The following is a 55,616-nucleotide window of genomic DNA, read 5'->3' on the forward strand; positions in this document are numbered from 1 at the left end:
GTGGCCGGCACCGCCCCGGCCCCGGGCGCGCCCCTGCCCGGGGAGCAGCTGCCGGAGGCCGCCGCCCCGCTGTCCGTGACGCTGCGGCTGGCCGACGACATCGACATCGCCCGCGGCGACCTCCTCGCGAGCGCCGACGACGAGCTGCCGGAGCCCAGCCGGGACCTGACCGCCTCGGTGGCCTGGCTCGGCGAGCGGCCCCTGCAGCCGCGCGCCCGCGTGCTCGTCAAGCACGGCGCCGCCACGGTCCAGGCCATGGTCCAGGACCTCGAGGGGCGCCTGGACCTCGAGGAGCTGGTGCTGCGCGACGCGGCGACCCTGGAGCTCAACGACATCGGACGGGTCCGGCTCCGGCTGGCCTCCCCGCTGCCCGTCGACCCGTACGACCGGCTGCGGCGCACCGGCGCCTTCCTGCTCGTCGACCCCGCCACCGGCAACACGCTCGCCGCCGGACTCGTCCGGGACGCCTAGGTGGACCGGCAGCAGCCGCCGGCCCTCACCACGGTGACGGCCGGCGACGGCGGGCGCCCCGCCGCGGGCCGCCGCCGTCCGGGCTGGCCGCTGGTGCTGACCGCGCTCGCGCTCCTGACCGCCCTGACGGTCGCCGCCACCGTGCTGCGCGCCAACGGGACGCTGGCGGCCTGGGAGCAGACCGCGGTCGAGACCTCCGACGCGGCCGAGCTGCGTCTGGGCTACTTCGGCAACCTCACGCACGGACCGGCCCTCGTCGGCCTCGAGAACGGGCACTTCGCGGAGGAGCTGGGGGACACGACCCTGTCCACCCAGGTCTTCAACAGCGGCCCCACCGCGGTGGAGGCCATGAACGCCGGGTCGATCGACGCCGCCTTCGTGGGCCCCAACCCGGCGATCAACTCCTTCGTCCGCTCCCAGGGCCGCTCGCTCGCCGTGGTCGCGGGCGCGGCGTCCGGCGGGGCGCAGTTCGTGGTGGGCCCGGGCGTCACGGACGCCGAGGACCTGGCCGGGCGCACCGTCGCGAGCCCCGAGTTCGGGGGGACCCAGGACGTGGCCCTGCGGACCTGGCTCACCGAGCAGGGCTACGAGGTGGACGGCGACGGCGAGCGCGCGGTCGCCATCACCCCGATGGCCAACGGCCAGACCATCTCCATGCTGCGGCAGGGACGCGTGGACGGGGCCTGGCTGCCCCAGCCGTGGGCCACCCGCGCGGTGCAGGACGGCGCCCGGGTCCTCGTGGACGAGCGCGACCTCTGGGCGGACGGGCGCTATCCCACGACCGTGCTGGTGGTGCGCAAGGACTACCTCGAGCGCCATCCGGAGACGGTCGAAGGACTCGTGCGGGGCCTGCAGCGGTCCGTGGACTGGCTGGACGAGCACGAGGACGACCCCGCGCTGCTGGCCTCGACCCTGAACCGGGGCCTGGAGCGCGCCCAGACCGAGACCCTCCCCGACGAGACGGTCGCGGGCGCCCTCGAGGCGATCGAGTGGACCACTGACCCCCTCGCGGACACCTACCCGCAGCTGCTGGCCGACGGCGTGGCGGCGGGGACCACGGACGAGGCCTCGCTGGACGGCCTCGTGGACACCACGGTCCTCGACCGCGTCCGCGCCGGCTCGGAGGAGGGCCCATGAGCACCACGACCACCACCGCGATCCGGCTGCAGGGACTCGGCAAGACCTTCTCCGCCGAGGACGGCCCGGTCCTGCAGGACGTGGACCTCGACGTGGAGCGCGGGCAGTTCGTCGCGCTGCTCGGCGCCTCGGGCTGCGGCAAGTCGACGCTGCTGAACATCGTGGCCGGGCTCGAGGAGCCGACCGCCGGGTCGGTGACCGTCCCCGCGGAGGGAGCGGCCCTGATGTTCCAGGACGCCGCCCTGTTCCCCTGGCTCACCGCACGGCGCAACGTGGAGCTCGCCCTGGAGCTGCGCGGCGTCCCCGCCGCGCAGCGGCGGGAGCGGGCCGAGGAGCTGCTCGAGCTGGTCCGGCTGCCGCACGCGGCGGACAAGCGTCCGCACGAGCTCTCCGGCGGGATGCGCCAGCGCGTGGCCCTGGCCCGGGCCCTGGCCCAGGAGCGGGAGGTCCTGCTCATGGACGAGCCGTTCTCCGCGCTGGACGCCATCACCCGGGACCTGCTGCACGAGGAGCTGCTGCGCGTCTGGCGCGCCACGGGACGGACGATCGTGTTCATCACCCACAACGTCGGCGAGGCCGTGCGGCTGGGCCAGCGGGTCCTGCTCATGTCCTCCCGCCCCGGGCAGGTGGTCCAGGAGTGGGACACCCGGCCGTGGAAGGACCCCGAGTCCTACGGTTTCGAGGGCAGCGCCCAGTCACTCGACGACACCCTCGCCGAGCTGACCCGCACCATCACCGCACGACTGCGTGAGGAGATCAGCCGCCATGCGAAATGACACCGCCCTGCCCCAGGTCCCGGCCGCGCCGCCGGCCGCGCCCCGCGCACCCCGGGCGGCGGAGCGGACGGCCTCCGAGGCGCTCCCGGTGCCGCCCGCCGAGCAGGACGCCGCCGGCGAGGAGCTCGCCGGCCTGGACGCGCTGCAGACCGAGCGCACGCGCAGGACCTCGGCCGGGGAGGTGTTCCGCACCAAGGTGGCCCCGCCGATGGTCGCCCTGGTGGCCGGCCTGCTGCTGTGGCAGCTGCTCGTCGCCCTCCTCGGCCCCCGGCCCGACGTCATGCCGGGGCCGCTGGACGTCGGGCGGCAGTTCGCGGAACTCCTCACCGACGGCACCGTCCTGGGCGCCCTCGGCACGAGCCTGTGGCGGGGGATCAGCGGCTTCCTGGTGGCTGCGGCGGTGGCCACGCCGCTGGGGCTGCTGATCGCCCAGCGGCGCGCCCTGCGCGACGCCGTGGGCCCCATCATCTCGGGCCTGCAGGTGCTGCCCTCCATCGCCTGGGTGCCCGCCGCGATCATCTGGTTCGGCCTCTCCGACGCCACCGTGTACTTCGTGGTGCTCATGGGGGCCATCCCGTCGATCGTCAACGGCATGCTCGCGGGGGTGGACCAGATCCCGCCCCAGCTGCGCCGGGCCGGCCACGTGCTCGGGGCCCGCGGCTGGACCATGGCCAGCAAGGTGGTGCTCCCCGCGGCCCTGCCCGGCTACGTCGCCGGGCTCAAGCAGGGCTGGGCGTTCTCATGGCGCTCGCTCATGGGCGCCGAGCTCATCGCGATCGGTGGCTCCATCGGCTTCGGCCTGGGCTCCCTGCTGGAGCAGGGCCGGACGGTCTCCAACATGGCGGTGGTGATGGTCGCGGTCCTGTCGATCCTCGCCGTCGGCATCCTCGTGGAGCTGCTGTTCTTCAACCCCGTGGAACGCCGGCTGCTGCGCGGGCGGGGGCTGCTCGGCCACCGGTCGTGAGCATCCTCACCCGGGAGATCCCGGGACGACATCACTAAACTTGGACCCGGTCCACGACGCGCGCGGTGCACGCCGTGCGCGCGAACGAAAGGAACCTCAGTGGCTGACACCACCACCCGCCCCCTGCGCGTCGCCGTGATCGGCGCCGGCCCGGCCGGCATCTACGCCGCGGACATGCTCACCAAGTCCGAGCCCGTGAAGAACGGGGAGCTCGAGGTCAGCATCGACCTGTTCGACCGCTACCCGACCCCGTTCGGGCTGATCCGCTACGGGGTGGCCCCCGACCACCCCCGGATCAAGGGCATCATCACCGCGCTGCGCGCGATCCTGGGCCGCGGCGACATCCGCTTCTTCGGCAACGTGGAGTTCGGCCGGGACCTGACCCTCGCCGACTTCGGCGCCCACTACGACGCGGTGATCTTCGCGACCGGTGCCGTCTACGACGCCCCGCTGAACATCCCCGGCAACGACCTCGAGGGCGTCCACGGCGCCGCCGAGTTCGTCGCCTGGTACGACGGGCACCCGGACTTCCCGCGCACCTGGCCGCTCGAGGCGAAGGAGGTCGCGGTCATCGGCAACGGCAACGTGGCCCTCGACGTCGCCCGGGTGCTCTCCAAGCACGCCGACGACATGCTCGTCACCGAGATCCCCGGCAACGTCTACCAGGCCTGAAGGCCTCCCCGGTCACGGACGTGCACATCTTCGGCCGCCGCGGCCCCGCCCAGGTGAAGTTCACCCCGCTGGAGCTGCGCGAGCTCGCCAAGTCGCGCGACGTCGACATCGTCGTCTACGACGAGGACTTCGACTACGACGAGGCTCCGAGCAGGCCATCGCCGAGAACAACCAGGTCAAGGTGATGGTCAAGACCCTCGAGAAGTGGCGGGCCGACGACGCCCCGCAGACCGCCTCCCGGCGCCTGCACCTGCACTTCCTGCAGAGCCCCCGCGAGGTCCTCGGCGAGGACGGCCGGGTCACCGGCCTGCGCATGGAGCGGACCCGGCTCAACGGGGACGGCTCGGTGTCCGGGACCGGCGAGTACGTCGACTACCCGGTGCAGGCCGTCTACCACGCCGTCGGCTACCTGGGCTCCCGGCTGCCGGAGCTGCCCTTCGACGACGGCCGCGGCGTGATCCCCAACGCGGAGGGCCGCGTCCTGGCCGAGAACGGCACGGTGCTGCACGGTCTCTACGCCACCGGGTGGATCAAGCGCGGCCCGGTCGGGCTGATCGGCGCCACCAAGTCCGACGCCCTCGAGACGGTCACCCACCTGCTGGAGGACCGCCCCGTGCTGCCCGGCGCCACCCGCCCCGACCCCGGGTCCGTGAACGAGGTGCTCGAGGCCCGCGGCGTCGAGTACACCACGTGGGAGGGCTGGCTGGCCCTGGACGAGTACGAGCAGGGCCTGGGCCAGTCCTCGCACGACGCCGAGGGCAACCCGCGCGAGCGGGTCAAGGTGGTCGAGCGCGAGGAGATGGTCAGCGTCTCTCGGGAGGGCGTGCCCGAGCCGGTCTCCTCGCCCGTCTGAGCCGGAGCCCAGCACCCCCGGGGCCGCGTCCTGCCCGGCAGGACGCGGCCCCTCGCGCTCCCGGGACGGGAGCAGCCGCTCCGGGCCGCGGCGCCGGCAGAGCGGCGCCCCACCGGGTCAGAGGCCCAGCAGCTCCCGGACGTGGTCGTTGAGGAAGACCCCGTCCGGATCCGCCGCGGCACGGGCGTCGAGGAAGTCCTGGAACCGCGGGTAGACCGCGTGCAGGTAGCCGGCGTCCCGGGTGTGCACGGTGCCCCAGTGCGGGCGTCCGCCGTGGTCCACGAAGACCTCCTCCGCCGCGGCGAAGACCTTCGGGTCGTAGCGCCGCCAGTACTGCCGCAGCGCGATCCAGGCGGTGTCGCGGCCGTGGGCGGGCGCCAGCCAGGCCTCCTCGGCGGCGGAGCAGCGCACGTCCACGGGCAGCGAGAAGGCGTAGCCGCGGCGCTCGACGAGCGTCTGCAGCTCCCGGAAGGCGACCCCCAGCTCCTCCACGGGCAGCGCGTACTCGGTGGAGACGAAGCGGACCCGGCGCGGGACGGTGAACACCCGGAAGGAGAGGTCGCTGTACTGCCGCGGGCTGTTCGTGAGGGCGTCGACCCGGTTGAGCCCGGGCGTGGAGCGCGGCAGCGCCGTGGCCAGCTGGTTCAGCCCGGCGGTGAGGGTGTTGCGCAGCAGGGCGTCGTCGAGCCGGCGCACGGTGCGCGCCACGGGGGAGCCGGGCCGGGTGTAGGAGTCCGGGAGCTTGTGCAGCCGGGTGAGGATGCGGGTCTGGGCGGTGGCCGTGCCCGGCATCCAGTAGAACTCAAAGTGGTCCGACCCGGCCATCCGTGATCCCACGGAGTCCACGAGCTGCCCGAGCGGCTCCCGGATCTCGGCGGCGTGCAGCCGGAAGGCCGGTTCGCAGGCCAGGGTCACGCTCGCGAGGATCCCCAGGGCGCCCAGTCCGGCCCGCGCCGCCTGGAACAGCTCGGGGCGCTGCTCGGCGGAGCACTCCACCAGCTCGCCGCGGGCCGTGACCAGGGTCAGGGCCACCACCTGGGCCGAGAGGGAGCCGAAGGCCAGGCCGGTGCCGTGGGTGCCGGTCGAGACCGCGCCGGCGATCGTCTGCCAGTCGCTGTCCGGCAGGTTGGTCACCGCCAGCCCGTGGGCGTCCAGCTCCTTGTTGAGGGCCCGGATCGTGGTGCCCGCCAGGACCGTGACCCGGTGCTGGTCCGCGTCCACCGCCGTGAGCCCGGTCAGCCCGGTGAGCTCGACCATCACCTCGGGCGCCAGGGGCAGCGCCGAGAAGCTGCAGCCGGAGCCCACGGCGCGCACGCCCAGGCCCCGCTGCGCGGCGGCCGCCACGCCCTGGGCGAGCTCCGCCACCGAGGCCGGGCGCAGGACGTGCTGAGGGGTGACGGCGTGCGTCCTGCCCCACGTGGCCCACTCCGTCGCCCCGGTCTCCCCGGGCAGAGTGTCGGGCGACGAGACCTCGCTCATCGGCGGAACCGTCCTTCCTGGCAGGCGGGTGCACAGTGCGCCCTCATCTTCTCACCCCGGGCGCCGATCGTCCGCCGGCGGGCGCCGGCCGCGGCGCGTCCGCGCGTACCATCGGAGGCGAGGTCCCGGGCCGCGACGGAGCCGTCCGGGCGGAGGCCGCGCACAGGAGGCAGCACCATGACCGACCACCCGTCCCCGGAGCGCGAGGAGCGCCGCGACACCAGCCTGGGGGAGGAGGCCGTCCGCCGGCGCTCCCCGGCCGCCGGAGGGCAGGGCCGCGCCCTGGACGCGACCGGCGAGGTCGTCGTGGGCGTCGACGGCTCCGAGCAGAGCCTGGGCGCCCTGCGCTGGGCGGCGCGGGAGGCCCGCCGCCGCGGCCTGCCCGTCCGGCTGGTCACCGCCTACAGCATGCCCGTGTTCTCGGGCTCCGGGTTCGACACCGGCTACGCCACCGTGGACGAGGCCGCCCTGACCCAGGGCGTCGAGGAGCTGCTGAACCACGCCGCGGACCAGGTCCGCCCCGTGGGGGTGGAGCTGCGCGCCACGGTCGAGACGGGCGACCCCTCCGGCGCCCTGCTCGAGCTCAGCCGCACGGCCGAGCTGATGGTCCTCGGCTCCCGCGGCCGGGGCGGGCTGCTGGGCCGGCTGCTGGGCACCGTCTCCACGGCCGTGCCGGCGCACGCCAAGTGCCCCACCGGGTGGTGCCCCTGCCCTGGTCCCAGGAGCACCTGGGCGCGGAGGAGCTCACCACCGACCGGGCCCTCGTGGACCGCGTGGTCGTCGGCTCGGACGGCTCCACGCAGGCCCGGGCGGCGATGCTCTACGCCGCGGAGGAGGCCCGCCTGCTCGGGGTCCCCCTGACCGTGGTGTGCGCGCTCCCGCCGGTGAGCGGGGCGCTGGCCTGGATGCCCACGGCCGTGGACTTCGAGGTGATGTACGACGACGTCGCCCGGGCCCTGGGCGGCGGGGTGGCCTGGCTCAGGAGCTGGTTCCCGGACCTCGAGATCGGCTCCGAGCTGGCCGACGGCCCACCGGTGCAGGTCCTGGTGGAGCAGACCCGGAAGAACTCCCTCGTGGTGCTCGGCACCCGGGGCCGGGGCGGCTTCGCGGGCATGCTGCTGGGCTCCACCTCGCAGGGGGTGCTGCACAACGCGGCCGGTCCGGTGCTGATCGTCCCGGACCGCTACGACCAGCGGATCGAGACCCGCAAGGACTTCGACTCCGACGACGTCCGCCCCTGGGACGCCTGAGCGGGCCGGGTCAGCCCCAGCCCAGCTCGTGCAGCCGCTCGTCGTCGATGCCGAAGTGGTGGGCGACCTCGTGGATGACGGTCACCGTGATCTCCTCCACGAGCTCCTCCCGCTCGGTGCACATGCGCTGCAGCGGGCCGCGGTAGACGAAGATCCGGTCCGGCAGGGACCCGGCCCCCCAGCCGCCGTCCCGGGCGGTGAGGGGCACGCCCTCGTAGAGGCCGAGCAGGTCCGGCGCGTGCCCGGGCGGTTCCTCCTCGACGAGGATCACCACGTTGTCCATGGCCCGGAAGAGCTCGTCCGGGATGAGGTCGATGGCGTCGTCGACGGCGCCGTCGAACTCCTGGCGGGTCATCTCGATCACGCCCCCTTTCCTACCCCACGCGCGGCCCCGGCGCACGGGGTGCCGGCCGCACGGGTGCCGCCGGGTGCCGGCCCGGACGGCAATTGTGCGAATTCCGGGGGAAGCCCTAAGCTGTACTCGGTTTCACCCGTGCCAGGGTCCTCGGTCCTCGAGGCCGTGGCCGCCGGCGCGGGCGTTCTGGCCCCCATCGTCTAGCGGCCTAGGACACCGCCCTTTCACGGCGGCGGCACGGGTTCGAATCCCGTTGGGGGTACGCGAAGCAGGTGGGCCTCCCACCGATTTGCACAACCGGCGAGGAATGCTGGTAAGATCAATCCTCGTTGGAAACAGCAAGGCCCTGTAGCGCAGTTGGTTAGCGTGCCGCCCTGTCACGGCGGAGGTCGCGGGTTCAAGTCCCGTCAGGGTCGCTCAGGCGGCGTTCACAGCGGAAGAGGTCTTTCCGGGGTGCGACGCCGTCGCGGCATATCCGCCTCGGATGTGCCGGGGCTCTGTAGCTCAGTTGGTAGAGCGTACGACTGAAAATCGTAAGGTCACCGGATCGACGCCGGTCGGAGCCACCGCGGAAGAACCGCCGGTCCCCACGGGGACCGGCGGTTCTTCTCATGTCCGGGGTCCTCGCCGGCTGCCAGCCCGTACCGAGGTTCGCTCCGTATCCTGGAGCCGTGACCCGCCCGCCCCGCCGCTCGAGCGCACCCGGCGCAGTGCTCGCTCCCGCCGTGCTGTGCCTGCTCGCCGTGGCCGGCTGCGGCGTCGGGCAGCAGCAGGGGTTCGTCCTGGAGTCGGTCCCGGGACCGACCACCCCCGCCCCGGTCCCCACCGAGGAGTCCCCGGGCCCGGAGACCTGTTTCGACGTCGCCGGCGCCTACACCTCCCTGATGCTCGTGCCGCTGTCCACCGACGGGCCGCACCCCGGCTTCGACCCCGGCCGGGCGGCCGACTCCGTGCAGGAGCTCGCGCCCGGGATGCCCGCCGACCTCCGGCCGGCCTTCGACTCCGCCGTGGCCGATCTGCGCGCCGCGGGCGACTCGCTGCAGCCGGTCGAGGTCGCCGACCTGCAGCGCACGCTCGCTCCGGTCGACGACTGGCTGCAGCGGCGCTGCGGCGAGTCCGCCCCCGCCCACTGACCGGCCCAACTGATCAGCTTCCTGCCTATACTGGCCGCGGGCCGCCCGGGCCGGGTGCCCGAACGGAGGGAGCGACCATGAGCGAGCAGCAGCGGGAGCACGGACCGGGGCAGCAGCCGGGGCGGGAACCGGAGCGCGGAACGGTCGAGGACCAGCGCGAGGACGGCGTGGTCGTCGAGCCGGGCGGCGAACTGGACCGCGATCTGGCGCGACAGGGCCTCGAGGACGAGGAGGACCGGGCATGACCGCCGCCTCCCGTCCGGACCTGCTGCTGCGCGCGGCCGGGATCGGCGCCGCGGCCGGCGTGGTCGGCGCCGCCGGGATGGTGCTGGGGGAGAAGGCCGAGCAGGCCCTCACCCGGCGCCCGAACTCCTACGTCCCCGGCCGTGCCCTGCTGACCCTGCTGGGGCGGCCCCCGGGCGACGACGAGCGGCCCCGGGGCTGGAACTCCGTGATGCACTACGGCACCGGGGCCGCCCTGGGTGCGCTGCGCGGCGTCTGGTCGGTCACGGGCATCCGCGGCGGGTCCGCGAGCGCGTGGCACACCGTGGTCCGGCTCGCCGTCGACCAGACGGTGGAGAACGCGACCGGGGTGGGCGCCCCGCCGGCGTCCTGGCCGGTCCAGGAGCTGACCGTCGACGTCCTGCACAAGGCGGTCTACTCGGTGCTGACCGGGGCGCTGGCCGACCGGCTGCTCGCCCCCGTGCTCGCCTCGGGCCGGGGCCGCACCAGCCACTGACCCGCCGCTCACCAGCCACTGACCCGCCGCGGGTCAGGCCGTCAGGCGCACCCACACCGCCCGCTCGGGCCGCAGCGCGCCGTCGGCCACGGCGTCCTCCCGGCTGGCCACGAGCAGCTCTCCGGCGGGCAGCGGCACCGGGGCCCCGCCCAGGTTCGCCGCCACCAGCACCCGCTGCCCGGCCTCGGTGGTGCGCACGAAGGCGAGCAGGCCCGTCGCGGCGTCGTGCGCCTCGTGCCAGGCGAACGCGCCCCGGCCCAGGCCGAGCTCCCGGCGCAGGGCGATGGCGGCGCGGTACAGCGAGTGCGTGGACCCCGGGACGCCCACCTGGCGGTCCGCCGCCAGCTCCGCGAAGGCCTCCGGCTGCGGCAGCCACGGCTCGGGGCCGAAGCCGTGGCCGGGCTCCCCGGCGGCCCAGGGCAGCGGCACGCGGCATCCGTCGCGGCCGATCTCCTCGCCCCCGGTGCGGGCGAACGCCGGGTCCTGCCGCAGCTCCGCGGGCAGCCCCGTGTGGTCGGGCAGGCCCAGCTCGTCCCCCTGGTACAGGTAGGCGGAGCCCGGCAGCGCGAGCTCCACCAGGGCGGCGGCACGGCCCCGGGCCAGGCCCTGGTCGTGGTCCGGCTGCTCGCTCCCCGCGTCGATCCCCTTGGGGTAGGCGACCGGGTCCGAGAGCCCGAAGCGGGAGACGTGCCGGACCGTGTCGTGGTTGGAGAGCACCCAGGTGGTGGGCGCCCCGACCTTCGCGGACTCGGCCAGCGAGTCCCCGATCGCCCGGGAGAGCCGCGCCCAGTCCCATCCGGCCACCAGGAAGTCGAAGTTGAAGGCCTGGTGCATCTCGTCGGAGCGCACGTACATGGCCAGCCGGTGGGCCGGCTCGACCCACGCCTCGGCCACCATCATCCGGTCGCCGTCGTACTCGGCGAGCACCCGGTGCCAGTCGCGGTAGACCTCGTGCACGCCGTCCTGGTCGAAGTAGGGGCTGCCGGTGCTCATGGGGGTGTCCGGCTCGTCGTGCTCCCGCGCGTCGTGCTCGCCCTCGACCATGTGCACCTGGTGGTCCCAGTCCGGCAGGCCCTCGGCCTTGACCAGCCCGTGGGCCACGTCCACGCGGAAGCCGTCCGCGCCGCGGTCCAGCCAGAAGCGGAGCACGGAGCGGAACTCCTCCCACACCTCCGGGTTCTCCCAGTTGAGGTCCGGCTGGGTGCTGTCGAACAGGTGCAGGTACCACTGCCCGTCCGGCAGCCGGGTCCACGCCTCACCGCCGAACACGGAGCGCCAGTTGTTGGGCGGCAGCTCGCCGTGCTCGCCCCGGCCCTCCCGGAACATGTAGCGCTCCCGCTCGGGGCTGCCGGGCCCGGCCGCCACGGCCGCCCGGAACCACTCGTGCTCGCTGGAGGTGTGGTTGGGCACGAGGTCCACGATGAGCCGCATGCCCAGCTCGGCCATCCGGGCGCGCATCCGGTCGAAGTCCTCGAGCGTGCCGAACCGGGGATCGATGTCCCGGTAGTCGGAGACGTCGTAGCCGGCGTCGTGCTGGGGGGAGACGTAGAAGGGGGACAGCCACAGGGCGTCCACGCCCAGGTCCGCCAGGTAGTCCAGCCGGTCGATGATGCCCGGGAGGTCACCCATGCCGTCACCGTTGCCGTCGTTGAAGGAGCGCGGATAGATCTGGTAGATCACCGCGGAGCGCCACCACTCCCCGGCGGTGGTCGTGCGGGGCGTCTCGGCCTGCTGCGTCATGGAGCTCCTCGGGGTCGTCCGGTCGGGGGATGTCCGTGCCCCACTGTGCCAGGCCGCCGGTGCGGTGTCAGCACGGACGCGCCGGTGCCCATAGCACATCCGTGGCGGCCGGTGAAACCGGAGCTGTTTCATGACGGAACCCCGTGCCCGACTGGACCCGACGGTTAGGTTCCCCTAACCTGCCTCCGGGGGTTTTACCGAACTCTTCCGTGTCCTTATTCTCTGCCGCCCCCGGGCGGCGACCTGAGGTGGTCCCGTGCGCTCTCCGCTCCGGTCCGCGATGCCCGTCGGGCTCGTGGCTCTTCTCACTCTGTCGGGCTGCGGCTTCAGCGGCGAGGAAGGTGGCAGCACCCAGGCCGCCGACCGCGATCAGCGGATCGTGGTGGACAACTTCCGCGCCCCGGTCGCGGACTGGGCGCTGGAGAGCGACGCCGCCTACATCCTCTCCCTGTCCGGGTGCCTCGAGACCCTGACCCGCTACGACGAGGCGGCGGGCGAGATCGTGCCGGCGCTGGCCACGGAGTGGGAGCAGGTCTCGCCCCTGGAGTGGGAGTTCACCCTCCGGGAGGGCGTGCAGTTCCAGGACGGCACCGCGCTGACCGCCGACGCGGTCGTGACCTCGCTGCGCGCCGTCCTCGACGCCGAGGTCCCGGCCCGCGCCTTCAGCCCCGCCGTGGTCAGCGGCGTGGAGGCCGTCGACGAGCGCACCGTGCGGATCACCACCCCGGCCGAGAGCCCGCTGGTCCCGTACCGCCTGGCGAGCGTCAACACCGGGGTGCTGGCCCCGGCGGCCTTCGAGGGCGGGTCGGTGGATCCCTTCGGGCACTGCACCGGGCCGTTCACCCCGGTGTCGGAGAAGCCCAAGCAGTCCCTGACCGTGGACCGCAACGAGGACTACTGGGGCGGAGAGGTCCAGCTGGCCGGCGCCGAGGTCCGGTTCATCACCGACGGGGCGACCCGCGCCACGCAGGTCCAGACGGGGGAGGCGGACGTCTCCCTCTCCATCCCGGCGGCCAACGTCGCCGCGCTGGAGGCCGACCCCGCCGTCGAGGTGCTCCAGGCCGAGTCCCCGCGCACCGCGACCCTGTACATGAACAACGGCCGGGCACCGTTCGACGACGTCGACTTCCGCAAGGCCGTCCGCTCGGCCCTGGACCTGGACGCCCTGGCGGCCAGCGTCTACGAGGGGGCGGCCCTCCCGGCGACCGGGCCCTTCGCGTCCTCCGAGCCCTGGGCGATCGAGGGCGCCGAGGCCCCGCAGCAGGACGTCGACGCCGCGAAGGAGCTGCTGGCCGCCGCCGGCTACACCGCGGAGCGGCCGCTGGAGATCATCGCCATCGTGGAGCGGGCCGAGTTCGCCGACGTGGCCACCGTCATCCAGGAGAACCTCAAGAGCGTCGGGGTCCCCGTGACCATCACGACCAAGGAGTACGCCGCCGTGGAGCCGGACCTGCTGTCCGGGGACTACGACATGGTGCTGAGCCAGCGCAACCGGCTGATCGACATCGCCGACCCCATCGGCTTCCTCACCGCCGACTACACCTGCGAGGGCACGTACAACCTCAGCCACTTCTGCGACGAGGAGTACGACCGGCTCGTGGAGGAGGCCGCCGGCACCGCCGACACCGCGCAGCGCTACGAGCTGTACGCCCGGGCCGGAGAGATCCTCGAGGAGCAGGCCGTGAACGTGTGGCTGGTCAACGAGCAGGCCGTCGACGCGGTCCGTGCCGATCTGCAGAACCACCGGCAGGACCCGCTGTCCCGGTACGTGCTGCGCGCGGAGACGAGCAAGCCCGCCTCGTGAGCACCGCCGGCAGCACCAGGACCCCGGGACGAGCGGAAGGACGGGACCGCGCGTGACGGCCTTCCTCGCCCGGCGGGCGGCGACCCTGGGGATCACCGTCCTGCTCGCGTCCTTCGTGGTGTTCCTCATCCCCTACGTGACGCCGGGGGACCCGGTGCGCAAGATCATCCGGTCCCGGGTGGCCGGAGAGGTGATCGACGACTCCGTCGCCCAGGCCCTGGCGGCCGACCTGGGACTCCAGGACCCCCTGATGGTGCAGTACCTGCGGTGGCTGGGCCGGCTGCTCGGCGGCGACATGGGGCTGTCCTACGCGAGCCGCACCCCGGTGGTCGAGCAGGTGCTGCCCGCCCTGGGAATCACACTGAGCCTCGTGGTGATGACCCTGGCGGTGGCCGCGGCGGTCTCGGTGGTCCTGGGCGTCATCGCGGCGCTGCAGGAGGGCCGGGCCGCCGACCGGATCATCACCACGGTCACCCAGGCGTTCATCGCCGTGCCGGAGTACTGGCTCGCCCCGGTGCTCGTGCTCGTGTTCGCCCTCAACCTGTCGCTGCTGCCCTCCGCCGGGTGGTCGGGGCCCTCCTCCGCGGTCCTGCCGGTGGCCGTCCTCGCGCTGCGGCCGACGAGCTACTTCACCTCCGCCGTGCGCGAAGGAGTCCTCGACGCGCTGGGCGCCGAGCACGTCGTCGCCGCCCGGGCCCGCGGCCTCGGACGGTTCCGGACGCTCCGGCGGCACGTGCTCCCCAACGGGCTGCTGCCCCTGACCACGCTGGTGGCCGTCTGGTTCGCCGGGCTGCTGGGCGGATCCGTCATCGTGGAGGTCGTCTTCGCCATTCCCGGCATGGGACGGCTGCTCTACGACGCGGTGCGCAACAGCGACATCCCCCTGGCGCAGGGCGGTGTGGTCGTCGTCGTGGGCCTGGCCGTCGCGCTGACCACCGCCGCCGACCTGGTCCACGGCCTGCTCAACCCCCGGGTCAGGGGGCGCCGTGCGTGAGCGCCGCTCCCTCGTGTGGGCCGCCTCGGCGGTCCTGGTCCTCGTCGTGCTCGCCGTGGCCCTCGCGCCCTGGCTCGCGCCCCACCCGCCGGCCGCGCAGGACCTCACGGCCCGGCTGGCCCCGCCGAGCGCCGCCCACTGGCTGGGCACCGACCACCTGGGCCGGGACACGCTGAGCCGGCTGCTCGACGGCGGGCGGTTCTCCCTGACCGTCGCCGCGCTGGCCACGCTGCTCACCGCCGTGACGGGCACCGTCATCGGGGTGCTCAGCGCCCGGCGCCGGGGCTGGCTGGACGAGGTGTTCACCCGGACCAGCGACGTCCTGCTGGCCCTGCCGGAGATGGTCGTGGCCCTGTTCCTGGTGGCCGTGCTCGGTCCCGGGCACCTGTCCCTGCTGCTGGCCCTGACCGTGACCGGCTGGACACCGTTCGCCCGGCTGGCCCGGGCGCTGACGTACGACGTCTCCGCGCGCGGCTTCGTGGAGGCCGCCCGGGTCCTCGGCTGCTCGCCCTCCTTCGTCGTGCTGCGCCACGTCCTTCCCCACCTGGCGGGGCCGCTGCTCGGGCAGGCCACCCTGCGCTTCGGGCAGTTCCTGATCACCGTGGGGGCCCTGTCCTACCTGGGCCTGGGGGTGCAGCCCCCGCAGTCGGACTGGGGGGCGATGCTGGCCGCCGCCCAGCCGTACGCGGCCCGGTCCCCGTTGACGATCCTCGCCCCCGGGCTCGTCGTCTTCGTCGTCGCCCTGTGCGTCACCCTCGTCGGCCAGCGCCTGGCCCGGGCGACGAGCACCCGCATGGTGCTCTCCTCCGCGCCCTCCCGGACGGTGCCGGATGCCTGAGGGGCTGAGCGTCGAGCAGCTGCACGTCAGCCGGCGGGGGCCCTCCGGAGCCCCGCGGCCGGTGCTGTCCGGGGTCGACCTCGCGGTGGCGCCGGGGGAGTTCGTGGCCCTGGTCGGCGCCTCCGGCAGCGGCAAGACGATGACGGCCATGTCCGTCCTGGGCCTGCTGCCCCCGCAGGTCCAGCTCGACGCCGGATCGATCCGGCTGGGCGGGACCGACCTCGCCCGGGCGGGCGAGGCCGAGCTGGACAGCGTCCGCGGCGGGCGGATCGGCATGCTGTACCAGCAGCCCAAGCGGATGTTCAATCCCCGCCGGACGGTCCTCCAGCACCTGCGGGAACCCCTGCGGCTGCACGGCGGGCTCCGGGGCGGGGCGGCCCGGGAGCGGGCGCTCGAGCTCCTGTCCGAGGTGGGGTTCCGGGACCCGGAGTCCTGCGCCCGCGCGCACCCCCACCAGCTCTCCGGGGGCATGGCCCAGCGGGCCATGGTGGCCCTCGCCCTCGCCGGCCGGCCGGAGGTGCTGCTCGCGGACGAGCCGACCTCCGCCCTGGACACGGTCCTCGAGCGGCAGATCCTCGAGCTGATCGACCGGGAGCGGCGCGACCGCGGGCTGGGGGTGCTCTACATCAGCCACAACCTGGCCACCGTCTCCGCCTACGCGGACCGCGTGGTGGTGCTGGACGCCGGGCGCGTCGTCGAGGCGGGCCCGGCCGGAACCGTGCTCAACCGTCCCCGCAGCGCGTGCACCCGGGCCCTGCTGGAGGCGGCGGCCCTCACCCCCGCCGACACGCCGCCCCCCGCCGCGGGCACGGGCGCGGGCGCCGCGCTGGCGCTGGAACGGGTCACCAAGACCTTCGGCACGGGCCGGCGCCGCGGACGCCCTGCCGTGGAGCAGGTCACGCTCGAGCTGCGGGACCGGGAGATCCTCGGGGTCCTGGGCCAGTCCGGCTCCGGGAAGAGCACCCTGGCCCGCCTGGCCGTCGGGCTGGAGGCCCCCGACGCCGGACGCGTCACCGGGGCCCCGGGAGCGCCGGGAAGTGCCGGTCCGGTGCGCACGGGCGTGCAGCTGGTCTTCCAGGAACCGCACGACTCCTTCGACCCCCGCATGCGGCTGCGCACCAGCCTGGAGGCCCCCCTGCGGCAGCACCGGGACCTCCCCGCGGAGGAGCGGGAGGCCCGTCTCCTGGACGCGGTGCGCGAGGTGGAGCTCGACCCGGAGCTGCTGGAACGGTATCCCGGCCAGTGCTCGGGCGGGCAGCTGCAGCGGCTCACCATCGCCCGGGCCCTGCTGCTGGAACCGACCGTGCTCATCTGCGACGAGGCCACCTCGGCCCTGGACGCTGCGACCCAGCGCACCGTCCTGGACCTGCTGCTGCGGCTGCACCGGGACCGGGCACTGTCGCTGATCATGATCTCCCACGACCTGGGCGTCATCCGCTACATGAGCCACCGGGTCGCGGTGCTCCACCACGGAACCCTGGTCGAGCTCGCGCCGACCCGCGAGTTCTTCGCCGCGCCGCGCCACGAGCACAGCCGGCAGCTGGTGGCGGCGGCCCTGCCCCGGGTGTGCGCGATCCTGGACCACCACACCCTGCCGCCGGAGCACCGCGATGTCCCCGCCTGACCACCGGCCCGAGACGCGCACCCTGCTCGGGGCCCAGCTGGTGTTCAACATCGGCTTCTACGCCGTCATCCCCTTCCTCGCCGGCGCCATGGGCACCGAGTACGGACTGGACGCCGCCGCGATCGGGCTGGTGCTCGGGGCCCGCACCTTCAGCCAGCAGGGCATGTTCCTGTTCGGCGGTCTGCTGGCCGACCGCTGGGGCCCCCGCCGGGCCATCCTCACCGGCTGCCTGGTGCGCATCCTGGGCTACGCCACCCTGGCGGCGGCCTCGGACTTCCCCCTCTTCCTGCTCGGCGCGGTCCTCACCGGCGCCGGGGGCGCACTGTTCTCGCCCGCGCTGGAGTCCCAGCTCTCCCACGCCGACCGGCCGCCGGCCGGCGGCGCCGAGGGCGCGGGCCGGCGGTCGGTGTTCGTGTGGCTGGCGATCACCGGCGAGCTGGGCGCGGTGCTGGGTCCCGTGCTGGGCACCGCCCTGCTGGGCTGGGGGTTCGACGCGGCCCTGGGCGCCGGGATCGCGGTGTTCGCTCTCGTGACCGTCCTGCTGTGGTTCCGCCTGCCCGCCGCACCTGCCGCGCCGGCCCGGGGCGCGGGGGGCCCCGGGCCCGCCCTGGGATGCCTGCGCAACCGGCGCTTCGTCCTGTTCTGTCTGTTCGCGGGCACGAACATGCTGGCCTACAACCAGCTCTACTTCACCGTCCCGGTCGAGCTGGACCGGCGCGGCCTCGACCCGGCCTGGCTCGGGGCACTGTTCCTGCTGGCCTCGGTGCTGACCCTGCTCCTGCAGCTGCCGGTCTCGGGGCTGGGCCGGCGGCTCGGGCCCGGGCGCGCCCTGTCCGCCGGCTTCCTGGTGGTGGCCGCCGCGTTCGCCGTGGCCGCCCTCACCTCGGTGCCCCCGGGTGCGCAGGAGAGCTCCGTGCTGCCGGTCATGGGCGCGGTCGCGGTGCTGATCCTGGGCCACATGCTCCTCACCCCCACGATCCTGTCCCTCATTCCGGTCTTCCTCCCGGACCCGGGGGCCCGCGCCGGACGAGGCGCCTACTACGGGCTGGCCGCCACCTGCGGCGGCGTCGCCGTGCTCGTGGGCAACGCCGGGCTCGGGATCCTGCTCGAGCTCACCGCCCGCCACCACTGGTGGCCCGGCACACCATGGATCCCCCTGTCCCTGCTCGCGCTCCTGGCCGCCGCGGCGCTGCCGGTCGTGCTGCGCCGCCCCGGCGGCGACCGGACCCGGGCCGAGGCGCCGTCCCGCACCGCCCCCTGAGCCCGGCCGGTCACGGACCCGGCCGGCGGTTCCTCCGGCCGGTGCCGGTGGGTGAGGATGGGAACGGACGGGGCGACGCCGTGCCTGCCCGGCCGGAGGGATCCCGCCCGAGCGAGGAGGACTGCCATGCCCGTCCACAGGACACACCGCACGAGACGACTGGTCGCCGCGTCGGCGCTGACACTGGCGGCCGCGACCGGCTGCACCGGCGGCGAGGAGCCCGAGCCGGGCGGCGGCACCCCGGCCCAGCAGGAGACGCCCGGAGCGCAGGAGACACCGTCCCCGGCCGGCGCCGCCGAGACCACGGGAGGCCTGGCCTACGACGGCCCGTACGACGAGCAGTTCGTCGCGGAGCTGCCCGACCACGCCGGGCAGCAGGTCCGGCTCACCGGGACGATCGGGGACTTCGTCCGTTCCCGCTCCGCCTACGTGCTCACGGGCCCGGCGGGAACGGATCCCCTGCTGGTCAGCGCCCGGTACACGGCCCCGGACGTCGCGGAGGGCTCCACGGTGGAGGTGACCGGCACGCTCCGGGAGGACTTCGAACCCCCCGTCGCCGAGGAGGCGGCCGCGGACGACGAGTCCGGCTTCTACGCGGAGCACGCGGGGGAGGCCTATCTGGACGAGGCGACGGTCGACCCCGCGCCCTAGGCCTCCCGCGGAGCCTCGGGGCTCCCGCCGAGAACGCGCCGGTCATCACGAGCGGGTCACGATCTGCGCAGAGGGTTCCCGGCAGGAGCCCGGAAGGCCCGGTGAAGGTCGGCGGACATCGCTTTCCTGCTGGTCCGGGGCCGGACCGGCTTCTTACGGTCGAGGAGCAGCACACCCGGGGACCCGGCGGCCCACCGCCCCGGCGACCGGGATCGACACGAGGAGGACCACCATGGGAACACACAGCACGCGCACCACCCGCACGCTCGCCGCAGGGCTGTTCGCCGTCGCCGGGCTCGGTCTGGCCGGATGCGGCTCGGAGGGCCCGGAGACCGGCACCGACGTCGAGGACGTCACGGACGGGGAGGTCGTGGAGAGCTCCGCGGCGGCCACCGAGGACGCCGGGGCGATGGCCCTGGCCTACGAAGGGGACTACAACCAGGACTTCTACGACGAGGTCACCACCTACACGGGTCAGCAGGTGACGCTCTCGGCCGAGGTGAGCGAGACCATCTCGCCCGATGCGTTCGCCATCGCCGGTGCGGTGGATCCGCTGCTGATCGTCGAGGAGCAGGAGATCCCCCCGCTCGACGACGGCCAGGTGGTCCAGGTCACCGGCACCGTGCAGGAGGGCTTCGACGTCGCCGGTGTGGAGCAGGAGCTCGGCGTCGATCTGGAGGACGAGGCGTTCACCGAGTTCGAGGGCGAGCCCTACATCATGGCCACCAGCGGGGAGGTCATCGAACAGGAGTGAGGAACGGCCGGCCGGGACGTCCGGTCCCGTGCGAGCACGCGACGGCACGGGGCCCGACGCGGTCGTCCGGGAACGCCCCGCTCCCCGGGCGGGCCCGGCGGCCGGACCTCGGCCGGCACCAGGCCACCCGGCACACCCCCGTCACGGGAGCATCGAGGAGGACACTGATGACCCATCGCACCCTGACCCACCGCCCCCTGATCCACCGCACCCTGCCTCTGGCCGCCGCCGGTGTGGCCGGGGCCCTGCTGCTGACCGGATGCCAGGACGAGACCCGGCTGACCCAGCTGGACCAGTCCCAGGTCTCCACCGAGGAACTGGTCGGGGAGGAGATCACCCTGACCAACGAGGTGGAGGGCGTCTACGGCGAGGAGTTCCTGACCATGGGCGACGAACAGACCGTCGTCTTCGTGACGGACATGCCGGCCGAGCTGAGTCCCGGCGACGAGGTCGAGGCCACCGGCACCGTGGCCTCCGGTGACCTGTTCAGCGAGCCCGGGGACCGGGAGCGGCTCTACCAGCTCACCGACGAGGAGAACGCCAACTACCTCGTCAACCGCGAGGCGGAGCCCTACCTCACCGACGCCACCGTCACCGTCGTCGAGTAGGACGGTCGAGCAGGACGGTCGAGCAGCCCGCCGCCCTGCGGGGCGTTCCCGTGCTACTGCAGGGCGGAGGTGAGCCGGGCGGTGTTGTCGGCGTACTTCTGGTACCAGGGCCGGGCCAGCCAGTCCGCCAGCCGGAGTTCGTGGCTGTGCTCCCGGTACCCGGCCACGACCTCGTCCATCCGGTCCACGAACTGCTCCCCGGCGACCAGGAGGTTGACCTCGTGGTCGAGCACGAAGGAGCGGATGTCCATGTTCGAGGACCCCACCACCGCGGTGTCGGCGTCGATGAGCACGAACTTGGCGTGCAGCACCCAGGGCGCCTGGTAGAGGTGGATCCGGATCCCGTCGCGGATCAGCTGCTCGTAGAAGGAGCGCTGGGCGTGGTGGGTGAGCACGTGGTTGGAGGTCTCCCCCATGTACAGCTCCACCTCGACCCCGCGGGCCACCGCGGTGCGCAGGGAGTTGTACATCGAGTCCTCGGGCACGAAGTAGGGGCTGCACACCGTGATTCGCCGCCGGGCGGTGGCGAAGAGGTGGTTGAACAGCTGCAGGTTCGACTCCTGGCCCAGCCCCGGCCCCGAGGGCAGCACCTGACAGACCAGCTCCCCCGGTGGGTCTGCGTCCGGGGCCGGGCCGGTGCCCGGGACCCTCTGGTCGGTGTCCAGGATCATGTCGTCGGTCTCGCAGTACCAGTCGGTGGCGAAGACCGCGTCCAGGTGCCCCACCGCCGGGCCCTGGATCCGGGTCATCAGCCCGATCCACTGCAGGCCCTGCCGCTGGTTCTTCTTCTTGTTGTAGGAGCGGTCGATCACGTTCTGCGACCCGGTGAACGCCACCGTCCCGTCGAGCACCAGGATCTTGCGGTGGTTGCGCAGGTCCGGGCGCTGGTACTGCCCCCGCCACGGGCGCACCGGCAGCATCCGCCGCCAGTCGATCCCGGCCGCCTCCAACCGGCGCACCAGCTCTTTGTAGCCCGGGTAGCCGGCGGCGCCGAGATGGTCCACGAGCACCCGTACGGTCACCCCACGGGCGCGGGCGGCCTCCAGGGCCGCGATCACCGGTTCGGTGCTGGCATCGGCCACGGCGATGTAGAACTGGAAGTGCACATAGCGCCGGGCCCCCCGGATCCCCTCGGCCATGGCGGCCAGCGCGGTGTCGTAGTCGTCGAGGATCTCGATCCGGTGCCCGCCGGCCACCGGGAACGCGCCGTGGTGCTGGTTCAGCCGCACGGTCTCGGCCAGCCGGTCCGGCATCTCCTGCACCTCCCGGTCGCCCGTGCCGGGGCCGTGCGCGTCGACCAGCCCGGCCGCCTCTCGCTGTTTGTCCTTCCGGGCCTGGGGCAGATCCGCCCGCCCCAGCACCAGGAACACCAGCCCGCCCAGGATCGGGAAGAAGAAGATCACCAGCAACCACCCCCAGGCTGCCGAGGGCCGCCGGTTGTGCGGGATCGTGCCCAGCGCCAGCAGCCGGATCACCAGATCCACGGCGAAGAACACCACCGCCGCCCACGGCGGCACCGCGTTCCACAACAGGTGAGGAAGGTCCATGGGCTGGTGCCTCCGGGTCGTCGGGACGGGGCGTGGAGGGGCCGGCCGGGGCGGCCCGGCACGTGGACGGCCCGGCGTCGTCAGCCGTGCGGCTGCGGACCCCGGGCCGTGGCGACCTACTGCTCCGGCAGCAGCCGGACGGAGCTGGCCTCGACGTAGGGCTGCTGCTCGTGGTCCTGGTAGAGCTCGTCGGTGAAGTCCTCCTGGGCCTGGTCGTCCAGGGTCGAGGGGTCGAAGGACTGCTGGACCGTGCCGACGACCTCCACGACCTGGCCCTCCTCGACGTCGACCCGGTCCATGTCGTAGAGCACCAGGAGCGGGTCCACGGTGTTCTCCGCCGCGCCGGCGATCACCAGGCCGTCGTCACCGATGACGTCGTCGACCTCGGCGGAGAGCGTGACCTGCTGTCCGACGTAGGTCTCCCGCTCGTCGTGGAAGTCCTGGTCGTAGGTGCCGGCGAAGGTGTCCCCGGTGGTCGGGCCGTTCTCCGGGGCGGGGGAGGACTCCAGGACCTTTCCCTCGCTGACGTCCTCGACATCGGTGCCGGTCTCGGGTCCTTCGGTGCTGCACCCGGCCAGACCCAGCCCCGCGGCGGCGGCGAGTGCGGCGGCGGCGGTGCGGGCGGGGGAACGGCGTTCACGGACGGTCATGGGGTGCCTCCTGGTGTGCTGCGACGGGCCCGGCCGGCGGAGCCGGGGCGCAGGAAACGGACGATGGACCGACCGACCGTAAGCACACTGAAGTGATCCTTTCAACAGCCGGGATGCCCTGGAGCAGGGCACGGGCGGAACCGTGACCGGTCCGTGACGGTCTGTGGTGGGACCTCACCGGCAGCGTTGCGGTGGTGCCCAGACTCGGCCGCGGCCGTGCCGGCCGGCGGCGGGACCGGGCGGGACCTCACCCGCTCACCGGACCGGGCGCGGGCCGCACGCGCTCGACCCAGCGGGCGACCTGCTCGGCGACCAGCTCGGGGCGGGTCAGGGGCAGCATGTGCCCCTCCTCCGGCAGGCGCAGGAGCTCTCCGTCCGGCAGCGCGTCCAGGAGCCTGCGCAGTTCGTCCTCGGACACCTCCGGGTCCGCGCTGCCGTGGATGACGAGCGTGGGCACCGTCAGGTCCGGGGCCATCCGGCTGCCGTCGTGGCTGACGCTGGCCAGCGTGGTCCGGGTCAGCGCGCGGGGCCTGCTGTTGAGGAAGTCCTGCCGGACCCTCTCGACCAGGTCGCGCGGGGCGTCGGAGGTGAAGGCGAACCGGCGGACCAGCCGATCGGACAGGTTCTCGAGGGAGCGGATCCGCTTGCCCGCCAGCACGCCGGTGCGCAGCGCCTTCATCCAAGCCAGGCGCAGGCCCGCCTGCACCGGCCGCGGGAGCCCGCGGGCAGGGAAGCCGGGGAAGGTGACGGTGGATCCGCCGGAGCCGGCGAACACCGCGCCGGCCACCCGCTCGTTGCCGCAGTGGTGGGCGCGGGCGACCACGATGCCCCCACCGAGGCTGTTGCCGACCACGACGGCCGCCGCGCCCGCGTCGACGACTTCGCCCAGAACCGCGTCGAGGTCCTTGGCATGGGCCTCCATGGTGTAGTCGCCGCTGCGGGCGTCGCCGCTCTGGGCGTGCCCGCGCAGGTCGTAGGACACCACGCGGTGGCCGGCCGCGAGCAGGTCCGGCACCCGCCCCCACGAGTCGCTGGACAGGCCGAGGCCGTGCACCAGCACGACCATCGGCGCCCCCTCGCGCCCCCAGGTGGTCAACGCCAGCCGGGTCCCGTCGAAAGACGTCACGTCGCTCATCGCGCCACTGCTCCTCGGGTCGGTGCGGGCCCCCTCGCCCGCCGTCCTGTCCCACCCTAGGCGCGCAGGGTCGGCCCAGGGCAAGGGGAAGCGGACGAGAGCAGGGTGCACCGGCCCTGGACATCACGATCAGGTCACAGGACGCCCCACGGCCACCCGAAGTCCGCCTTCGGCCTTGCCGGGGTCCGGCCGTGCTCCCTAGCGTGGGGAACCCGAGACCGGCGGCCACCGCAGGTGACGTCGGTGTCTCCCACCGATGACCGGAGGTGCGCCATGACGAACCGCGACCGAGGCTCCACCCGTGTGCTGACCGCGACGCTGGCTGCGGTGACCGCCCTGGCGGTGTCCGGGTGCAACCGGGACGACCCGATCCCGGCCGACGGGGAGTTCATGGGCAATCCCACCCCGTACGGCGCAGGCACCCCGACGGAGGAGAACCGGGTCGTCTACGAGGGCGAGTACAACCAGGAGTTCATCGACGAGGCGACCAACTATGTGGGGCAACAGGTCACGATCTCCGGGGAGGTGAGCCGGACGCTGTCACCCGAGACGTTCGCGATCGCCGGGCCGGCCGACCCGATGCTGATCGTGGAGGAGCAGGAGATCCCCCCGGTCGACGACGGTGAGCTCGTGGAGCTCACCGGCACGATGCGGGCGAACTTCTCGGTGTCCGAGGTCGAGGAGCAGCTCGGCGTGGACCTGGACGACGAGCTGTACACCGACTTCGAGGGCGAGAACTACCTCATGGCCGCCCAGGGGCGGGTCGGCGAGTAGGACCGTGCGGCCCGGCCGGGGCGCGGGCGGTTCAGCTTCCGGTCCGGCGCCGGGCCCAGCGGAGCACGAGGATCCCGGCGACCAGGGAGCCGCACATCCCGGCGAACAGGTCCACGACCGTGTCCGTGTAGCCCACCAGCATGCCGGCCGGACTGATCTGCTCCACGACCCACTCGTAGTACTCCCACAGCACCGCGGCGGTCGTGCCGACGAGACCCACCCACAGCACCGGGGCCCACCCGCGGACCGCCGCCCCGGTCTCGCGGGCCTCGGGCAGCAGGCGGGCGTCCACCAGCAGGAAGTAGGCCACCGCCGCCAGACTGCCGGGGGTCAGGACGTGGACGACCGTGTCGAAGTGCGGGATCTGGGCGTACCAGTGCTGCACCGAGCCCCACATCGCCAGCAGCACCAGGACCGCGAAGGCCGCCACGAAGCCGGTGGGCACCTTCGCCCGCCGGGTCAGCAGCAGCACCACCGTCACCGCCGCGAAGCGCAGCATCCCGTCCCAGCGCTGCATCAGGCCCAGCCCCACGGCGCTGGTCACGGCCGCGGCCACCGCCACGCCGAACACCCACGATCCCGTTCTGTTTCTCGTTGTCATCCGTTAACGCTATGGCCCCGGACCCCGGGACCGCCAACACCGGTCCCGGCGCACGGGTCAGCCGGCCGCGTCGCCCTCGGTCGGTCCGGTGCCCGCCGCGTCGGTCGCCTCCACGTCGGTCGCCTCCACGTAGGGCTCCCCGTCGTAGTGGGCGATCTCCTCCACTCCGGGGGTCGCCCGGAGGTCCTCCTCCGCGGCCGGTGCGTTGTAGGCCTCCCGGTAGGTCCCCGTCACCTCCACCAGGTCCCCGGTGTCCAGGCCGGAGGTGTCCTCGTCGAAGTTCACGACCAGCAGCGGCTCCGCATCCGACTCCTCCGTGCCCGTGATGGTGAAGGCCACCGGCGAGACGACCTCCTCCACCTGGGCGGTGAGTGTCACGTCCGCGTCCACGAGGGTGGCCGCGTCCTCGACGAAGGCCTCGTCGTAGGGCCCGGAGTAGGTCCCGGGGTCCTCACCGGCCGGCTCCTGCTGCGCCTCCCCGACGTCGTCGCCGGACTGGTCCCCGGACGTCCCGCAGGCCGTCACACCCAGGGCCGTGAACGACAGCGCCGCGGCGGCCGCCGTGCTCCGTGCCCACTGCCGCGTCCGCATCCACCGGTGCTTCTCGTCCATGGCCTGGTCCCCTCCGTCGGTGTGCCGGTGCTCCGGGAGCACGGGCCGCGGCGGTCGTTGCCGCCGGCTCCCGGCCTCCACCGGACTCAGCCTACGGGGGCGGCAGGCTCCGGAACACCCGTCGGGCCGGGGCTCCGGGCGGTGCTGTGGGAGCGAGCCGGAGCGTCACGACCCCCGGGGCGGGGACAGCTCGTCGTCGACCCAGCGCGGCGCGGCGGCGGTCCACCCGGCCGCGACCAGCACCAGGCCGGTGCCCATCAGCAGGACCAGGGGGACCGTCCAGCTGCCGGTGGCCTCGTGCAGGGCGCCCACGGCGAAGGGGCCGGCCGCGGCCAGCAGGTAGCCCACCGGCTGGATGAACCCGGAGAGCCGTGCGGTGATCCGGGGATCGCGGGTGCGGGCGGTGAGCAGGGCCAGGGCGGTGGGGAAGGCGAAGCCCCCGACCCCCAGCAGCAGGGCCCAGACCCAGGGGGCCGTGGCGGGCGCGAGCATCAGCCCGAGGTAGCCGGTGACCATGCAGGCCCCCAGGCCGGCGATCCAGCGCCGCAGGTGCGGGGAGCCGGCCACGAGCAGGGGCATGAGCAGACCGCCCGGAATCCCCATGGCGGCGATCAGGGCCATCATCAGCCCGGCCCGCGCCTGGTCCAGGCCGCCGTCACGGTAGATCTGTGCCACCCAGCCGAACTGGACGTAGGCGTGCATCGACTGGATCCCGAAGTACACGCACAGGGCCACGGCGGTGCGGGACCGGACGATCGCCGCCCCCGGACCCCCGGGCAGCGCCCGGGACGGGGCCGTGGCCGCCTCGCGCCGGTCCCGGACGGCCACCAGCAGCCAGGGGAGCAGCGCCACCACGGCCATCAGGCCCCACAGGCCGAGGGCCGCCCGCCAGCCCTCGGGGCCCCGGGCGGTCAGCGGCCCGGCCGCCAGCAGCGGCAGGGTGGCGCCCACGGCCAGGCCGGTCGTGTAGACGGAGTTCAGCGCGGCGGTGCGCCGGCCGCCGTGGCGCTTGATGAAGGCCGGCACCAGGATGTTGCCCACGGCCATGCCGGAGAAGCCGAGGACCGTCAGGGCCAGGAACACCGGCACCGAGCCGGTGACCGCCCGCCCCAGCAGCCCGGCGGCGACCAGGGCGAGGCCGACGGTGACGGCGCCGCTGATCCCCGTCCGGCGGGACAGGGCGGCTGCCCCCGCCCCGGCCACCGCGAAGGTGAGACCGGGCAGGGCGGTGAGCACCCCGGCCATCGTGGGGCTCAGGCCGAGGCCCTGCTGGACCTCGGCCAGGACCGGGCCCACGGACGTGGCGCCGGGACGGAGGTTCACCGCGACCAGCACGACCGCGGCCACCACCAGCCATCGCGGGACGCGGGCAGGAGCGGGGAAACGGTCCGGGGGCGGGGTGGGCTGGTTCACCGGCCAGTTCTACCACGCGGGCCGCCCGCCCCCGGACCGGCGGTCGCCGCCGCGGGGCTCAGCTGGCGCTCTCCAGGTGGGCCAGGGGCAGCCAGCGGTGCATGAGCCGGCGGAAGGCCACGGCGGCGCCGTTGGCGTCCCGGGCCGCGAGCAGCTCCACGGCGTCCTGGAAGTCCTGCGGGCTCTCGTCCGGCTGGAACGGGTCCGCGATCGCCCCGTAGTGCAGGACCACCAGCGAGTTGGCGGAGAACGCGCCGAGCCACCGGCCGAGGTGCGTCAGGTCGTCGGCGAGCTCCTCCAGGTCCTCGCCCCCGGCGTCCTCGACCACCTGCGCCGCGTGCGCCACCCGCAGGGTCGCGGTGTCGACCGGCACGGCGCACCGGTGGACGCGGTTGCCGTGGTGGAAGCTCTCGGTGTGGTCCTCCGGGGTGAACAGCGCGAACCACGCCATGGGCACCGTGAACGCCGACTGGCGGGTGTGGACGGGCACGAAGTGCTCCCGGGTGACCTGGTCGCCGGCGGCCCGGACCACGTCCTCGGGAATGAGTAGGTTCGGCAGCGGCTGGCCGCCCTCCTCCTCGGCCAGCGCCACGAGGCGCAGCGAGCGCCGCAGCCGCTGCGGCGGGTGGTACACGGGGAAGTCCCCGACCCCGGCGGCGAGCATGTCCCGGCCCCGGGGCGCCGCCGAGAACGGCAGGGTCCACAGGGGCTCCACCGCGGGCGGCAGCGCTCCTCGCCCGGCTCGGCCAGGCGGGCGAGCTGCTCGGTGAGCTCGTTCACCCCGGCCTCCTCGGGCGGCAGCGCCCGGGGCAGCAGCGGCGCGTACACGGCGTCGAGCTCCTCCGCGGGCACGTAGACGCGGAGGGCGAACTGGTGGGGGATCCCCGTGGCCGAGCGGAACGTCCGGCCGACCTGCAGCAGCTGGGCCACGGCGGCTCAGGCGATCTCGACGACGACGGGGGCGTGGTCCGAGGCGCCCTTGCCCTTGCGCTCCTCGCGGTCGATCACCGCGTCGGTGACCCGGGCGGCCAGGGCGGGGGAGTACAGCTGGAAGTCGATGCGCATGCCCTCCTTCTTGGGGAAGCGCAGGCCCTTGTAGTCCCAGTAGGTGTAGACGCCCGGACCGGGCAGCCGGGGGCGGACCACGTCCTGGTAGCCGGCCTCCTCGAGGAAGGCGCGGAAGGCGGCGCGCTCGGGCTCGCTGACGTGGGTCAGGCCGTTGTCCAGGAAGAACTGCAGGTCCCAGACGTCCTCGTCCAGCGGGGCGACGTTCCAGTCGCCCACGAGGGCGACCTGTGCCGTGGCGTCCTCCTCGACCCACTGGCGGGCGTGCTCCTTGAGCACGCGCAGCCACTCCAGCTTGTACGGCATGTGGGGGTCGTCCAGGCCGCGGCCGTTGGGGACGTAGAGGGACCACACACGGACCCCGTTGCACGTGGCGCCGATCGCGCGCGCCTCCTGCACCGGGTCCTCGCCGGGCTTGCCGAAGGCCGGCTGGTCCGGGAAGGCGCGCTCGACGTCGTCGAGGCCCACCCGCGAGGCGATCGCCACGCCGTTCCACTGGCTCAGGCCGAAGTGGGCGACGTCGTAGCCCATGAACTCGAAGAGCTCCCACGGGAAGTTCTCGTCCTTGGCCTTGGTCTCCTGGATGGCCAGGACGTCCACGTCGGAGCGCTGCAGCCAGGCCTCCACGCGGTCGGCGCGGGCGCGGACGGAGTTCACGTTCCAGGTGGCGATCTTCATGGTCCCCACGTTACCGGGTGGCCCGGACGGCGATGTCCGCGCTCCCGGGCACGGCACCGCCTCCCCGCGCCGCTCCGGTCCGGGGCGTGCGCACGGCGGTCGTTCCCGGCGTGCGCGGGCGCCGTGCCGCCGCGCCGGATGACGTGGGGCTTCCCCGGGACCTCGACCCGGTGTGGTTGCAGGTGCTAATTTCCTGCTGGCCCGTGCCCCCGGCGGAGCCGCCCCCAGCAGGGAGAGACCCCATGAACCTCGCACGGACCGTGCTCACCGTGACCACTGCCGCCGCGCTGCTGCTCGGCGGGACGTCGGCCGCCCTCGCCGCACCGCACCCTCCCGCCACCGCCCCGGAACTCGCCCACACCGCAGGCGCACCGGCCGAGCTGCTGCAGGGCGGCTCGGCCGCCGAAGCGGCCCCGGCCGGCCCGCAGGCGCCGGTGGATCCCTCCGCCGGCGGCCTGGCCGGAGCGGCCTCCGCGGGCGTGCACCCCACCACGGTGGAGCACGTCACCGAGGCCTTCAAGATCGTCAACGACCACCGGCGCCAGGCACGGCGCGCCCCGCTGGCCTACAACTCCGCGCTGTCCCGCAACGCCCAGCAGTGGGCGGACACCATGGCCGGGGCACGGAAGGAGCTGCGCAACCCGGACCCCTGGGCGGGCGCCCCGGCCGGGGCCGTGCGGATGGACCAGTACTACGGCAAGGGCTCGTTCACCGGATCGTTCGCGGGCACCGACGCGGTCGAGGCGCTCACCCACTACCTGCTGGACTTCTTTCCCCGCAACGGGACCGACCAGTTCGCCCGGGACCTGACCCACCTCGGCATCGGCGTCAGCCACGTGGCCACGTCGGGCCCGGACGGCCCCGGGTGGGAGACCTACCTGACGATCTACTACTACGCCTATCCCGCCGGGTCGGCCGTGCCGGGCACGACGGTGAGCCCCGCCGGCGGGTTCGCCGCGCCCTACACCCCGCCGAGGGTGTCGCCGTTCCAGGACGTCGCCACGTCGCGGACGTTCTACAAGGAGATCGCCTGGCTGGCCGAGCGCGGGGTGTCCACCGGGTGGGCGGCCGGGGACGGGGCCCGGGTCTTCCGGCCCTCGTGGTCGGTGAGCCGGGACCAGATGGCGGCGTTCCTCTACCGGATGGCAGGTTCCCCGTCCTACACCCCGCCGAGGGTGTCGCCGTTCCAGGACGTCGCCACGTCGCGGACGTTCTACAAGGAGATCGCCTGGCTGGCCGAGCGCGGGGTGTCCACCGGGTGGGTGGCCGGGGACGGGAGCCGGGTCTTCCGGCCCTCGTGGTCGGTGAGCCGGGACCAGATGGCGGCGTTCCTCTACCGGGCGGACTCCCTGATCTGAGGAATGGAGGAGCACGGCACGGCCGCGGGCCCGGGATCCGAACGGTCCCGGGCCTGCGGCTGCCGCGCGTGCCGCGACCGGCTCAGTCGCGCCACCAGTCGTCGAGGATCGTGGCCGGCGTGGTGCGCTTGTGCCGGGTCGTGAACCAGCGGTGCTCGATCTTCTCGGCCACGGCGTCGTCCACGTCGCGGCCCTCCAGGTAGTCGTCGATGTCGTCGTAGGACAGCCCGAGCTCGGCCTCGTCGGTCTGGCCGGGGGAGTCGTCGAGCAGGTCGGCGGTGGGCGCCTTGGCCCACAGCCGCTCCTCGGCGCCGAGGGTCCTGGCGAGGAGCCGGTTCTGCCGCTTGTTCAGCCCGAACAGGGGCAGCAGGTCCGCGCCGCCGTCGCCGTACTTGGTGAAGAACCCGGTCACGGACTCGGCGCCGTGGTCGGTGCCGATCACCAGGCAGTTGTGCTCCCCGGCGATCGCGTACTGGGCGATCATCCGGACGCGGGCCTTGATGTTGCCCTTGTTGAAGTCGGAGATCTCCCGCTCCGTGGCGCCCTCGAAGCCGTGCTCGAAGCCGTCCACCGCCGGGGCGATGTCGTAGGTGATGGTGCGGTCGGCGGCGATGAAGCGCAGGGCGGCCTGGGCGTCCTCCTCGTCGTGCTGGACCCGGTACGGCAGGCGCACCGCCACGAACTGCGCCTCCCCGCCCTCGGCGCGCAGCCTCTCGGCGGCCAGCTGGGCCAGCCGGCCCGCCAGGGTGGAGTCGAGGCCGCCGCTGATCCCGAGCACGAAGCCCTGGCTGCGGCTGGCCCGGAGGTAGTCGCAGAGGAACCGGACGCGTGCCTCGATCTCCTCCTGGGGGTCGATCTCGGGCTTCACGCCCATCTCGTCGATGATTGCTGCCTGGAGTTTCCGCATGCACCCATGCTAGTGCTGGGCTCTGCCGGCGCCGCAAGGACACCGGGGGAGGGGCCGCGTAGGATGCGGGCCATGCCCCTCCACCGCTCCAGGATCCCGGCCCGGGCGCGCGGGCGCGCCCGCCGGGCCGCCGTCGCGAGCGCTCTGCTGGCCGCGGCGGTGCTCTCCGGGTGCGGGGCCTCGAATGCGCAGGAGCGCGTCGACGTCTATGCGGCCTCCTCGCTCACCGGGGCGTTCACCGAACTGGCCGCGGCGTTCGAGGAGCAGCACCCGGGCGTGGACGTGGCCCTGAACTTCGCCGGCTCCGCCGACCTCGCCGTCCAGATCGCCGAGGGCGCCCCCGCCGACGTGTTCGTCGCCGCGGACGAGCCCACCATGCAGCGGGTCGTCGCCTCGGGCCGGGCCGTGGGCGAGCCGGTGGAGCTGGCGGCCAACCGCCTGACGATCGCCGTGGCCGAGGGCAATCCGCACGGGGTGCGCTCGCTGGGCGACCTCCGGCGGGCGGACCTGGCCACCGTGGTGTGCGCCGAGCAGGTCCCCTGCGGCCGGGCCGCCCGCGCGCTCGAGGAGCGCGCCGGGGTCGCCCTGCGGCCGGTGAGCGAGGAGAACTCCGTGACCGACGTCCTGGGCAAGGTCCGCTCCGGCCAGGCCGACGCCGGGCTGGTCTACGTCACCGACGTGGCCGCCCACGAGGACGAGCTGGACGGCGTCCCCCTTCCCGGCGCCGAGGCCTCCGCGAACACCTACACGGTGGTGGGCCTGGACGGCGCGGCGCCGGAGCGAGCCGCCGAGTTCACCGCCTTCGTGACCGGCCCCGCCGGCCGGGAGCAGCTGCGGCAGAACGGCTTCGACGTGCCCGGCTGACCGCCCGGTCCGAGATCCGACCACCACCGAGCCCACCAGCGATCCCGCCGACGAGCACGGCGAACCGCACCAGCACAGCGAACCAGGAGACCAGCATGAGCGAGCAGCGCGGCACCGACCCCCGCGAGACCCCCCAGAACATCCTGGTCGAGACCCGGGGGCGGGTCGGGATCATCACCCTCAACCGGCCGAAGGCCCTCAACGCCCTCGACGAGGCGACCCTGCGCGAGGTCGTGACCGCGTCCGCCGCGATGGACGCCGACCCCGGGATCGGGGCGATCGTGCTGACCGGCTCGGAGAAGGCCTTCGCCGCGGGCGCGGACATCAAGGAGATGGCCGGGCGGGGTGCGGCGGAGATGTACCTCGCGGACTGGTTCGCGGGCTGGGAGGCCTTCACCCGGGTGCGCACCCCCGTGGTCGGCGCCGTGGCGGGCTACGCCCTGGGCGGCGGGTGCGAGCTGGCGATGATGTGCGACATCCTGCTCGCCGCGGACACGTCCCGCTTCGGCCAGCCCGAGATCAACCTCGGGGTGATCCCCGGGATGGGCGGGTCCCAGCGCCTGGCCCGCGCCGTGGGCAAGGCCAAGGCCATGGACATGGTCCTCACCGGCCGGACGATCGACGCCGAGGAGGCCGAGCGGGCCGGGCTCGTCTCCCGGGTGGTGCCCGCCGCGGACCTGCTCCAGGTGGCGCTGGGCGTCGCGGAGACCGTCGCCGCGAAGTCCCTGCCCTCGGTGCTGGCCGCGAAGGAGGCCGTCAACGCCGCGTTCGAGACGACGCTGGCACAGGGCGTGCAGTTCGAGCGGCGGCTCTTCCACGCGCTGTTCGCCACGGAGGACCAGAAGGAGGGCATGGCCGCGTTCGCCGAGAAGCGCGCGCCGCGGTTCACCCACCGCTGAGCCCGGCGGGCCGCGCCCGGGGGGCGCGGCCCGCCGGGCGCGGGGCCGGGGCGCTACGGTGGTCCCATGCCCACACCGCCGATCGACGCGTCCGCCTGGCAGGTCCGCGAGTCCGCCCTCGACCCCGGCGCGCGCGGCGCCGTGGAGTCCCTCTTCGCGCTCGCCAACGGGTGCGTCGGGGTGCGGGGAACCCTGGACGAGGCCCAGCCCAGCTCCTCCCGGGGCACCTTCATGTCGGGCGTCTACGAGTACCACCCCCTGTCCTACCCCGAGGGCGGCTACGGGCACCCCGAGCACGGGCAGGCCGTCATCGGCGTGGCCGACGGCAGCACCGTGCGCCTGCAGGTCGACGGCGTGGCGCTCGACGTCCGGGAGACCCCGCCGGAGGAGCACGACCGCGTGCTGGACCTGCGCGAGGGCACGCTGCGCCGGGAGACCGAGTGGCGCACCCCCCGCGGTGCCCGGATGCGCCTGACCTCCACGCGCCTGGTCTCGCTGGTCCAGCGCTCGGTCTCGGCCATCCGCTACGAGGTCGAGGCCGTGGACCGCGCGGTCCAGGTCGTGGTGCGCTCGGACCTGGTGGTCAACGGCACCCCGCCCAAGGTCCACAACTCCGACCCGCGGGTGGCCGAGGTCCTGGAGCGGCCCTTCCGGGCCCGGCTCAGCCGCCGCCACGCCACGGGCGGGGTCCTGGTGCACCGCACCCACGGCAGCGGGATCGGCGTGGCCGCCGCCGTGGACCACGCCGTGGAGCTGCCGGACGGCGGGGCCGTCAGCACCCAGGGCGACGACGACCAGGTCGTCACCACGCTCGTGGCGGACCTCCGGCCCGGGGAGCGCGTCGGGTTCGTCAAGTACCTCTGCCACGTCATGTCCACGGACGACCCCTCCGTGGACCTGCAGGAACGCGCGCTCGCCGCGCTGGACGGCGCCCGGCACCGGGGCTGGGACGGCCTGCTCACCGCCCAGCGGGCCGAGCTGGACGAGTTCTGGGACGGCGCCGACGTGGAGGTGGACAGCGACCCGGAGCTGCAGCTGGCGGTCCGCTTCGACCTGTTCCAGCTCCTGCAGGCCTCCGCCTGCGTCAACGGCGCCCCGGTCGGGGCGAAGGGCCTCACCGGCGGCGGCTACAGCGGGCACACCTTCTGGGACGTCGAGGGCTTCGTGCTGCCGGCGCTGGCCCTGCTGCGCCCGCTCGACGCCGCCCGGCTGCTGCGCTGGCGCTCCTCCACCCTGGACCGGGCGCGGGAGCGGGCGCAGGTCCTGGACCTGGCCGGCGCCTCCTTCCCCTGGCGCACCATCGACGGGCACGAGACCTCGGCGTACTGGCCGGCCAGCACCGCCGCCATGCACGTCAACGCGGACATCGCCCGGGCCTTCGACTGGTATGCCGACGTCACCGGCGAGGAGCTCACCACGGTCGGCGGCGTCGAGGTCCTCGTGGAGACGGCGCGCGCCTGGGCGGCCATGGCGCACGAGGACCACGAGGGCGTCGTCCACTACCGCGGGATGACCGGCCCGGACGAGTACACGGGCGTGGTCGACGACAACGTGTTCACCAATCTCATGGCCCGGCGCAACCTCCGGGCGGCCGCCGACGCGTGCGAGGCCCACCCCGAGCACGTGGGCCGGCTCTCCGTGACGGCGGAGGAGCTCGAGCGCTGGCGGGCCGTGGCGGAGGCGATCCACCTGCCCTACGACGCGGTGCGCGGGGTCCACCCCTCCAACGAGGGGTTCACGACCTACCGCGAGTGGGACTTCGAGGCCAAGCGGGACGGATACCCCGTGGAGGAGCACTTCCACTACGCGAAGATCTACCGCCGCCAGGTCGTCAAGCAGGCGGACCTGGTCCTGGCGCTGTGGTGGTGCGCCGAGGAGTTCACCCCCGAGCAGGCCGCCCGGGACCTGGAGTACTACGAGCAGCGCACCGTCCGGGACTCGTCCCTCTCCGCCTGCGTCCAGGCGGTGGTCTCCGCCCGTGTGGGCCACCTGGACCTCGCGTACCAGTACCTGCGCGAGTCCGCCCTCGTGGATCTGCGGGACATCCAGCAGGACGCCGACGGGGGACTGCATCTGGCCTCCGCGGCCGGGTCGTGGCTGGCCGTGGTCTGCGGGTTCGGGGGACTGGACACGGCGGGCGGCGAGCTGCGCCTGGCCCCCCGCCTGCCGGCCGGCCTGCACCGGCTCGCCTTCCGCCTCCGCTGGCGCGGCCACCGGATCGGCGTGGAGATCACCCGCTCGGGCACGACCGTGCGGCTGCTGGACGGCGCCGCCGGCGAGGTGGCGCTGCGGATCGACGACGCGCCCCGGACCGTCACGGCCGAGCGCCCCGCGACCGCCCCGCTGCGCAGTCCCCGCCCGTCGACCCCCGCACCTCGCCAGCCCCGGGCCGCGCCCCGCGCGCGCCCCACAGCCCGTGACGCTCCCGCGCCCGCACCGGCTACCCTGGCCGGGTGGGTGAGATGTGGAGCGGGCCGGAGCCCGGCGGGACCGAGCCTGCGCCGGACGCCCCGAACGGGTGGGTCCCGCCCGACCCCGGGGCACCGGCGGCCGGCGCGGTGCGTGCGACGCCGCCGGCGGCTCTCGAGGTGCTCACCCGCGTCTGGGGCTACGACGCCTTCCGCGGGCAGCAGGCGGAGGTCATCGACACGCTCGTGCGGGGCGACGACGCGCTGGTGCTCATGCCCACCGGCGGCGGCAAGAGCCTGTGCTACCAGATCCCCGCGCTCGTCCGGGAGGGCACCGGGGTGGTCGTCAGCCCGCTCATCGCGCTCATGCACGACCAGGTCGACGCCCTCGAGCAGCTCGGGGTGCGCGCCGCGTACCTGAACTCCACCCAGACGGTCGAGGACCGCCGTGCCGTCGAGGGCCGCCTGCTGGCCGGCGAGCTCGACCTGCTCTACCTCGCCCCCGAGCGCCTGCCCGTGGCCGCGGACCTGCTCGACCGCGCCCGGATCGCGCTCTTCGCCGTCGACGAGGCGCACTGCGTGGCCCAGTGGGGGCACGACTTCCGCCCCGACTACCTCGGGCTGACCCTCTTGCACGACCGCTGGCCCCGGGTCCCGCGCATCGCCCTGACCGCGACCGCCACGGCGGAGACGCGCGAGGAGATCGTCCGCAACCTCCGCCTGGACGGCGCCCGCGTCTTCGTCTCCAGCTTCGACCGGCCCAACATCCAGTACCGCGTGGGGCCCAAGAAGGACGCCCGCCGGCAGCTGCTGCAGCTCGTCCGCACCGAGCACAGCGGCGAGGCCGGCATCGTCTACTGCCTGTCCCGCGCCTCGGTGGAGCGCACGGCCGAGTGGCTGGCCGCCCAGGGCGTGCCCGCCCTGCCGTACCACGCGGGCCTGCCCGCCGAGGTGCGCGCCCAGCACCAGACCCGGTTCCTGCGCGAGGACGGGATCGTCATGGTCGCGACCATCGCCTTCGGCATGGGCATCGACAAGCCCGACGTGCGCTTCGTCGCCCACCTCGACCTGCCCAAGAGCGTGGAGGGCTACTACCAGGAGACCGGCCGCGCCGGGCGCGACGGCCTGCCCTCGACGGCCTGGCTGGCCTACGGGCTGCAGGACGTCGTCCAGCAGCGGCGGATGATCGAGGACGGCGAGGGGGACCGGCAGCGCAAGCGCGCCCAGACCCTCCACCTGGACGCGATGCTCGCGCTGTGCGAGACCGTGCAGTGCCGCCGCCAGCAGCTGCTGCGCTACTTCGGCGAGGACAGCGGACCGTGCGGCAACTGCGACACCTGCCTCAGCCCGCCCGAGGCCTTCGACGGCACGGTCCCGGCGCAGAAGCTCCTGTCCACCGTGGTGCGGCTGGACCGGGAGCGGGGCCAGCAGTTCGGCGCCGGGCACCTGGTGGACATCCTGCTCGGCCGGGAGACCGAGCGGGTGGTGCGGATGCGCCACACCGAGCTCACGACCTTCGGCATCGGCACCGAGCTGGGCGAGCAGGAGTGGCGCGGGGTGGTGCGCCAGCTGCTGGCCCAGGGCCTGCTCCAGGTGCAGGGCGAGTACGGCGTCCTGGCGCTCACCCCCGCGGCGGGGGAGGTGCTGCGCGGGCAGCGCGAGGTCCGGCTGCGCCGCGAGCCCGAGCGCGGCAGGACCGTGCGCACGCCGCGGACGAGTGCCGCACGGCCGGTGCTCGACGAGCCCCAGCAGGAACTCTTCCAGCAGCTGCGGGCCTGGCGCGCCGGCGTGGCGAAGGAGCAGGGCGTGCCGGCGTACGTCGTGTTCAACGACGCGACCCTCGCCGCCATCGCCCAGGCCCGGCCGGGCACGCTGGGCGAGCTGCGCGGCATCTCCGGCGTCGGCGACGCCAAGCTCGAGCGCTACGGCCAGGCCGTCCAGCAGGTCGTCACCGGCGACTGAGCTGCGCCTCCCGCCCGGGTCCGCGCCCCGGCGCTCGCGGCCGGCCGCCGGGCGGCCGGGGCGGGCTGCCCGTGCCGCCCCGCGGCGGGACCCCCGCTGAGTCCGCATCTGCGTCCGCGGACCCCTGGTCTCACCCGTACCTGCGGATAGCATGGCCCCATGACCGAGATCAGGATCGCCGACGCGGCCCGTTTCCTCGGCGTCAGCGACGACACCGTCCGGCGCTGGATCGAGCAGGGCACGCTGAGCAGCGCCCGGAGCGCCACCGGCCACAGCGTGGTGGACGGACTGGAGCTGGCCCGCCTGCTCAAGGAGCGCTCCGTCCGGCCCGAGGACCCCGCCCGCGTCGCCAGCTCGGCGCGCAACCGGTTCGTGGGCCTGGTCACCGAGGTCGTCTCGGACACCGTGATGTCCCAGGTGGAGCTGCAGTGCGGCCCGCACCGCGTGGTCTCGCTGATGAGCACCGAGGCCGTCCGGGACCTGGGCCTGGAGCCCGGCCGGGTGGCCACGGCCGTCGTCAAGTCGACCGACGTCGTCGTCGAGACCCCCGGGGCGTGAGGCCGTGGTGCAGACCGGGCCCCCAGTCCTCGCCGACCGGCCGGCGGCTCGCGGCCGCCGCGCCGTGCTCCGGCGTCGTCCCCGCGGCTTCAGCACCGTGCCGGGCTGGGTGTGGATCCCGGCGGCCCTGGGCGCGCTGGTGGTGGTCCTGCCGGTCCTCGGCATGCTCGCCCGGGTGGACTGGGCCGGGTTCCTCGGCCTGATCGGCTCGCCCTCGGCGCTGCGCGCCCTCGGACTGAGCCTGCGCACGGCCGCCGCGAGCACGGCGCTGTGCGTGCTCCTGGGCGTGCCCCTGGCGCTGCTGCTGGCCCGCACCGAGTTCCCCGGCCGGCGCGCGCTGCGCGGCCTCGTGCTGCTCCCGCTGGTCCTGCCGCCCGTCGTCGGCGGTCTGGCCCTGCTCTACACGTTCGGGCGCCACGGCCTGATCGGCCGCCACCTGGAGCTCGCCGGGATCAGCATCGCCTTCTCGACCGCGGCCGTGGTGCTCGCCCAGACCTTCGTGTCCCTGCCGTTCCTGGTCGTCAGCCTGGAGGGCGCGCTGCGCACCGCGGGGGAGCGCTACGAACGGGTCGCCGCGACCCTCGGGGCGGGCCCCGGCACCGTGCTGCGCCGGGTGAGCCTGCCCCTGGCCCTGCCGGGGCTGGCCTCGGGGGCCGTGCTGGCCTTCGCCCGCAGCCTGGGCGAGTTCGGGGCCACCCTGACCTTCGCCGGCAGCCTCGAGGGCGTCACCCGCACCCTGCCGCTCGAGATCTACCTGCAGCGCGAGACGGACCCCGACGCCGCGGTCGCGCTCTCCCTCGTGCTCGTGCTGGTCGCGGTGCTCGTCGTGGGGATCTCCGCGCCGGGCCGGCTCCGGAGCCCCGGACCGCGGCCCGGGCCCGGCACGGGCACCGGCCCAGGAGCACGGGCATGAGCCTGCAGGCCGCCGTCCGGCTGCGCGCCCGGGACCTGGACCTGGCCGTGTCGGTGGCCGACGGGCAGACCCTGGCGGTCACCGGGCCCAACGGGGCGGGCAAGTCCTCGCTGCTGGCGGTCGTCGCCGGACTGCTCGTGCCGGACACCGGCCGGGCCGCCCTGGACGGGCGGGTCCTGTTCGACCTCGACACCGCCGGGCGCGGCCCGTGGGTCCCGGCGCACGACCGCGGGGTGGTCCTGCTCGCCCAGGACCCGCTGCTGTTCCCGCACCTGAGCGTGCTCGAGAACGTCGCGTTCGGGCCCCGGTCCCGGGGGGCGGGCCGGCGGCGGGCCCGGGCCGCGGCCGTGCAGTGGCTCGAGGCCGTGGGTGCGGCCCCGCTGGCGCACCGCCGCCCCGCGGCGCTGTCCGGGGGGCAGGCCCAGCGCGTGGCCGTGGCCCGCGCGCTCGCCGCCGACCCGCGGCTGCTGCTGCTCGACGAGCCCTTCGCCTCCCTCGACAGCACCGCCGCCCCGGCCCTGCGCGAGCTCCTGCGGCGGGTGCTCACCGGGCGCATGGCCGTGGTCGTCACGCACGATCCCGCCGACGTCGAGGCCCTCGCCGACGCCGAGCTGCGCCTCGAGCACGGTCGCGTGGCCGGCGCGCCCTGACGTGGTCGCCGCCCGCCCGGACCGGCGCACCGCGGCTCAGCTCTCCCCGGTCCGGTTTCCCTGGGCCCGGTTTCCCTGAGCCCGGTTCTCCTGGGCCCGGCTCTCCTCGGGCCGGCCCGCCCGGATGCCGCCCACGATCAGCAGGCCCAGCTCCCGGTAGGCGCCGGGGCCCTCCACCCCGCCCAGGCCGGTGCGCTGCTGGATCCGGTCCATGGCGGAGGAGATGACCTCCGCGATGAACCCGGTGGGCACCGGGCGGAACTCCCCGCCGGCCACGCCCTCGGCCACGAGCCCGGCGAGCTTGGCCGAGGCGATCCGCGTGTTGCGCTCGTAGACCTCCGAGGCCACGGGCGAGCCGGCCACGTCCTGCAGGAACCGGGCCGAGGCCGGCCGCAGCTGCTCGGCCATCGCCTCCAGGTAGGCGCTCAGCCGCTGCCCCGCCCCGCCCGGACCGCGCAGGGCCTCCTCCGTGCCCCGGCTGACCTGTTTGAAGAACGCCACGAGCACCGCCCGCACCAGCTCGTCCCGGCTGCCGGCCAGGGCATAGATCGTGGCCTTGGAGCAGTGCAGCCGCGCCGCGGCACCGTCCATGGTGAACCCCCGGAAGCCCTCGCGCAGGAAGATCCCGAGCAGCTCGTCGAAGAGCTGCTGCTGGCGGGGCGTGCGGGCCGCCGCCCCGCGCGCCGCAACTGGTGGAGTGAGATGAGTCACAGTACGATATTACTCACAACCGTACTGTTCGACCCGGTCCCGGTGGGCCACCACTCCACCCGGACCGACGAGAGGACATCCCATGACTCCGGTCCTGCGCGGGGAATCCCCGTCCGTGGAGCAGGTCGCCGGCATCCCCTTCCCGGACGCCGACCTCTTCTCCTTCGCCGCCCTCCTGCCGCCCGCCGAGCGCGCCCGGCTGGCCGACCTGCACACCTTCCTCCAGGAGCAGGTCCGCCCCGCGGTCACGCCGTACTGGAACCGCGAGGAGTTCCCGGCCCAGCTGCTCCCTGCCCTGGCCGACCACGGACTGGGGGAGCTGGAGCTGTCCGGGGCGAGCCGGCTGTTCCGGGGGCTGGCCTACGCCGAGGTCGCCCGGGCGGACGTGTCCCTGTCCGCCCTGGTCGGCATCCACAACGAGCTCATCCTGGGGCTGATCGACGCGCTGGGCTCGCCCGAGCAGAGGGCGCGCTGGCTGCCGGAGCTGCGCTGCTTCCGCGCCCTCGGGGCCTTCGCCCTGACCGAGCCCGAGCACGGCTCCGACATCGCCGGGGGCCTGGCCACCACGGCCACCCGGGACGGGGACGAATGGGTGCTGACCGGGACCAAGCGCTGGATCGGGGCCGGCACGATCGCCGACGTCGCCATCGTCTGGGCCCGGGACACCGCCGACGGCCAGGTCAAGGGCTTCCTCGTGGAGACCGACCGGCCCGGCTGGTCGGCCACGAAGATCGAGCACAAGATCGGGCTGCGGATCATGCAGAACGCCGACATCGTCCTGGACGAGGTCCGCGTCCCCGCCGCCAACGCACTGCCCGGGGCCGGCAGCTTCGCCGCCGCCAACCGGATGCTGCGCAACTCCCGGGCCTGGGTCGGCTGGCAGGGCGCCGGGGTGCAGCTGGCGATCTTCGACGTGGCCCGCGCCTACGCCCTGGACCGGAGGCAGTTCGGCCGTCCGCTGGCGAAGTTCCAGCTCGTGCAGGAGCCGCTGGCCCGGATCCTCGGCAACGCCACCGCCTCCCTGGGTCTGATGGCCCAGATCGCCCGGCTGCAGGAGGACGGGGCTTCGACATGCCGCACGCCGCCCTGGCCAAGGCCACCACCACGTCCCTGGCTCGGGAGTCGGCCGCCTGGGCCGGAACCTGCTCGGCGGCAACGGCGTGGTCACCGACCACGAGATGGCCAAGCTGTTCAACGACGTCGAGATCCTCTACACCTACGAGGGCACCTACGAGATCAACGCCCTCATCGTGGGCCGCGCCGTCACCGGCGTCTCCGCCTTCGTCTGAGTCACTCGCCCGGGCCACCGCGCCCGGGCCCTCCCGCCCCCGCGAAAGGACCCCCATGGACGTCACCGACACCTCCGCCCTCGTCACCGGCGCCGCCTCCGGGCTCGGCGCCGCCACCGCCGCGATGCTCGCCGGGCGCGGCGTGCGGGTCGTGGCCGTGGACCTGCCCGCCGCCGTCGACACCGCCCCCGACGTCCCCGGCGTGCGCTACGTGGCCGCCGACGTCACCGACCGCGACGCCGTGCGCGAGGCCGTGGCGGCCGCGGACGGGACCGGGCCGCTGCGCACCGTGGTCAACTGCGCCGGGATCGGGCCCTCGGCCCGGGTGCTGGGCAAGCGGGGGGTGCACGACCTCGACCTGTTCGAGACCGTGCTGCGCGTGAACCTCCTCGGCACCTTCACGGTCCTCGCGCTCGCCGCGGAGCGGATCGCCGCCACCGACCCCGTGGACGACGACGGACAGCGCGGGCTGATCGTCAACACCGCCTCCGTCGCGGCTTTCGAGGGCCAGGTCGGGCAGGCCGCCTACGCGGCGTCGAAGGGCGGGGTGCACAGCCTGGGCATCACCGCGGCCCGGGACCTCGCCGGCTCCGGGATCCGCGTGAACACCATCGCCCCGGGCGTGATCGAGACCCCCATGCTCGCGGCGGTCGGCGAGGAGTTCCGGCAGGGGCTCGCCGCGGGCGTGCCCTTCCCGCGCCGGCTCGGCCGGCCGCAGGAGTTCGCCCAGCTCGTCGCGTCCTTCCTGGACAACGACTACCTCAACGGCACCACCGTCCGGATGGACGGCGCCCTGCGGATGGCCCCGCGCTGAGCCGGCCCGCGCGAGCCTCGGGCCCGCCGGCGGCCCCATAGACTGGGGCGCATGACCACCGACTTCTCGCCCGTGGACCTCGCGACCGCCCGTGAACGCCTCCGCCGGCTGATCATCGACCTCGCCGTGGTGCGCGGCAAGGTCACCCTGGCCAGCGGCATCGAGGCCGACTACTACGTGGACCTGCGGCGCGTGACCCTGCACCACGAGGCCTCCCGCTACGTGGGCCGGGTGATGCTCGCCATGCTCGACGAGGCCGGGATCTCCTTCGACGCCGTGGGCGGGCTGACCATGGGCGCCGACCCGGTGGGGCACGCGATCATGTACGCCGCCGGCGAGCGGGGACGGGCCGTGGACGCGTTCGTGGTCCGCAAGGCCCAGAAGAGCTACGGGATGGGCCGCCAGGTCGAGGGCCCCCCGGTGGCCGGCCGTGACGTCGTCGTCGTCGAGGACACCTCCACGACCGGGGGCTCGGCGCTCACCGCGGTGGAGGCCCTGCAGCGGGCTGGCGCCAACGTGGTGGCCGTGGCCATCATCGTGGACCGGCGCACCGGCGCGAAGGAGCGCATCCAGGAGACGGCGGGCGTGCCCTGCCTCTACGCCTTCACGAAGGACGAGCTCGGACTTGACTGACCCCGCTGCGGAGGCGGCCGCCGTCGAGGCCGCCGCGGCCGCCCCCGTGGTGGGCGCCGGCCCGTGGGAGGGCCCCTGGCCCGAGGGCGAGCAGTGGGACCCGGAGCTGCTGGCGCACGGAGACCGGCGCAACGTCGTGGACGGCTACCGGTACTGGACGATGGAGGCCATCGTCGCCGACCTCGACACCCGCCGGCACGCGTTCCACGTGGCCGTGGAGAACTGGCAGCATGACCTCAACATCGGCTCCGTGGTGCGCACCGCCAACGCCTTCCTCGCCCGGGAGGTGCACATCGTGGGGCGGCGGCGCTGGAACCGGCGCGGCGCCATGGTCACCGACCGCTACCAGCACGTGCGCCACCACGCGAGCGTCGAGGAGTTCACGGCCTGGGCGGCCGCCGAGGGGCTGCCCGTCATCGGGATCGACAACTTCCCGGACTCCCGGCAGCTGGAGACCTACGACCTGCCGGAGCGCTGCGTGCTGGTGTTCGGGCAGGAGGGCCCCGGGCTCAGCCCCGAGATGCACGCCGCGGCGGGGGCGACCCTGTCGATCGCCCAGTTCGGCTCGACCCGCTCGATCAACGCCTCGGCCGCGGCCGCCGTGGCCATGCACGCGTGGGTCCGCCGCCACGTGTTCGGCCAGCCGCCGGGCTGAGCGCACGACCCGTGACGCCCTTCCGTCGTCCCCCGGCGGCGGTTTGGCTAGAGTGGGAGCCAGGCCACACCCGACCCGAAGGAGCCAGCATGCCCATCGCAACCCCTGACGTCTACGCCGAGATGATCGACCGCGCCAAGGAGAAGGGCTTCGCCTACCCGGCGATCAACGTCACCTCCTCCCAGACGCTCAACGCGGCCATCCGCGGCTTCGCCGAGGCCGGCTCGGACGGCATCATCCAGGCCTCCACCGGCGGGGCCGCCTACTGGTCCGGGGCCTCCGTCAAGGACATGGTCACCGGTTCGCTCGCGATGGCGGCGTTCGCCCGCGAGGTCGCGAAGAACTACGACGTCAACATCGCCCTGCACACCGACCACTGCCCGCAGGACAAGCTCGAGGGCTTCGTGCTGCCGCTCCTGGAGGAGTCGGAGAAGGCCGTGGCCCGCGGTGAGGACCCGATCTTCCAGTCCCACATGTGGGACGGCTCGGCGATCGAGCTCGACGAGAACCTGAAGATCGCCCAGGAGCTGCTGGCCCGCACGCACAAGGCCAAGATCATCCTCGAGGTCGAGATCGGCGCGGTCGGCGGCGAGGAGGACGGCGTGGAGAACGCGATCAACGAGAAGCTCTACTCCACCGTCGAGGACGGCCTGGCCACCGTGGAGGCCCTCGGCGCCGGGGAGAACGGCCGCTACCTCACCGCCCTGACCTTCGGCAACGTGCACGGGGTGTACAAGCCCGGCGGGGTCAAGCTGCGCCCGGAGCTGCTGCAGCAGATCCAGCAGGAGGTCGGCAAGAAGCTCGGCAAGGACCGGCCCTTCGACCTGGTCTTCCACGGCGGCTCCGGCTCCACCGCGCAGGAGATCGCGAACTCCGTGGAGTACGGGGTGGTGAAGATGAACGTGGACACCGACACCCAGTACGCCTTCACCCGCCCCGTCGCCGGGCACATGTTCACCAACTACGACGGCGTGCTGAAGGTCGACGGCGAGGTCGGCAACAAGAAGACGTACGACCCGCGCGTGTGGGGCGCCCTGGCCGAGGGGAACATGGCCGCCCGCGTGGTCGAGGCCTGCCAGAACCTCGGCTCCGCCGGGACCTCCGTCAAGTAGGCGGCACCACCCTCCGCGGCCGGATCCCCGGCCGCGGAGGACCGACGGCGGCGCCCTGCCCGAGCGGGGCGCCGCCGTCGTCCGTCCCGCGCCCCGCACGCATCCCGTGCGCATCCCGCAGTTCCGCCCACCGAAAGGACCCCCTTCCCCATGAGCCTCACCGGCAAGAACCTGCTCGAGGGCCCCGAGCCCACCTATCTCTCGGCGGACCCCGAGCTGGCCGCCCGCATCGAGGCGGGCGACGAGGCGGAGGACCTCGCCGCCCGCTACCCGAAGGCCTCCCTCGCGTGGGCGATGTGCGCCGAGGACGCCCTCGCCGAGGGCCGGACGCTGGAGGGCTACGCGTTCGCCCGTGTGGGCTACCACCGCGGCCTGGACGCCCTGCGCGGCCACGGCTGGAAGGGCCACGGGCCCATCCCGTTCTCCCACGAGCCCAACCGCGGCTTCCTCCGCGCACTGTCCGCCCTCGGCCGGGCCGCGGCCGCGATCGGCGAGTTCGACGAGGCCGAGCGCATCCAGAAGTTCCTCAACGACTCCGATCCCACCGCCGCGGAGCAGCTCCAGCACTGAGCCGGCAGCGCTGACCCGGCAGCGCTGACCCGGCAGCGCTGACCCAGCAGTACTGACCCAGCAGTACTGACCCGGCGGCGCTGCCCGGTGGTGCGGGCCCGGGGCGTCCCCGGGCCCGCACCGGTCAGGGCGTGCCGGGTCCCGGCCCGCGGACGGGGCCGTCGTCGCGCCCGTCGCCGAGTCCGTCGCGCCTGCCGCGGCGGGGACGGTGCGGACGCCAGGACGGCCGGGGCCAGTCCCGCTTCGGCAGGCGCACGTTCCACTCGCCCGCCCCGGGCAGGCGCCACCCCCGGCGCCGGGCGAGGACGGTGACCGTCGCGGCGGTGAGGATCGCCGCGGCCATGCCCCAGTTGGGCCGGCCCAGGGCGTGCAGGACCGCCATCTCGGCGCTGGCGATCACCGCCCCCGTGGCGTAGAGGGTGTTGCCGCCGAAGATCAGGGGCACCCGCCCCACCGCGATGTCGCGGATCATCCCGCCGCCCACGGCGGTGATCACCCCGATCATCACGGCCGGCAGCCAGCTCAGGCCGACGTCGAGGGCCTTGGCGGTGCCCGTGGCCGCCCAGCAGCCCACGGCCAGGGCGTCGGCCACGATCAGCACGCGATGGGTCCACGTGCCGCGCAGCTGCAGGAAGAACGCGATGGCGGCCCCGGCGATCGCCGTGCCGAGGTACGCGGGATTGGTCAGCGCCACGGGGAAGCCCACCTGCAGCAGCGCGTCCCGCAGCAGGCCGCCGCCGAGCGCGGAGAGGACGGCGAGGAACACGAAGCCGACCGGGTCCATCCGCAGCTGGCGCGCCACCGCCCCGCCCAGCACGCCGTTGGTGAGCACGCCCAGCAGGTCGACGGCGTCGAACACGACGCCCGGATCCGCACTTCCCACGACCACCTCATCCACGGCACACCGACGCCCGAGGGTAGCACCCGGGGCGCGCCCGCCCGGGGAAGGTGCTCAGAGGAAGGGGCGCAGCGGCACCAGGACGGTCTCGGCGAACCACGCCGCGGGGGACCGCTCGTCCCACTGCCCGGCGGTGAGCTCCCGGCAGTTCTCGCTGTCGGCGGCGAAGACGGCCTCCATGTCCGCGGCGAAGTCGCGGTCGTGGATCTCCAGGTTCGTCTCGTAGTTGAAGCCCAGGCTCAGCCGGTCGATGTTGGCGGTGCCCACGATCGACCACTGCCCGTCGATGGTGGCGGTCTTGGCGTGGATCATGGCGTTGCGGTAGAGGAGCACGGTGATGTCCTCGGCCAGCAGCGTGGAGTAGAAGCCCCGGGAGAGCCAGTCGGCGAGCACGTGGTTGGAGTTCTCGGGCAGGATCACGCGCACGTCCACCCCGCGCCGGGAGGCCTCGATCAGGGCGGAGAGGATCTGCTGGTCGGGGATGAAGTAGGCGGTGGTCAGGTAGATGTGGTCCGTGGCGCGGTGGATCGCGTCGAGGTAGACGCTGCGGATCGGGTACACGAGGCTGGCCGGGATGTTGTTGATCGCCCGCACCCGGGAGTCCCAGGAACCCGGGTTGACGTGCGGCAGCTTGGGCCGCCGCGCGGAGGGGTGGTTCCACACCGAGGCGAAGGAGTGGCCGAGCTCGAAGGCGGCGGGACCGGTGAGCCGCACGTGGGTGTCCCGCCACTCGGTGGCGTAGAGGGACCCCACGTTGTACCCGCCCACGAAGCCGACTTCCTGGTCGACGACCAGCAGCTTCCGGTGCGTCAGCCCGGTGGCCTGCAGCGGGCTGAGCAGCAGGCGGGGGCGCAGCACGGGGAACCGGTAGACGTGCACGTCGGGGTGAAAGCGGTAGAACGAGCGCGGGACCACCAGGTTGCCGAAGCCGTCGTACATCACGTGCACCTGGACACCGCGGGCGGCGGCCGCGTTGACGGCCTCCAGGAAGGCCCGGCCGACCTCGTCGTCCTTCCAGATGAAGGTCTCCAGCAGGACCTGGTGCCGGGCTCCCCGGATCGCGGCGAGCATGTCCCGGTAGAGGTCCTCCCCGTAGGTGTACACCGTGGTCCCGGTGTCCGCGACCGTGTGCTCGAAGGTGCCGGGACGCGGGAAGCCGGAACGCTTGGCGCGCTGGCGGCGCTTGACCGCGTCCGTGGCCACGAGGGTGGCCACCACCGCCGCCTGGACGGCCACCATGCCCGCGACCGAGCGGAGGGCGAGGGAGCGGAGCATGCGGGGACCCGTGGCGCGAGGGGACGTCATCTGCAAAGCGTACCCGGGGCACGGCGGGCGTAGGGTGGCCGCATGAGCGCCGTCCCCGCCCCGCCGCGCGTGGTCGTGCTGACCGCCGAGGGCACGCCCCCACCCGCCAACGAGGCCGCCCTGCGGCGCCTCGCCGACATCACGGTGGTGACCCGCGAGGGCCTGGCCGGGGCTCTCGCCGGCGACGCGGACCGGCGTCCGGCCGAGGTGCTGCTGCTGTGGGACTTCTTCTCCGACGCGCTCTCCGGGGCCTGGGACGCCGCCACCGCGCTGCGCTGGGTGCACGTGGCCGCCGCCGGGGTGGACGCCGTGCTGTTCCCGGAGCTGCGCGCCTCCGGGGTCCGGCTGACCAACGCCCACGGGGTCTTCGACCGGCCCGTCGCCGAGTTCGTGCTCGCGGCGGTCCTCGCCCAGGACAAGCAGCTGCACCGCAGCGAGGCGCTGCAGCGGGACCGGCGCTGGGAGCCCCGGGAGCTGCGGCGCACCCGGGGCTCCACCGCCCTGGTCGTGGGCACCGGAGGGATCGGGCGGGAGACCGCCCGCCTGCTGCGGGCCGCCGGGATGGCGGTGCGCGGCGCCGGTCGCACGGCCCGTGCGGAGGACCCCGACTTCGGCACGGTCGTCCCCGCGGCCGAGCTGGCCGAGCACGCCGGCTGGGCCGACCACCTGGTGCTGGCCGCGCCCCTGACCGAGCGCACGCGCGGGCTCGTCGACGCCCGGGTCCTCGCCGCGATGCCCCCGCACGGCCACCTCGTGAACGTGGGCCGGGGGCCGCTGGTCGACGAGGACGCCCTCCTGGAGGCGCTCCTGGCGGGACGGCTCGCGGCCGCGACCCTCGACGTCTTCGCCACGGAGCCCCTGCCTCCGGCCCACCCCTTCTGGGCGATGGACGAGGTGCACGTGTCCGCGCACCTGTGCGGCGACGTCGAGGGGTGGCGGGAGGAGCTCGCGGCGCAGTTCGAGGACCACCTCCGGCGCTGGACGGCCGGGGAGCCGCTGCGGCACGAGGTGGACAAGGTGGCCGGCTACGTCCGGTCCTCCTGAGGGGAGGGCCGGGGCGCGGGGAGGGCACCGCCGTCCCGCGGGAATCGAGGCGGTCGACCGGCGGACCCGGTCCGCCCATGGACGGGGTCCGCGGCGGCCGGGGCGGTGGCGAGCGGCTTGTGGCGAGCGCGGACTGCTGTCAGGCTTGCCTGTGCCACCCTCTGCTGTTCCGGGGCGCGGAGCAGCCACCACGACCGTCCGGAGGTGCTCGTGAGCACGCCGATCCCGGCCACACCGGCCGACCCGGACGGGTTGGCCGAGATCGCCGACGCCGTCGTGCGGCTGGGTGAGCAGCTGCGCACCGTCACCGCGGACACCCTGGTCGAGGCGGTGATCCGGCAGGCCGCGGAGACGCTGCCGGGGGCACGGTGGGCCAGCATCACCACGCTGCGCCACGACACGTTCCGCACCCTGGCCGCCACCGGGGAGAAGGCCCGGCAGGCCGACGCGCTCCAGTACCGGGTGGGCTCGGGCCCGTGCGTGGACGCCCTGCTGGAGGACAGCGTGCACCGCTCCGGGGACCTGGCCCACGACGCCCGCTGGCCGGAGTACGGGGCGCGGGTCGCCCGGGAGCTCGGGGTGCGCAGCGCGCTGGCCTACCGGCTGATCCTGGTCCCGGACCCGGACCTGATCGCCGCGCTGAACCTGTACTCCGACGTCCCCGACGCCTTCGACGCCCAGACCGAGTGGGCCGGCACGATGCTGGCCACCCACGCCGCGTGGGCGGTGTCGACGGCGCTCGCCCAGGAACGGGCCGAGAACCTGGAGGTGGCGCTGCGGTCCAACCGGGAGATCGGCACCGCCATCGGGGTGCTGATGACCCAGCACAAGCTCACCCGTCGGCAGGCGCACGAGCTGCTGCGCCTGGCCAGCCAGGACAGCAACCGGAAGATGGCCGAGATCGCCACCGAGGTCGTGGACACCGGGCAGCTCTCGATGCCGCGCCGGCCCGGCCGCCCCGCACCGGGGGCCAGGGAAGGCTGAGCCGGCGCTGCGGCCGCCGTGTCCCCGGACCGCGAACGGCGGGGCCGCCCACGGGATCCCGTGGGCAGCCCCGCCGCTCGCTCGGTGCCGCCGTGGTCAGGCGGGCGAACCGTGCTGGACGATCAGCGCCGGCCCCGCCGGCTGCGCCAAGCGCTCCCGGGCGGTCCGGGCCGCCGCCACGAGGTGCTCCAGGGAGGCCCTCGTCTCCTCGTAGCCGCGGGTCTTCAGGCCGCAGTCCGGGTTGACCCACAGGGTCCGTGCCGGCACGTGCTCGAGCGCCCGCTCGAGCAGCTGCTCGATCTCCTCCTGCGCGGGCACCCGCGGGGAGTGGATGTCCCACACGCCGGGGCCGATCCCGCGGGAGAAGCCGGCGGCCTCCAGGTCCGTGAGCACCTCCATCCGGGAGCGGGCCGCCTCGATGCTCGTGACGTCTGCGTCCAGGCCGTCGATCGCCCCGACGACCTCGCCGAACTCGGAGTAGCACAGGTGGGTGTGCATCTGGGTCTCGTCCCGCACGCCCGAGGTGGCCAGGCGGAACGCGTCCACCGACCAGCCGAGGTACGCCTGCTGATCGGCCCGGCGCAGCGGCAGCAGCTCCCGCAGGGCCGGCTCGTCGACCTGGATGATCCCGATCCCGGCGGCCTCCAGGTCCGCGACCTCGTCCCGCAGCGCCAGCGCCACCTGCCGCGCCGTCTGCTCCAGCGGCTGGTCGTCGCGCACGAAGGACCACGCGAGGATCGTGACCGGGCCGGTCAGCATGCCCTTGACGGGCCGGTCGGTGAGGGACTGGGCGTGGCCGATCCACGGGACCGTGAACGCCTCGCCGCGCAGCCCCGGGCCCTCCCGGCTGACGTCGCCCCACAGGATCGACGGGCGGGTGCAGCGGGAGCCGTAGGACTGCACCCAGCCGTGCACGGTGGTCGCGAAGCCGTCCAGGTGCTCGGCGAAGTACTGCACCATGTCGTTGCGCTCGGCCTCGCCGTGCACCAGCACGTCGAGCCCCAGCTCCTCCTGCAGCCGCACCACCCGCTCGATCTCCTCGCGCAGGAACCCGTCGTACTGGGCGTCCGTGATGGACCCGGCGCGGTGCCGGGCGCGGGCGGCGCGGACCTCGGCGGTCTGCGGGAAGGAGCCGATGGTCGTGGTGGGCAGCGGGGGCAGGGGACCGGACGCCGTGAAGGCCCGGCCCTCCTGGGCGGCGCGGCGCACCTCGGCGGGGGCGCGGCCGATCTCGGCGGGAGTCAGGGACGCGGCCCGCTCGCGCACCGCGCCGTCCCGGACCCCCGGGGCGCCTCGCGGGAGCGGCGGGCCGCGGTGGCCTCGGCCAGCTGGTCCGCGACCGACCCGCGCCCCGCGGCGAGACCGCGGGCCAGGGTGACGATCTCGCCGACCTTCTGGTCGGCGAAGGCGAGCCAGCTGCGCAGCAGCGGGTGCAGCCGGGTCTCCTCGGCCACGTCGTGCGGGACGTGGAACAGGGAGGTGGAGCTGGCCACGGCGACCCGGGCGCCGGCGCGGACCAGGTCCTCCAGCTCGTCGAGCCGGCCGGCCAGGTCGGCCCGCCACACGTTGCGCCCGTCGACCGCCCCGGCCACGAGCACCGGGGCGCCCTCGTCCGCGAACAGCGCCAGCTCCGCGGGCACGGGGGCCGCGCCCTTGACCAGGTCCAGGTGCACGGCCTCGACCCCGCTGCGGGCCAGCGGGCGCAGCAGGGCGCCCGGCGAGCCGTAGGAGGTGGTGACGAGCAGCCGGGGCCGCCCGGGCGCGGCCGTGAGCGCCGCGTAGGCCTCCTGCAGGGCCGCGGCGAGCCGCGCGGCGGGCACGTCCTGGTCGGCCACGAGCGCCGGTTCCTCCAGCTGCACCCACGGGGCGCCGGCCGCGGCGAGCTCGTCGAGCAGCCGGGCGTACACCGGGAGCAGGTCGGCGAGCCGCTGCAGGGGGTCGAAACCCGCGGGGGCGTCGTCGTCGGCCTTGGCCAGGAGCAGGTAGGAGACGGGGCCCACGAGGACCGGGCGGACGGTGAAGCCGTGCTCGGCGGCGCGGCGGACGTCGGCCACGAGCCGGCCGGCGGAGGCGGTGAAGGGCGTCCCGGGGCCGATCTCGGGGACCAGGTAGTGGTAGTTGGTGTCGAACCACTTGGTCAGCTCCAGCGGTGCCCGCCCGGCGTCGCCGCGGGCCAGCACGAAGCCGGCGTCCAGGTCCAGGCGCCCGTCCGCCCCGGCCAGGTCCGCGAAGCGGGACGGGACCGCCCCGAGGGCCACGGTGGTGTCGAGGACCTGGTCGTAGAGGGGGAAGGCCGCGGGCAGGGACGCGTCCTGCGCGCCCAGGCCCAGCTCCACCAGCCGGCGGTAGGTGGCCAGCTGCAGCTCGCCCGCGGCGGTCTCGAGCTCCTCGCGGGTCGAGCGCCCGGCCCAGTAGGCCTCGAGGGCCTGCTTCAGCTCGCGGCGCCGGCCGATCCGGGGGTAGCCGGTGATGGTGGCGGCGGGGAAGGGGACGGCAGAGGTGGTCGTGCTCATGGGTGTGCTCCTCGGCAGGTCTGGGAAGAGATTCGGGAAGAGGTGCGGGCAGAGATCGGGGAAGAGGTGCGGGACGGCGGCCGGGCCGGGCGGCGTCCCTCGCCGCTCAGGCGGGCAGCAGGTCCGGCAGGGCCGCCGGCTGGTGGGGCACGCGCGGCAGGTCCACGCGCTCCAGCAGGTCCAGGGCGGCCCGGTGCCCGTTGAAGGTGTAGAGGTGCAGCCCGGGCGCCCCGGCGTCGAGGGCCGCGCGGGCGAGGCGGGTCGCGAAGGCCACGCCCGCCCGGTGCCGCTCGGCGGGGCCGGCGGCCCCCTCCAGGGCCGCGGCCAGGCCCGGGTGGGGCCGGAGCCCGGCGAGCCGGCAGAGCGTGGCCAGCCGCCGCGGCTCCGTGACCGGCATGATGCCCGGCACGATCGGGATCGTCACCCCGGCGGCCCGGGCGGAGGCCACGAGGCGCTCGTAGCGCTGCGGGCGGAAGTAGACCTGCGTGATCGCGAAGTCGGCCCCGGCGCGCTGCTTGGCCAGCAGCACCTCGATGTCGTGGCGGAAGGACGGCGACTCGGGGTGCCGGGTCGGGTAGGCGGCCACGCCCACGGCGAGCCGTCCGCCGGCGAGGGACGCGGTGCGGCGCTGCTCGACCTCGCGCACCAGCTCCACCAGGTCCCCGGCGTGGGCCAGCTCGCCGGGCTCGGCGCCCGGCTCCAGGTCACCGCGCAGGGCCAGGACGCCCCGGACCCCGCGGTGGAGCAGGGAGGCGACGGTCTCCTCCAGCTCGGCCCGCGTGCTGCCCACGCACGTGAGGTGCGCCACGGGCCGCAGGCCGGTGCGGGCCAGGAGGTGGTCCAGCAGCGCCAGCGACCCGGCCCGCCGCGGGGCATCCCCGCTGTACGTCACGGCGACGTGGTCGGGGCGGGTGGGCTCGAGCTCCTCGATGGTCCGCAGCAGCGTCTCGGCGCTCGCCGCGCAGCGCGGTGGATAGAGCTCGTAGGACAGCGACGGCGGTGGTGCCGTCCGGTCGGGTGGTCGTCTCACAGAACCTCCTGGGGTCACCCCGAGGGAGGGCGCCGGCCGTCCCGGGGCGGACCCGGGAGGCTGCGGCAGCTCCATCGGTCCTGGCGGGAGCACCGTTCCGCGGCCCCGTGGGGCTGCGGATGGTTGCTGCGGCGTCGACGAGCCAGGTCTCTCGGCCGCTCTGGATAGATGCAGGACCCATTCCAGCGGGTGCCCCGGGCGGGTGCCAAGTCCGGCGGCGCAGAAGACCCCGGTGCGCCGACTGTGACGGCGGGCGCGTCACGCGGCGCAACATCGCCACCGGGCGGCGCGGGACCCGCGCGGCCGGCGCGGCACCGCCGCCGCGCACCGGTTCGCAGGGCGCCCGCTCGCGGTGATAATGAACGTGCCCGCCGCGACGATCCCAGGAATGAGAACCCATGCCCAGTTCGCCCCGCATCGTGGCGGTCGTCCCGTGCCACAACGAGGAGGCCGCGATCGCGAAGGTCGTCACCGACCTGCACGCCACGGTCCCCGGCATCGAGGTCCACGTCTACGACAACTGCTCGACCGACGGCACCGCCGAGGCCGCGCGGCGGGCCGGTGCGCACGTGCGGCGCGAGGAGGAGAAGGGGAAGGGCAACGTGGTGCGGCGGGCCTTCGCGGACCTCGACGCCGACGTCTACCTGCTCATCGACGGCGACGACACCTACGACGTGGCCGACGCGCCCCGGATGATCGCGACCCTGCTGGGGGGCCCCTACGACCACGTGCTCGGGGTGCGCCGCCAGGTCAGCGGCACGGCCTACCGGGCCGGCCACGAGTCCGGCAACCGGTTCTTCAACACCCTCGTCTCCTTCGCCTTCCGCCGGCAGGTCACCGACATGCTCAGCGGCTACCGGGTCTTCTCGCGGCGCTTCGTGAAGTCCTTCCCGGCGCTGTCCCGGGAGTTCGAGATCGAGACCGAGCTGACCGTGCACGCCGTCAACGCCCGCGTGCCGCAGACCGAGGTGGAGGTGGGCTTCCGGGACCGGGCCGAGGGCAGCGAGAGCAAGCTGCGGACCTACCACGACGGTTTCCGGATCCTGGGCATCTTCGCCCAGCTGCTCTTCCAGGAACGCCCCTTCCTGGTCACCGGCGCCGCCTCGTGCGCCCTGTTCCTGCTCGGCCTGGTCCTGGGCCTGCCCGTGGTGGTGGAGTTCGCGGGCACCGGGCTGGTGCCCCGCTTCCCAACGGCGTTCCTGGCCGCGTCCCTCATGGTGCTGGCCGGGGTGTTCCTGCTGATGGGCGTCCTGCTGCACGGGCAGGCGAGGATCCGCCGGGAGACCTCCCGGCTGTTCTACCTGCGCCAGCCGGCCCCGCCGTGGAGCGGTGCGGCCGACGCCGGCCGTCCTGCCCCGGCCGCCGTGGAGGAGCGCCCCTGACCTGCAGCGGCGGGGACGGACGTCACGATCCGATCTCGGAACTGGTCGCCCGGACCCACCGGACGTAGCCTTTAACAACCAACAGGTTGATCAAGGAAAACGTTGACAAACACCGTGGATGACGACGACCTGCTCGACCGGGCCTTCCTGGCCCTCGCCGACCCGGTCCGGCGGCGGATCGTCGCCCGGCTCAGCCGGGGCCCGGCCACGGTCACCGAACTGGCGGAACCCTTCGCGATCTCCACGCAGGCGGTCTCGAAGCACATCCAGGTCCTCGAGCAGGCGCAGCTCGTCACGCGCACCCGTGACGCCCAGCGGCGGCCCGTCCACCTGGACCCCGCACGGCTGGAGGCGCTCACCGCCTGGATCGACCGGTACCGGCTGGTCCGGGAGGAGCAGTTCCGCCGCCTCGACGCCGTGCTCGACACCCGCGCCGCACCCCGCGGCGCGCACCGGGAGGAGCCCACCATGGGACACGCCCTGCACCTGACCGTCCCCGACGACGTGCCGTACATCGACTTCGAGCGGGACTTCGACTTCCCCGTGGCGGAGGTCTACCGCGCCCACGCCGACCCCGAGCTGTTCCGGCAGTGGATCGGCCCGCGCGGGCTGCGGACCCGGATCGACGGCTTCGAGTTCCGCGCCGGCGGCGCCTACCGCTTCGTCCAGCGCGGCGAGGACGGCGCCGAGGAGCACGCCTTCCGCGGCGTGTTCCACACGGTGCGCGAGAACGAACTGGTCGTCCAGACCTTCGAGTACGAGGGCTGGCCCGACGCGGTCGACCTCGAGTACCTGCGCTTCGAGGACCTGGGCGGCGGCCGGTGCCGGCTGCGCGGGCACACCGTCCACGCCTCGCAGGAGGCCCGCGACGGGATGGTCGGCTCCGGCATGGAGAAGGGCATGGCCGAGGGCTACGAGCGGCTCGAGGAGCTGCTGGCCGGGCTGCTCGGCGGACAGGGAGGCTGAGCGTGGACTGGACCCTCGAGGTGGTGCTGGTGCCGGTGCGCGACGTCGACCGGGCCGTGGAGTTCTACCGGGACCAGGTCGGCTTCCGCCTCGACCACCACACCACCACCGAGCAGATGGACATCGCCCAGCTGACCCCGCCCGGGTCCGGCTGCTCCATCGTGGTGGGCAACCTCCCCGCCCACCGGGAGATGGCCCCCGGATCCCTGCGCGGGCTCCAGCTGGTGGTCCCGGACGCCGGGCGGCCCGGGAGGAGCTGCTGTCCCGGGGCGTGGAGGTCAGCGGGATCACGGTGCTCGACGAGCGGGACGGCGGCACGGTCTTCGGCTTCAGCGATCCCGACGGCAACTCCTGGGCGGTGCAGGAGCTGCGGGTCCGCGCCGAGCGGCCGCTGATCCCGCCCGAGCACCGCCTCTGACACCGGCCCTGACGGCGTTGCTGACGGGGCTTCCGACGCCGGTTCCGGCGCGGCCTCCGGTCCCGGCCTGTCCCGGGGCACGTCGTGCGGCGCGGCCGGTGGCCGGGGACCGTGTGCCGCCGGTCAGTTCCGCCCGGCGTGCTCGGCCCGGCGGCCGAGCAGCTTCGAGGCCAGCGCGATGAGCAGCACCAGAGC

General features: G+C 74.4%; 50 protein-coding genes, 3 tRNA genes, 6 pseudogenes and 1 riboswitch (2 of these 60 running past the window's edge). Of the genes and pseudogenes, 41 read left to right on the forward strand and 18 right to left on the reverse strand.

The features are described 5' to 3' along the window. The 5 genes and pseudogenes from BJF77_RS13035 to BJF77_RS13055 form a co-directional block, all read left to right on the forward strand. Positions 1–471 carry the end of a sulfate adenylyltransferase subunit 1 gene (locus BJF77_RS13035; RefSeq protein ID WP_075872439.1) on the forward strand. 918 nt of this gene lie to the left of the window's left edge, so the window shows 471 of its 1,389 coding nt (coding positions 919–1,389); its start codon lies beyond the left edge, outside the window; the stop codon is at positions 469–471. Next, positions 472–1,608 (forward strand): ABC transporter substrate-binding protein, encoded by a 1,137-nt coding sequence (locus BJF77_RS13040; RefSeq protein ID WP_075872440.1) that lies wholly within the window; start codon positions 472–474, stop codon positions 1,606–1,608. Then, positions 1,605–2,384, forward strand: a complete 780-nt coding sequence (locus BJF77_RS13045; protein ID WP_047802845.1) for an ABC transporter ATP-binding protein — start codon at positions 1,605–1,607, stop codon at positions 2,382–2,384. The genes BJF77_RS13040 and BJF77_RS13045 overlap by 4 nt, the downstream gene beginning before the upstream one ends. Next, positions 2,374–3,348: an ABC transporter permease gene (locus BJF77_RS13050; protein ID WP_075872441.1), complete on the forward strand. Its 975-nt coding sequence runs from the start codon at positions 2,374–2,376 to the stop codon at positions 3,346–3,348. The genes BJF77_RS13045 and BJF77_RS13050 overlap by 11 nt, the downstream gene beginning before the upstream one ends. 174 nt (positions 3,349–3,522) lie before the next feature. Continuing rightward, positions 3,523–4,873, forward strand: a pseudogene (locus BJF77_RS13055) (FAD-dependent oxidoreductase). 117 nt (positions 4,874–4,990) lie between these two features. On the opposite strand, the gene BJF77_RS13060 reads toward BJF77_RS13055, so the two are convergent. Then, the gene (locus tag BJF77_RS13060; RefSeq protein WP_053004815.1) at positions 4,991–6,352 is read right to left on the reverse strand and encodes a D-arabinono-1,4-lactone oxidase; all 1,362 of its coding nucleotides are present in this window, start codon (positions 6,350–6,352) and stop codon (positions 4,991–4,993) included. 177 nt (positions 6,353–6,529) lie between these two features. Here BJF77_RS13060 and BJF77_RS22760 point away from each other — a divergent pair. After that, a pseudogene (locus tag BJF77_RS22760) lies at positions 6,530–7,602 on the forward strand (universal stress protein). A gap of 10 nt (positions 7,603–7,612) precedes the next feature. Here the strand turns inward: BJF77_RS22760 and BJF77_RS13070 are convergent. After that, complete coding sequence (locus tag BJF77_RS13070) at positions 7,613–7,957, reverse strand: metallopeptidase family protein (RefSeq protein ID WP_369821411.1); 345 nt, start codon at positions 7,955–7,957, stop codon at positions 7,613–7,615. 189 nt (positions 7,958–8,146) lie between these two features. Between BJF77_RS13070 and BJF77_RS13075 the strand changes: the two genes are divergently transcribed. The 6 genes from BJF77_RS13075 (at position 8,147) to BJF77_RS13095 (ending at position 9,829) form a co-directional block, all read left to right on the forward strand. Next, positions 8,147–8,219, forward strand: a tRNA-Glu gene (locus tag BJF77_RS13075). Between the two features lie 80 nt (positions 8,220–8,299). Next, positions 8,300–8,373: transfer RNA gene (locus tag BJF77_RS13080), tRNA-Asp, on the forward strand. 77 nt (positions 8,374–8,450) lie between these two features. Next, positions 8,451–8,523, forward strand: a tRNA-Phe gene (locus tag BJF77_RS13085). Between the two features lie 105 nt (positions 8,524–8,628). Next, positions 8,629–9,090, forward strand: a complete 462-nt coding sequence (locus BJF77_RS13090) for a hypothetical protein (protein ID WP_139318576.1) — start codon at positions 8,629–8,631, stop codon at positions 9,088–9,090. Between the two features lie 77 nt (positions 9,091–9,167). Then, positions 9,168–9,335 carry a hypothetical protein gene (locus BJF77_RS20600; RefSeq protein ID WP_158041264.1) on the forward strand — a complete coding sequence of 56 codons (168 nt, stop codon included), beginning with the start codon at positions 9,168–9,170 and terminating at the stop codon, positions 9,333–9,335. Beyond that, the gene (locus BJF77_RS13095) at positions 9,332–9,829 is read left to right on the forward strand and encodes a hypothetical protein (RefSeq protein WP_047802840.1); all 498 of its coding nucleotides are present in this window, start codon (positions 9,332–9,334) and stop codon (positions 9,827–9,829) included. The genes BJF77_RS20600 and BJF77_RS13095 overlap by 4 nt, the downstream gene beginning before the upstream one ends. Before the next feature lie 33 nt (positions 9,830–9,862). Here BJF77_RS13095 and BJF77_RS13100 read toward each other — a convergent pair whose 3' ends face one another. After that, positions 9,863–11,569 carry a glycoside hydrolase family 13 protein gene (locus tag BJF77_RS13100; protein WP_047802839.1) on the reverse strand — a complete coding sequence of 569 codons (1,707 nt, stop codon included), beginning with the start codon at positions 11,567–11,569 and terminating at the stop codon, positions 9,863–9,865. A 280-nt stretch (positions 11,570–11,849) separates the two neighbouring features. Between BJF77_RS13100 and BJF77_RS13105 the strand changes: the two genes are divergently transcribed. The 8 genes from BJF77_RS13105 to BJF77_RS13140 all read left to right on the forward strand — a co-directional run bounded on the left by BJF77_RS13105 (position 11,850) and on the right by BJF77_RS13140 (position 20,103). Beyond that, a complete protein-coding gene (locus tag BJF77_RS13105; protein WP_139318580.1) occupies positions 11,850–13,373 on the forward strand; it encodes an ABC transporter substrate-binding protein in 1,524 nt (507 codons plus the stop codon). A gap of 52 nt (positions 13,374–13,425) precedes the next feature. Continuing rightward, the gene (locus tag BJF77_RS13110) at positions 13,426–14,367 is read left to right on the forward strand and encodes an ABC transporter permease (protein ID WP_047802837.1); all 942 of its coding nucleotides are present in this window, start codon (positions 13,426–13,428) and stop codon (positions 14,365–14,367) included. Beyond that, complete coding sequence (locus BJF77_RS13115; RefSeq protein ID WP_075872444.1) at positions 14,360–15,205, forward strand: ABC transporter permease; 846 nt, start codon at positions 14,360–14,362, stop codon at positions 15,203–15,205. The genes BJF77_RS13110 and BJF77_RS13115 overlap by 8 nt, the downstream gene beginning before the upstream one ends. Beyond that, the gene (locus BJF77_RS13120) at positions 15,198–16,829 is read left to right on the forward strand and encodes an ABC transporter ATP-binding protein (protein WP_075872445.1); all 1,632 of its coding nucleotides are present in this window, start codon (positions 15,198–15,200) and stop codon (positions 16,827–16,829) included. The genes BJF77_RS13115 and BJF77_RS13120 overlap by 8 nt, the downstream gene beginning before the upstream one ends. Next, positions 16,816–18,090 carry an MFS transporter gene (locus BJF77_RS13125; RefSeq protein WP_075872446.1) on the forward strand — a complete coding sequence of 425 codons (1,275 nt, stop codon included), beginning with the start codon at positions 16,816–16,818 and terminating at the stop codon, positions 18,088–18,090. Before BJF77_RS13120 ends, BJF77_RS13125 begins: the two co-directional genes overlap by 14 nt. A 126-nt stretch (positions 18,091–18,216) precedes the next feature. Continuing rightward, a complete protein-coding gene (locus BJF77_RS13130) occupies positions 18,217–18,741 on the forward strand; it encodes a hypothetical protein (protein ID WP_047802833.1) in 525 nt (174 codons plus the stop codon). 232 nt (positions 18,742–18,973) lie between these two features. Continuing rightward, positions 18,974–19,495, forward strand: a complete 522-nt coding sequence (locus tag BJF77_RS13135) for a hypothetical protein (RefSeq protein ID WP_047802832.1) — start codon at positions 18,974–18,976, stop codon at positions 19,493–19,495. A 167-nt stretch (positions 19,496–19,662) separates the two neighbouring features. Further along, the gene (locus BJF77_RS13140; protein ID WP_075872447.1) at positions 19,663–20,103 is read left to right on the forward strand and encodes a hypothetical protein; all 441 of its coding nucleotides are present in this window, start codon (positions 19,663–19,665) and stop codon (positions 20,101–20,103) included. A gap of 53 nt (positions 20,104–20,156) precedes the next feature. On the opposite strand, the gene BJF77_RS13145 is transcribed toward BJF77_RS13140, so the two are convergent. From BJF77_RS13145 to BJF77_RS13155, 3 genes are all read right to left on the reverse strand, one after another. Next, complete coding sequence (locus BJF77_RS13145) at positions 20,157–21,650, reverse strand: phospholipase D-like domain-containing protein (RefSeq protein ID WP_075872448.1); 1,494 nt, start codon at positions 21,648–21,650, stop codon at positions 20,157–20,159. Positions 21,651–21,766: 116 nt separating this feature from the next. Then, positions 21,767–22,300 carry a hypothetical protein gene (locus tag BJF77_RS13150; protein WP_075872449.1) on the reverse strand — a complete coding sequence of 178 codons (534 nt, stop codon included), beginning with the start codon at positions 22,298–22,300 and terminating at the stop codon, positions 21,767–21,769. A 247-nt stretch (positions 22,301–22,547) separates the two neighbouring features. Further along, positions 22,548–23,435: an alpha/beta fold hydrolase gene (locus BJF77_RS13155; RefSeq protein ID WP_053004798.1), complete on the reverse strand. Its 888-nt coding sequence runs from the start codon at positions 23,433–23,435 to the stop codon at positions 22,548–22,550. 273 nt (positions 23,436–23,708) lie between these two features. On the opposite strand from BJF77_RS13155, the gene BJF77_RS13160 reads away from it, so the two are divergent. Further along, entirely contained in the window at positions 23,709–24,209 is a 501-nt protein-coding gene (locus BJF77_RS13160) for a hypothetical protein (protein WP_075872450.1), read from the forward strand. A 31-nt stretch (positions 24,210–24,240) separates the two neighbouring features. On the opposite strand, the gene BJF77_RS13165 is transcribed toward BJF77_RS13160, so the two are convergent. From BJF77_RS13165 to BJF77_RS13185, 5 genes are all read right to left on the reverse strand, one after another. Continuing rightward, on the reverse strand, positions 24,241–24,810 hold the full coding sequence (locus BJF77_RS13165) for a hypothetical protein (RefSeq protein ID WP_139318577.1): 570 nt from the start codon (positions 24,808–24,810) through the stop codon (positions 24,241–24,243). Between the two features lie 57 nt (positions 24,811–24,867). Further along, complete coding sequence (locus tag BJF77_RS13170) at positions 24,868–25,422, reverse strand: hypothetical protein (protein WP_139318578.1); 555 nt, start codon at positions 25,420–25,422, stop codon at positions 24,868–24,870. Between the two features lie 165 nt (positions 25,423–25,587). Continuing rightward, positions 25,588–26,835, reverse strand: coding sequence for an MFS transporter (locus BJF77_RS13175; protein WP_075872453.1), 1,248 nt, complete (start codon positions 26,833–26,835; stop codon positions 25,588–25,590). Positions 26,836–26,893: 58 nt separating this feature from the next. Then, positions 26,894–27,550 (reverse strand): hypothetical protein, encoded by a 657-nt coding sequence (locus tag BJF77_RS13180; protein WP_075872454.1) that lies wholly within the window; start codon positions 27,548–27,550, stop codon positions 26,894–26,896. Positions 27,551–27,771: 221 nt separating this feature from the next. Then, positions 27,772–28,578 (reverse strand): exodeoxyribonuclease III, encoded by an 807-nt coding sequence (locus BJF77_RS13185; protein ID WP_075872455.1) that lies wholly within the window; start codon positions 28,576–28,578, stop codon positions 27,772–27,774. 242 nt (positions 28,579–28,820) lie between these two features. On the opposite strand from BJF77_RS13185, the gene BJF77_RS13190 reads away from it, so the two are divergent. After that, positions 28,821–29,936, forward strand: coding sequence for an S-layer homology domain-containing protein (locus BJF77_RS13190; protein WP_075872456.1), 1,116 nt, complete (start codon positions 28,821–28,823; stop codon positions 29,934–29,936). 82 nt (positions 29,937–30,018) lie between these two features. On the opposite strand, the gene nadE is transcribed toward BJF77_RS13190, so the two are convergent. After that, on the reverse strand, positions 30,019–30,843 hold the full coding sequence (nadE, locus tag BJF77_RS13195) for an ammonia-dependent NAD(+) synthetase (RefSeq protein WP_075872457.1): 825 nt from the start codon (positions 30,841–30,843) through the stop codon (positions 30,019–30,021). A gap of 72 nt (positions 30,844–30,915) precedes the next feature. Here nadE and modA point away from each other — a divergent pair, with 72 nt between their 5' ends. The 7 genes and pseudogenes from modA to BJF77_RS13230 all read left to right on the forward strand — a co-directional run bounded on the left by modA (position 30,916) and on the right by BJF77_RS13230 (position 39,097). Then, entirely contained in the window at positions 30,916–31,707 is a 792-nt protein-coding gene (gene modA / locus BJF77_RS13200) for a molybdate ABC transporter substrate-binding protein (RefSeq protein ID WP_075872458.1), read from the forward strand. A 95-nt stretch (positions 31,708–31,802) separates the two neighbouring features. Beyond that, positions 31,803–32,606, forward strand: coding sequence for an enoyl-CoA hydratase (locus tag BJF77_RS13205; protein WP_075872459.1), 804 nt, complete (start codon positions 31,803–31,805; stop codon positions 32,604–32,606). 66 nt (positions 32,607–32,672) lie between these two features. Next, positions 32,673–34,850 (forward strand): annotated as a pseudogene (locus tag BJF77_RS13210) (glycoside hydrolase family 65 protein); the annotation flags it as partial. 218 nt (positions 34,851–35,068) lie between these two features. After that, positions 35,069–36,976, forward strand: a complete 1,908-nt coding sequence (recQ, locus tag BJF77_RS13215) for a DNA helicase RecQ (protein WP_369821412.1) — start codon at positions 35,069–35,071, stop codon at positions 36,974–36,976. Between the two features lie 159 nt (positions 36,977–37,135). Continuing rightward, positions 37,136–37,534 carry a molybdopterin-binding protein gene (locus BJF77_RS13220; RefSeq protein WP_047801412.1) on the forward strand — a complete coding sequence of 133 codons (399 nt, stop codon included), beginning with the start codon at positions 37,136–37,138 and terminating at the stop codon, positions 37,532–37,534. A 64-nt stretch (positions 37,535–37,598) separates the two neighbouring features. Then, positions 37,599–38,447, forward strand: a complete 849-nt coding sequence (locus BJF77_RS13225) for an ABC transporter permease (RefSeq protein ID WP_047801427.1) — start codon at positions 37,599–37,601, stop codon at positions 38,445–38,447. Then, positions 38,444–39,097 (forward strand): ATP-binding cassette domain-containing protein, encoded by a 654-nt coding sequence (locus BJF77_RS13230; RefSeq protein WP_075872462.1) that lies wholly within the window; start codon positions 38,444–38,446, stop codon positions 39,095–39,097. Before BJF77_RS13225 ends, BJF77_RS13230 begins: the two co-directional genes overlap by 4 nt. Positions 39,098–39,133: 36 nt before the next feature. Here BJF77_RS13230 and BJF77_RS13235 read toward each other — a convergent pair whose 3' ends face one another. Continuing rightward, entirely contained in the window at positions 39,134–39,808 is a 675-nt protein-coding gene (locus BJF77_RS13235; protein ID WP_075872463.1) for a TetR/AcrR family transcriptional regulator, read from the reverse strand. 82 nt (positions 39,809–39,890) lie between these two features. Between BJF77_RS13235 and BJF77_RS13240 the strand changes: the two are divergent. From BJF77_RS13240 to BJF77_RS13265, 6 genes and pseudogenes are all read left to right on the forward strand, one after another. Further along, positions 39,891–41,097, forward strand: a pseudogene (locus BJF77_RS13240) (acyl-CoA dehydrogenase family protein). 55 nt (positions 41,098–41,152) lie between these two features. Continuing rightward, entirely contained in the window at positions 41,153–41,911 is a 759-nt protein-coding gene (locus tag BJF77_RS13245; RefSeq protein WP_047801416.1) for an SDR family NAD(P)-dependent oxidoreductase, read from the forward strand. A gap of 51 nt (positions 41,912–41,962) precedes the next feature. Beyond that, on the forward strand, positions 41,963–42,544 hold the full coding sequence (pyrE, locus tag BJF77_RS13250; RefSeq protein WP_047801417.1) for an orotate phosphoribosyltransferase: 582 nt from the start codon (positions 41,963–41,965) through the stop codon (positions 42,542–42,544). Continuing rightward, positions 42,537–43,199 carry a TrmH family RNA methyltransferase gene (locus BJF77_RS13255; protein ID WP_047801418.1) on the forward strand — a complete coding sequence of 221 codons (663 nt, stop codon included), beginning with the start codon at positions 42,537–42,539 and terminating at the stop codon, positions 43,197–43,199. The genes pyrE and BJF77_RS13255 overlap by 8 nt, the downstream gene beginning before the upstream one ends. Positions 43,200–43,288: 89 nt before the next feature. Continuing rightward, complete coding sequence (fbaA, locus tag BJF77_RS13260; protein WP_047801419.1) at positions 43,289–44,311, forward strand: class II fructose-bisphosphate aldolase; 1,023 nt, start codon at positions 43,289–43,291, stop codon at positions 44,309–44,311. Between the two features lie 150 nt (positions 44,312–44,461). Next, positions 44,462–44,881: a DUF3151 domain-containing protein gene (locus BJF77_RS13265; protein ID WP_047801420.1), complete on the forward strand. Its 420-nt coding sequence runs from the start codon at positions 44,462–44,464 to the stop codon at positions 44,879–44,881. A gap of 124 nt (positions 44,882–45,005) precedes the next feature. On the opposite strand, the gene BJF77_RS13270 is transcribed toward BJF77_RS13265, so the two are convergent. Beyond that, complete coding sequence (locus BJF77_RS13270) at positions 45,006–45,764, reverse strand: trimeric intracellular cation channel family protein (protein ID WP_083665149.1); 759 nt, start codon at positions 45,762–45,764, stop codon at positions 45,006–45,008. Between the two features lie 69 nt (positions 45,765–45,833). Then, a complete protein-coding gene (locus BJF77_RS13275; protein ID WP_369821409.1) occupies positions 45,834–47,084 on the reverse strand; it encodes a phosphatidylserine/phosphatidylglycerophosphate/cardiolipin synthase family protein in 1,251 nt (416 codons plus the stop codon). A 42-nt stretch (positions 47,085–47,126) separates the two neighbouring features. On the opposite strand from BJF77_RS13275, the gene BJF77_RS13280 reads away from it, so the two are divergent. Together BJF77_RS13280 and BJF77_RS13285 are read left to right on the forward strand one after the other, a co-directional pair. Then, on the forward strand, positions 47,127–48,128 hold the full coding sequence (locus BJF77_RS13280) for a D-2-hydroxyacid dehydrogenase (protein ID WP_075872464.1): 1,002 nt from the start codon (positions 47,127–47,129) through the stop codon (positions 48,126–48,128). Positions 48,129–48,338: 210 nt separating this feature from the next. Further along, positions 48,339–49,112 carry a GAF and ANTAR domain-containing protein gene (locus BJF77_RS13285; protein ID WP_053004663.1) on the forward strand — a complete coding sequence of 258 codons (774 nt, stop codon included), beginning with the start codon at positions 48,339–48,341 and terminating at the stop codon, positions 49,110–49,112. A gap of 96 nt (positions 49,113–49,208) precedes the next feature. Here BJF77_RS13285 and metE read toward each other — a convergent pair. Further along, positions 49,209–51,625, reverse strand: a pseudogene (gene metE, locus BJF77_RS13290) (5-methyltetrahydropteroyltriglutamate--homocysteine S-methyltransferase). 106 nt (positions 51,626–51,731) lie between these two features. Beyond that, positions 51,732–52,655: a methylenetetrahydrofolate reductase gene (locus BJF77_RS13295; RefSeq protein WP_075872465.1), complete on the reverse strand. Its 924-nt coding sequence runs from the start codon at positions 52,653–52,655 to the stop codon at positions 51,732–51,734. Between the two features lie 68 nt (positions 52,656–52,723). Next, a riboswitch (SAM riboswitch) is annotated at positions 52,724–52,826 on the reverse strand. A 227-nt stretch (positions 52,827–53,053) separates the two neighbouring features. On the opposite strand from BJF77_RS13295, the gene BJF77_RS13300 reads away from it, so the two are divergent. The 4 genes and pseudogenes from BJF77_RS13300 (at position 53,054) to BJF77_RS13315 (ending at position 55,398) form a co-directional block, all read left to right on the forward strand. After that, the gene (locus BJF77_RS13300) at positions 53,054–54,037 is read left to right on the forward strand and encodes a glycosyltransferase (RefSeq protein ID WP_075872466.1); all 984 of its coding nucleotides are present in this window, start codon (positions 53,054–53,056) and stop codon (positions 54,035–54,037) included. Positions 54,038–54,151: 114 nt separating this feature from the next. Further along, positions 54,152–54,499, forward strand: a pseudogene (locus tag BJF77_RS13305) (ArsR/SmtB family transcription factor); the annotation flags it as partial. A gap of 6 nt (positions 54,500–54,505) precedes the next feature. Further along, positions 54,506–55,003, forward strand: a complete 498-nt coding sequence (locus tag BJF77_RS13310; protein WP_047802031.1) for an SRPBCC family protein — start codon at positions 54,506–54,508, stop codon at positions 55,001–55,003. 2 nt (positions 55,004–55,005) lie between these two features. Continuing rightward, the gene (locus tag BJF77_RS13315; RefSeq protein ID WP_369821410.1) at positions 55,006–55,398 is read left to right on the forward strand and encodes a VOC family protein; all 393 of its coding nucleotides are present in this window, start codon (positions 55,006–55,008) and stop codon (positions 55,396–55,398) included. 146 nt (positions 55,399–55,544) lie between these two features. On the opposite strand, the gene BJF77_RS13320 is transcribed toward BJF77_RS13315, so the two are convergent. Next, positions 55,545–55,616, reverse strand: partial view of an amino acid permease gene (locus tag BJF77_RS13320; protein WP_083665151.1) — the final stretch only. 1,350 nt of this gene lie beyond the right edge of the window; 72 of the gene's 1,422 nt are visible here — the last part of the coding sequence; its start codon lies off the right edge, out of view; the stop codon is at positions 55,545–55,547.

Origin of the sequence: Kocuria sp. CNJ-770 (assembly GCF_001942375.1) — a bacterium.
Classification (GTDB): Bacteria; Actinomycetota; Actinomycetes; order Actinomycetales; family Micrococcaceae; genus Kocuria; species Kocuria oceani.

What these genes read in the sequence shown, in the direction of transcription:
- BJF77_RS13165 (WP_139318577.1), bottom strand. Translation starts at nt 24,810, where the DNA reads ATGACAACGAGAAACAGAACGGGATCGTGGGTGTTCGGCGTGGCGGTG.
- BJF77_RS13155 (WP_053004798.1), bottom strand. Translation starts at nt 23,435, where the DNA reads ATGAGCGACGTGACGTCTTTCGACGGGACCCGGCTGGCGTTGACCACC.
- BJF77_RS13070 (WP_369821411.1), bottom strand. Translation starts at nt 7,957, where the DNA reads ATGACCCGCCAGGAGTTCGACGGCGCCGTCGACGACGCCATCGACCTC.
- BJF77_RS13160 (WP_075872450.1), top strand. Translation starts at nt 23,709, where the DNA reads ATGACGAACCGCGACCGAGGCTCCACCCGTGTGCTGACCGCGACGCTG.
- BJF77_RS13245 (WP_047801416.1), top strand. Translation starts at nt 41,153, where the DNA reads ATGGACGTCACCGACACCTCCGCCCTCGTCACCGGCGCCGCCTCCGGG.
- BJF77_RS20600 (WP_158041264.1), top strand. Translation starts at nt 9,168, where the DNA reads ATGAGCGAGCAGCAGCGGGAGCACGGACCGGGGCAGCAGCCGGGGCGG.
- pyrE (WP_047801417.1), top strand. Translation starts at nt 41,963, where the DNA reads ATGACCACCGACTTCTCGCCCGTGGACCTCGCGACCGCCCGTGAACGC.
- BJF77_RS13265 (WP_047801420.1), top strand. Translation starts at nt 44,462, where the DNA reads ATGAGCCTCACCGGCAAGAACCTGCTCGAGGGCCCCGAGCCCACCTAT.
- BJF77_RS13190 (WP_075872456.1), top strand. Translation starts at nt 28,821, where the DNA reads ATGAACCTCGCACGGACCGTGCTCACCGTGACCACTGCCGCCGCGCTG.
- BJF77_RS13050 (WP_075872441.1), top strand. Translation starts at nt 2,374, where the DNA reads ATGCGAAATGACACCGCCCTGCCCCAGGTCCCGGCCGCGCCGCCGGCC.
- BJF77_RS13130 (WP_047802833.1), top strand. Translation starts at nt 18,217, where the DNA reads ATGCCCGTCCACAGGACACACCGCACGAGACGACTGGTCGCCGCGTCG.
- BJF77_RS13275 (WP_369821409.1), bottom strand. Translation starts at nt 47,084, where the DNA reads ATGACGTCCCCTCGCGCCACGGGTCCCCGCATGCTCCGCTCCCTCGCC.
- BJF77_RS13105 (WP_139318580.1), top strand. Translation starts at nt 11,850, where the DNA reads ATGCCCGTCGGGCTCGTGGCTCTTCTCACTCTGTCGGGCTGCGGCTTC.
- BJF77_RS13060 (WP_053004815.1), bottom strand. Translation starts at nt 6,352, where the DNA reads ATGAGCGAGGTCTCGTCGCCCGACACTCTGCCCGGGGAGACCGGGGCG.
- BJF77_RS13230 (WP_075872462.1), top strand. Translation starts at nt 38,444, where the DNA reads ATGAGCCTGCAGGCCGCCGTCCGGCTGCGCGCCCGGGACCTGGACCTG.
- BJF77_RS13205 (WP_075872459.1), top strand. Translation starts at nt 31,803, where the DNA reads ATGAGCGAGCAGCGCGGCACCGACCCCCGCGAGACCCCCCAGAACATC.
- BJF77_RS13100 (WP_047802839.1), bottom strand. Translation starts at nt 11,569, where the DNA reads ATGACGCAGCAGGCCGAGACGCCCCGCACGACCACCGCCGGGGAGTGG.
- BJF77_RS13095 (WP_047802840.1), top strand. Translation starts at nt 9,332, where the DNA reads ATGACCGCCGCCTCCCGTCCGGACCTGCTGCTGCGCGCGGCCGGGATC.
- recQ (WP_369821412.1), top strand. Translation starts at nt 35,069, where the DNA reads ATGTGGAGCGGGCCGGAGCCCGGCGGGACCGAGCCTGCGCCGGACGCC.
- BJF77_RS13140 (WP_075872447.1), top strand. Translation starts at nt 19,663, where the DNA reads ATGACCCATCGCACCCTGACCCACCGCCCCCTGATCCACCGCACCCTG.
- BJF77_RS13300 (WP_075872466.1), top strand. Translation starts at nt 53,054, where the DNA reads ATGCCCAGTTCGCCCCGCATCGTGGCGGTCGTCCCGTGCCACAACGAG.
- modA (WP_075872458.1), top strand. Translation starts at nt 30,916, where the DNA reads ATGCCCCTCCACCGCTCCAGGATCCCGGCCCGGGCGCGCGGGCGCGCC.
- BJF77_RS13280 (WP_075872464.1), top strand. Translation starts at nt 47,127, where the DNA reads ATGAGCGCCGTCCCCGCCCCGCCGCGCGTGGTCGTGCTGACCGCCGAG.
- BJF77_RS13135 (WP_047802832.1), top strand. Translation starts at nt 18,974, where the DNA reads ATGGGAACACACAGCACGCGCACCACCCGCACGCTCGCCGCAGGGCTG.
- BJF77_RS13185 (WP_075872455.1), bottom strand. Translation starts at nt 28,578, where the DNA reads ATGAAGATCGCCACCTGGAACGTGAACTCCGTCCGCGCCCGCGCCGAC.
- BJF77_RS13170 (WP_139318578.1), bottom strand. Translation starts at nt 25,422, where the DNA reads ATGGACGAGAAGCACCGGTGGATGCGGACGCGGCAGTGGGCACGGAGC.
- fbaA (WP_047801419.1), top strand. Translation starts at nt 43,289, where the DNA reads ATGCCCATCGCAACCCCTGACGTCTACGCCGAGATGATCGACCGCGCC.
- nadE (WP_075872457.1), bottom strand. Translation starts at nt 30,843, where the DNA reads ATGCGGAAACTCCAGGCAGCAATCATCGACGAGATGGGCGTGAAGCCC.
- BJF77_RS13125 (WP_075872446.1), top strand. Translation starts at nt 16,816, where the DNA reads ATGTCCCCGCCTGACCACCGGCCCGAGACGCGCACCCTGCTCGGGGCC.
- BJF77_RS13220 (WP_047801412.1), top strand. Translation starts at nt 37,136, where the DNA reads ATGACCGAGATCAGGATCGCCGACGCGGCCCGTTTCCTCGGCGTCAGC.
- BJF77_RS13045 (WP_047802845.1), top strand. Translation starts at nt 1,605, where the DNA reads ATGAGCACCACGACCACCACCGCGATCCGGCTGCAGGGACTCGGCAAG.
- BJF77_RS13120 (WP_075872445.1), top strand. Translation starts at nt 15,198, where the DNA reads ATGCCTGAGGGGCTGAGCGTCGAGCAGCTGCACGTCAGCCGGCGGGGG.
- BJF77_RS13310 (WP_047802031.1), top strand. Translation starts at nt 54,506, where the DNA reads ATGGGACACGCCCTGCACCTGACCGTCCCCGACGACGTGCCGTACATC.
- BJF77_RS13145 (WP_075872448.1), bottom strand. Translation starts at nt 21,650, where the DNA reads ATGGACCTTCCTCACCTGTTGTGGAACGCGGTGCCGCCGTGGGCGGCG.
- BJF77_RS13150 (WP_075872449.1), bottom strand. Translation starts at nt 22,300, where the DNA reads ATGACCGTCCGTGAACGCCGTTCCCCCGCCCGCACCGCCGCCGCCGCA.